The 57671-nt window shown below is 54.7% G+C and carries 55 protein-coding genes and 1 tRNA gene (2 of these 56 only partly in view); 27 read left to right on the forward strand and 29 right to left on the reverse strand.

Annotation, left to right across the window (positions count from 1 at the left end; all coding sequences use genetic code 11):
* Together KUC_RS12695 and KUC_RS20310 are read left to right on the forward strand one after the other, a co-directional pair.
* Positions 1-75 (forward strand): IS3 family transposase gene (locus KUC_RS12695; RefSeq protein WP_094890196.1) (it extends 1046 nt beyond the left edge of the window). Within the gene, positions 1-75 belong to an annotated coding region that runs on past the window's edge; the region does not span the whole gene.
* A 107-nt stretch (positions 76-182) separates the two neighbouring features.
* Positions 183-389: a helix-turn-helix domain-containing protein gene (locus KUC_RS20310; protein ID WP_371827737.1), complete on the forward strand. Its 207-nt coding sequence runs from the start codon at positions 183-185 to the stop codon at positions 387-389.
* A gap of 63 nt (positions 390-452) precedes the next feature.
* Here KUC_RS20310 and KUC_RS19605 read toward each other — a convergent pair whose 3' ends face one another.
* From KUC_RS19605 to KUC_RS12710, 4 genes are all read right to left on the reverse strand, one after another.
* Positions 453-782, reverse strand: coding sequence for a hypothetical protein (locus KUC_RS19605; protein ID WP_141243427.1), 330 nt, complete (start codon positions 780-782; stop codon positions 453-455).
* A 49-nt stretch (positions 783-831) separates the two neighbouring features.
* Positions 832-1341: a hypothetical protein gene (locus KUC_RS12700; protein ID WP_141243426.1), complete on the reverse strand. Its 510-nt coding sequence runs from the start codon at positions 1339-1341 to the stop codon at positions 832-834.
* Between the two features lie 116 nt (positions 1342-1457).
* On the reverse strand, positions 1458-2522 hold the full coding sequence (locus KUC_RS12705; RefSeq protein WP_007113607.1) for a site-specific integrase: 1065 nt from the start codon (positions 2520-2522) through the stop codon (positions 1458-1460).
* Positions 2523-2619: 97 nt separating this feature from the next.
* Positions 2620-2696: transfer RNA gene (locus KUC_RS12710), tRNA-Ile, on the reverse strand.
* A 112-nt stretch (positions 2697-2808) separates the two neighbouring features.
* On the opposite strand from KUC_RS12710, the gene KUC_RS12715 reads away from it, so the two are divergent.
* Positions 2809-3399, forward strand: a complete 591-nt coding sequence (locus KUC_RS12715) for a hypothetical protein (protein WP_040480813.1) — start codon at positions 2809-2811, stop codon at positions 3397-3399.
* A gap of 3 nt (positions 3400-3402) precedes the next feature.
* Here KUC_RS12715 and KUC_RS12720 read toward each other — a convergent pair whose 3' ends face one another.
* From KUC_RS12720 to KUC_RS12740, 5 genes are read right to left on the reverse strand one after another with little or no spacing between them, the layout of a single operon-like run.
* Positions 3403-5211, reverse strand: a complete 1809-nt coding sequence (locus KUC_RS12720) for an ABC transporter ATP-binding protein (RefSeq protein ID WP_371827734.1) — start codon at positions 5209-5211, stop codon at positions 3403-3405.
* A gap of 33 nt (positions 5212-5244) precedes the next feature.
* A complete protein-coding gene (locus KUC_RS12725) occupies positions 5245-6060 on the reverse strand; it encodes an ABC transporter ATP-binding protein (RefSeq protein WP_040480817.1) in 816 nt (271 codons plus the stop codon).
* Positions 6057-7229 carry a FecCD family ABC transporter permease gene (locus KUC_RS12730; protein ID WP_371827735.1) on the reverse strand — a complete coding sequence of 391 codons (1173 nt, stop codon included), beginning with the start codon at positions 7227-7229 and terminating at the stop codon, positions 6057-6059. The genes KUC_RS12725 and KUC_RS12730 overlap by 4 nt, the downstream gene beginning before the upstream one ends.
* 8 nt (positions 7230-7237) lie before the next feature.
* Positions 7238-8206, reverse strand: a complete 969-nt coding sequence (locus KUC_RS12735) for a FecCD family ABC transporter permease (RefSeq protein ID WP_007113612.1) — start codon at positions 8204-8206, stop codon at positions 7238-7240.
* Between the two features lie 53 nt (positions 8207-8259).
* On the reverse strand, positions 8260-9150 hold the full coding sequence (locus tag KUC_RS12740) for an ABC transporter substrate-binding protein (RefSeq protein ID WP_244264796.1): 891 nt from the start codon (positions 9148-9150) through the stop codon (positions 8260-8262).
* Between the two features lie 325 nt (positions 9151-9475).
* On the opposite strand from KUC_RS12740, the gene KUC_RS12745 reads away from it, so the two are divergent.
* The gene (locus KUC_RS12745; protein WP_007113614.1) at positions 9476-11608 is read left to right on the forward strand and encodes a TonB-dependent receptor domain-containing protein; all 2133 of its coding nucleotides are present in this window, start codon (positions 9476-9478) and stop codon (positions 11606-11608) included.
* A gap of 197 nt (positions 11609-11805) precedes the next feature.
* Here the strand turns inward: KUC_RS12745 and KUC_RS12750 are convergent, their stop codons facing one another.
* Entirely contained in the window at positions 11806-13770 is a 1965-nt protein-coding gene (locus tag KUC_RS12750; RefSeq protein ID WP_007113615.1) for a ligand-gated channel protein, read from the reverse strand.
* A 221-nt stretch (positions 13771-13991) separates the two neighbouring features.
* Between KUC_RS12750 and KUC_RS12755 the strand changes: the two genes are divergently transcribed.
* From KUC_RS12755 to KUC_RS12775, 5 genes are all read left to right on the forward strand, one after another.
* Positions 13992-14906 carry a LysR family transcriptional regulator gene (locus tag KUC_RS12755; RefSeq protein WP_040480821.1) on the forward strand — a complete coding sequence of 305 codons (915 nt, stop codon included), beginning with the start codon at positions 13992-13994 and terminating at the stop codon, positions 14904-14906.
* A gap of 79 nt (positions 14907-14985) precedes the next feature.
* Complete coding sequence (locus KUC_RS12760) at positions 14986-15861, forward strand: AEC family transporter (RefSeq protein ID WP_007113617.1); 876 nt, start codon at positions 14986-14988, stop codon at positions 15859-15861.
* Between the two features lie 116 nt (positions 15862-15977).
* Entirely contained in the window at positions 15978-17162 is a 1185-nt protein-coding gene (locus KUC_RS12765) for a PQQ-dependent sugar dehydrogenase (RefSeq protein WP_007113618.1), read from the forward strand.
* Between the two features lie 51 nt (positions 17163-17213).
* Complete coding sequence (locus KUC_RS12770) at positions 17214-18659, forward strand: sensor histidine kinase (RefSeq protein WP_040480823.1); 1446 nt, start codon at positions 17214-17216, stop codon at positions 18657-18659.
* An 11-nt stretch (positions 18660-18670) separates the two neighbouring features.
* Positions 18671-20071, forward strand: coding sequence for a sigma-54-dependent transcriptional regulator (locus tag KUC_RS12775; RefSeq protein ID WP_007113620.1), 1401 nt, complete (start codon positions 18671-18673; stop codon positions 20069-20071).
* 194 nt (positions 20072-20265) lie between these two features.
* Here the strand turns inward: KUC_RS12775 and KUC_RS12780 are convergent, their stop codons facing one another.
* Complete coding sequence (locus KUC_RS12780; protein WP_040481082.1) at positions 20266-20652, reverse strand: hypothetical protein; 387 nt, start codon at positions 20650-20652, stop codon at positions 20266-20268.
* A gap of 394 nt (positions 20653-21046) precedes the next feature.
* On the opposite strand from KUC_RS12780, the gene KUC_RS12785 reads away from it, so the two are divergent.
* From KUC_RS12785 to KUC_RS12805, 5 genes are all read left to right on the forward strand, one after another.
* Entirely contained in the window at positions 21047-22249 is a 1203-nt protein-coding gene (locus KUC_RS12785) for a quaternary amine ABC transporter ATP-binding protein (protein ID WP_007113622.1), read from the forward strand.
* On the forward strand, positions 22249-23079 hold the full coding sequence (locus KUC_RS12790) for an ABC transporter permease (RefSeq protein ID WP_007113623.1): 831 nt from the start codon (positions 22249-22251) through the stop codon (positions 23077-23079). The genes KUC_RS12785 and KUC_RS12790 overlap by 1 nt, the downstream gene beginning before the upstream one ends.
* A 152-nt stretch (positions 23080-23231) precedes the next feature.
* Entirely contained in the window at positions 23232-24107 is an 876-nt protein-coding gene (locus KUC_RS12795; RefSeq protein WP_007113624.1) for a glycine betaine ABC transporter substrate-binding protein, read from the forward strand.
* A 156-nt stretch (positions 24108-24263) separates the two neighbouring features.
* Positions 24264-24686, forward strand: a complete 423-nt coding sequence (locus KUC_RS12800) for a universal stress protein (protein WP_007113625.1) — start codon at positions 24264-24266, stop codon at positions 24684-24686.
* 71 nt (positions 24687-24757) lie between these two features.
* Complete coding sequence (locus tag KUC_RS12805) at positions 24758-26398, forward strand: BCCT family transporter (protein ID WP_007113626.1); 1641 nt, start codon at positions 24758-24760, stop codon at positions 26396-26398.
* Between the two features lie 116 nt (positions 26399-26514).
* On the opposite strand, the gene KUC_RS12810 is transcribed toward KUC_RS12805, so the two are convergent.
* The 3 genes from KUC_RS12810 to KUC_RS12820 form a co-directional block, all read right to left on the reverse strand.
* Complete coding sequence (locus KUC_RS12810) at positions 26515-27240, reverse strand: 3'-5' exonuclease (protein ID WP_007113627.1); 726 nt, start codon at positions 27238-27240, stop codon at positions 26515-26517.
* Position 27241: 1 nt separating this feature from the next.
* A complete protein-coding gene (locus KUC_RS12815; protein WP_007113628.1) occupies positions 27242-29152 on the reverse strand; it encodes a DUF294 nucleotidyltransferase-like domain-containing protein in 1911 nt (636 codons plus the stop codon).
* Between the two features lie 251 nt (positions 29153-29403).
* Positions 29404-29793 (reverse strand): DUF4168 domain-containing protein, encoded by a 390-nt coding sequence (locus KUC_RS12820; RefSeq protein WP_040480826.1) that lies wholly within the window; start codon positions 29791-29793, stop codon positions 29404-29406.
* 144 nt (positions 29794-29937) lie between these two features.
* Here KUC_RS12820 and KUC_RS12825 point away from each other — a divergent pair, with 144 nt between their 5' ends.
* Both KUC_RS12825 and KUC_RS12830 read left to right on the forward strand, forming a co-directional pair.
* On the forward strand, positions 29938-30873 hold the full coding sequence (locus tag KUC_RS12825) for a DMT family transporter (protein WP_040480828.1): 936 nt from the start codon (positions 29938-29940) through the stop codon (positions 30871-30873).
* 51 nt (positions 30874-30924) lie between these two features.
* On the forward strand, positions 30925-31692 hold the full coding sequence (locus tag KUC_RS12830; protein ID WP_443089275.1) for an EAL domain-containing protein: 768 nt from the start codon (positions 30925-30927) through the stop codon (positions 31690-31692).
* Between the two features lie 15 nt (positions 31693-31707).
* Here KUC_RS12830 and mtgA read toward each other — a convergent pair whose 3' ends face one another.
* The 3 genes from mtgA to KUC_RS12845 form a co-directional block, all read right to left on the reverse strand.
* Complete coding sequence (gene mtgA, locus KUC_RS12835; RefSeq protein ID WP_007113633.1) at positions 31708-32424, reverse strand: monofunctional biosynthetic peptidoglycan transglycosylase; 717 nt, start codon at positions 32422-32424, stop codon at positions 31708-31710.
* Between the two features lie 10 nt (positions 32425-32434).
* Positions 32435-33289, reverse strand: a complete 855-nt coding sequence (gene fghA, locus KUC_RS12840) for an S-formylglutathione hydrolase (RefSeq protein WP_007113634.1) — start codon at positions 33287-33289, stop codon at positions 32435-32437.
* 259 nt (positions 33290-33548) lie between these two features.
* Positions 33549-34658 carry an S-(hydroxymethyl)glutathione dehydrogenase/class III alcohol dehydrogenase gene (locus KUC_RS12845; RefSeq protein ID WP_040480830.1) on the reverse strand — a complete coding sequence of 370 codons (1110 nt, stop codon included), beginning with the start codon at positions 34656-34658 and terminating at the stop codon, positions 33549-33551.
* Between the two features lie 163 nt (positions 34659-34821).
* Here KUC_RS12845 and KUC_RS12850 point away from each other — a divergent pair, with 163 nt between their 5' ends.
* Positions 34822-35718 carry a LysR family transcriptional regulator gene (locus tag KUC_RS12850; RefSeq protein ID WP_007113636.1) on the forward strand — a complete coding sequence of 299 codons (897 nt, stop codon included), beginning with the start codon at positions 34822-34824 and terminating at the stop codon, positions 35716-35718.
* Positions 35719-35759: 41 nt separating this feature from the next.
* On the opposite strand, the gene KUC_RS12855 is transcribed toward KUC_RS12850, so the two are convergent.
* The gene (locus KUC_RS12855) at positions 35760-37127 is read right to left on the reverse strand and encodes an L-serine ammonia-lyase (RefSeq protein ID WP_040480832.1); all 1368 of its coding nucleotides are present in this window, start codon (positions 37125-37127) and stop codon (positions 35760-35762) included.
* A gap of 188 nt (positions 37128-37315) precedes the next feature.
* On the opposite strand from KUC_RS12855, the gene KUC_RS12860 reads away from it, so the two are divergent.
* Complete coding sequence (locus tag KUC_RS12860) at positions 37316-37963, forward strand: hypothetical protein (RefSeq protein WP_040480834.1); 648 nt, start codon at positions 37316-37318, stop codon at positions 37961-37963.
* A 92-nt stretch (positions 37964-38055) separates the two neighbouring features.
* Here KUC_RS12860 and rpoD read toward each other — a convergent pair whose 3' ends face one another.
* From rpoD to rpsU, 3 genes are all read right to left on the reverse strand, one after another.
* Complete coding sequence (gene rpoD / locus KUC_RS12865) at positions 38056-39906, reverse strand: RNA polymerase sigma factor RpoD (RefSeq protein ID WP_007113639.1); 1851 nt, start codon at positions 39904-39906, stop codon at positions 38056-38058.
* Between the two features lie 227 nt (positions 39907-40133).
* Complete coding sequence (dnaG, locus tag KUC_RS12870; RefSeq protein ID WP_007113640.1) at positions 40134-41987, reverse strand: DNA primase; 1854 nt, start codon at positions 41985-41987, stop codon at positions 40134-40136.
* 297 nt (positions 41988-42284) lie between these two features.
* Complete coding sequence (gene rpsU, locus KUC_RS12875) at positions 42285-42500, reverse strand: 30S ribosomal protein S21 (RefSeq protein WP_007113641.1); 216 nt, start codon at positions 42498-42500, stop codon at positions 42285-42287.
* Positions 42501-42736: 236 nt separating this feature from the next.
* On the opposite strand from rpsU, the gene tsaD reads away from it, so the two are divergent.
* Positions 42737-43792, forward strand: a complete 1056-nt coding sequence (gene tsaD, locus KUC_RS12880; RefSeq protein WP_007113642.1) for a tRNA (adenosine(37)-N6)-threonylcarbamoyltransferase complex transferase subunit TsaD — start codon at positions 42737-42739, stop codon at positions 43790-43792.
* 23 nt (positions 43793-43815) lie between these two features.
* Here tsaD and plsY read toward each other — a convergent pair whose 3' ends face one another.
* Positions 43816-44388, reverse strand: a complete 573-nt coding sequence (plsY, locus tag KUC_RS12885) for a glycerol-3-phosphate 1-O-acyltransferase PlsY (protein ID WP_007113643.1) — start codon at positions 44386-44388, stop codon at positions 43816-43818.
* A 103-nt stretch (positions 44389-44491) separates the two neighbouring features.
* Here plsY and folB point away from each other — a divergent pair, with 103 nt between their 5' ends.
* Both folB and folK read left to right on the forward strand, forming a co-directional pair.
* On the forward strand, positions 44492-44872 hold the full coding sequence (folB, locus tag KUC_RS12890) for a dihydroneopterin aldolase (RefSeq protein WP_007113644.1): 381 nt from the start codon (positions 44492-44494) through the stop codon (positions 44870-44872).
* Complete coding sequence (folK, locus tag KUC_RS12895) at positions 44869-45417, forward strand: 2-amino-4-hydroxy-6-hydroxymethyldihydropteridine diphosphokinase (protein ID WP_007113645.1); 549 nt, start codon at positions 44869-44871, stop codon at positions 45415-45417. The genes folB and folK overlap by 4 nt, the downstream gene beginning before the upstream one ends.
* On the opposite strand, the gene KUC_RS12900 is transcribed toward folK, so the two are convergent.
* Both KUC_RS12900 and KUC_RS12905 read right to left on the reverse strand, forming a co-directional pair.
* A complete protein-coding gene (locus tag KUC_RS12900; RefSeq protein ID WP_276526974.1) occupies positions 45414-46538 on the reverse strand; it encodes a tRNA nucleotidyltransferase/poly(A) polymerase-related protein in 1125 nt (374 codons plus the stop codon). The two genes, folK and KUC_RS12900, sit on opposite strands and share 4 nt — an antisense overlap.
* Positions 46539-46540: 2 nt before the next feature.
* A complete protein-coding gene (locus KUC_RS12905) occupies positions 46541-47356 on the reverse strand; it encodes a symmetrical bis(5'-nucleosyl)-tetraphosphatase (RefSeq protein WP_007113647.1) in 816 nt (271 codons plus the stop codon).
* Between the two features lie 218 nt (positions 47357-47574).
* On the opposite strand from KUC_RS12905, the gene KUC_RS12910 reads away from it, so the two are divergent.
* Entirely contained in the window at positions 47575-47754 is a 180-nt protein-coding gene (locus KUC_RS12910) for a hypothetical protein (protein WP_007113648.1), read from the forward strand.
* The gene (locus KUC_RS12915) at positions 47754-49202 is read left to right on the forward strand and encodes an FAD-dependent oxidoreductase (RefSeq protein ID WP_007113649.1); all 1449 of its coding nucleotides are present in this window, start codon (positions 47754-47756) and stop codon (positions 49200-49202) included. Before KUC_RS12910 ends, KUC_RS12915 begins: the two co-directional genes overlap by 1 nt.
* Here the strand turns inward: KUC_RS12915 and apaG are convergent.
* From apaG to KUC_RS12940, 5 genes are read right to left on the reverse strand one after another with little or no spacing between them, the layout of a single operon-like run.
* A complete protein-coding gene (apaG, locus tag KUC_RS12920; protein WP_040480837.1) occupies positions 49199-49576 on the reverse strand; it encodes a Co2+/Mg2+ efflux facilitator ApaG/CorD in 378 nt (125 codons plus the stop codon). The two genes, KUC_RS12915 and apaG, sit on opposite strands and share 4 nt — an antisense overlap.
* Positions 49573-50400 carry a 16S rRNA (adenine(1518)-N(6)/adenine(1519)-N(6))-dimethyltransferase RsmA gene (rsmA, locus tag KUC_RS12925; protein ID WP_040480839.1) on the reverse strand — a complete coding sequence of 276 codons (828 nt, stop codon included), beginning with the start codon at positions 50398-50400 and terminating at the stop codon, positions 49573-49575. The genes apaG and rsmA overlap by 4 nt, the downstream gene beginning before the upstream one ends.
* 26 nt (positions 50401-50426) lie before the next feature.
* Positions 50427-51497, reverse strand: coding sequence for a 4-hydroxythreonine-4-phosphate dehydrogenase PdxA (gene pdxA, locus KUC_RS12930; RefSeq protein ID WP_007113652.1), 1071 nt, complete (start codon positions 51495-51497; stop codon positions 50427-50429).
* Entirely contained in the window at positions 51497-52522 is a 1026-nt protein-coding gene (locus KUC_RS12935) for a peptidylprolyl isomerase (protein WP_040480841.1), read from the reverse strand. Before KUC_RS12935 ends, pdxA begins: the two co-directional genes overlap by 1 nt.
* Positions 52523-52561: 39 nt before the next feature.
* Entirely contained in the window at positions 52562-54994 is a 2433-nt protein-coding gene (locus tag KUC_RS12940; RefSeq protein ID WP_007113654.1) for an LPS-assembly protein LptD, read from the reverse strand.
* 70 nt (positions 54995-55064) lie between these two features.
* On the opposite strand from KUC_RS12940, the gene KUC_RS12945 reads away from it, so the two are divergent.
* From KUC_RS12945 to speD, 4 genes are all read left to right on the forward strand, one after another.
* Positions 55065-56090, forward strand: a complete 1026-nt coding sequence (locus KUC_RS12945; protein ID WP_040480843.1) for an aminoglycoside phosphotransferase family protein — start codon at positions 55065-55067, stop codon at positions 56088-56090.
* A complete protein-coding gene (gene murU, locus KUC_RS12950; RefSeq protein WP_007113656.1) occupies positions 56087-56755 on the forward strand; it encodes an N-acetylmuramate alpha-1-phosphate uridylyltransferase MurU in 669 nt (222 codons plus the stop codon). Before KUC_RS12945 ends, murU begins: the two co-directional genes overlap by 4 nt.
* 79 nt (positions 56756-56834) lie before the next feature.
* Entirely contained in the window at positions 56835-57260 is a 426-nt protein-coding gene (locus KUC_RS12955; protein WP_040480845.1) for an OsmC family protein, read from the forward strand.
* A protein-coding gene (gene speD / locus KUC_RS12960; protein ID WP_007113658.1) for an adenosylmethionine decarboxylase crosses the window boundary here: on the forward strand, positions 57260-57671 show its 5' portion. It continues 383 nt past the right edge of the window; only the first 412 of its 795 coding nucleotides appear in the window; the start codon lies at positions 57260-57262; its stop codon lies beyond the right edge, outside the window. The genes KUC_RS12955 and speD overlap by 1 nt, the downstream gene beginning before the upstream one ends.

Consider the following 57671-nt stretch of genomic DNA (forward strand, 5'->3'; position numbering starts at 1 on the left):
CCTTCCGCCTATGCCGAGCAACTGGCGTTAAAAAACGATAAAGTAACTTCAGACTCTAAACCCGGGTGCTACTGAGGATGGGGTGACGTCGTCGCCATCGAAAAAATTTTGAACAATGGTTAGAAACTTTAGGCGCAAAAAAAGAGTTTCCTCCTTTTTCAGAACCGACTGATCAAATACCTATTAGGAGAAAAGCTTATGATTTTTCACATGCTAAGCTTTCAGAAAGGAGAATAAAAATTCTAAAATTGTATGCAGCGGGATCAACCCAAGCTGAAATAGCAAGGCAGCTTGGAGTTTCAAGGCAAGCAGTCTCAAAGTCACTTTTCAAGTTAAGGGGATATTTTAATACTTGGGGAGAAATTTCACTTAAGAGTCTGATAAAATAAGACAAACAAAAAAGCATCATAAATATCATATTTCTAAGCATTCAGAATGCTCTCCACTTATTCTTAGATGGGATCCTGGTTGCCAAGCCGTCTCCAAAAACCATTTACAAAATCTCTATCTTTAGCTTTCATTGAGTGAAGAGATACATTTCCTTCTCGACAATTAACAAAAGAACAATCTTCTTTTCGCTCAGCCAAAATAAAGCCTTGAGTTGAAAACTCCGTTAAAACAGCGAGGGTCTTACTGGATCTTTTCATTGCAAAAATTTCCAAGTGACCCCGAACAAAATGCTTAAGAGCTTCAGCGGAAAAATGTCTATAAGTTTCGAAGCTAGTTTGTAAAATCGGCATAGCGTCAGGATTTAAAATATCCGTTAAATTTAAAGCAACCATACCTCTTGAAAGATGATTCTTGTCAATTAAAAAGCTACTTTCAAGCTGTTTATTTGCCTCTTTTCTCTAGCTGACGCTGTGATTTTATCCTTTTGCATTCTACGTAAAGCGTCCTTCCATTTACTTGTGCGACCAAATCAGCTATATTATTTAGCTCAACGTAATATCCCGCCTTAATAAATCTTGTTGCAACACCTAGCTCAAATGCAAAGTCTCTTGACTGATCTTTTTTGCTCCCAGTGCGAAACTTTTGACCCGAAACAGCCTTTTTTATTGAATCGAGATCGATCAACTCTTTATGCTTATCAAAAACATTTTTTATTCTTATTAATTCATTTGCTTCTAAATGTGCATTAAAAAAAACCCTTAAACTTTCTTTAGCTTCCACCTTTCCTTTCTTATTCAAAAATTCTACAAAATCTCTTTCATAGTCTCCAAATCGAGTTTTTTGATAATCTATACCGTATGAACTTATCCATTCGCATGCGAACTGGTACTCTTCTTTTAACTTTTCAGCATCAAAAATAAATTTATCATAACCTGGGTCTATATATTTCACGCTTAACTCCACAAGCCTTAAATTAGGTCTCTTTACCTTTCCAAATATGATAAAGAATGCACTTTCTTTATTAGAAAAGAAAAGCATCTGACTTTATTACTCGAATGGTATAAAAACTATTTATAAGTTTTTAAGTTATCTAGTTTATTTACCAAATCCTCAGCCCGCAGATGCGTGTACCGCCTTAACATCTGCATCGATTTATGACCACTTATCGCCGCAACCTCCTGATCGGATAGACCTGCCTCTACTAATCGGCTGACTGCCTCATGTCTTAAATCATGGAAGCGAAAATCATCGAGCTCTGCCTTCTTCTTGGCCTGATTCCAAATTTTCGTATAGACATAAGGGCCCCGCTTGCCTTCTTTGCCTGGCTCACCGAAAAACACCAGGTTGCAGTCAAGTGGGCACACTGGGTTGTTCAGGGCCTGCTTGAACGTTTCTGTCGCGGCTTGAGTTAGCGGCACAAGGCGGGCTTCGTTGTTTTTGGTGTCTGTAAGGCGCACCAGTCGGCGTTTAACGTCTACCTGGCTGCGAGTGAGGGTTAGGATCTCCGACGAGCGCATACCCGTCTCTAGAGCGATTCTGGCGATCCATGCAAGCATAGGGTTACTGTGCTGGCGTAACACGGCGAACAGCCGCTTCTCTTCCTGGGAATCAAGACGTCTACTCCGGCCCTCACCTGGGCTAGGTTTGCGGATATTCTGAACAGGGTTATACGTCAGGCCCAGCCCCCACTCTTGAATCGACACTGTAAACAGGTGGCCAAGCAGGGCAAGCTCTAGACGCACGGTATTGGGGCTGATTAGCTCACCTCGGCGTCCCAAACTGTTTAAGCGCTTATCACGGTAGTTGGCGACTAGTTCTGGCGTAAGGGCTGCTAGAGAGTATTTACCCAAATGTTCGATCAGCGTATTGGCCTTGAGGCGTTCGCTTTTCTGGCTGCTGGGTTTCTTGGTAGGGGTAATGTCGGCTAAGTAGCGCTTTAGCGCTGCTTCAAGCGTCATTCTTTCTGAGGCACTACGCTGGATATAAAGGCCGCGCACCATTTCATCTTCAGTGCGGCGTGCCCAATCTTGGGCGTCACGTTTGGTTCGGAAGGTCTTTGCGATGGTTGGCCAACCCGACTTGCGGATGACGGCTTTCCAGGTTGCAGAAGGGGTCTTGACGATGGTGGCCACAAAAAATCTCCAGGGTCTGAAAGATCGGCGCTGTACCGAAACTGTACCCTTGGACTAGGGGACTCACCAGAGACAATTGCTAAGTTACTGATTTTAATGGTGGGCCCAGTAGGACTTGAACCTACGACCAAGGGATTATGAGTCCCCTGCTCTAACCAACTGAGCTATAGGCCCGAAAAGTGTGCATATCATAGCGAATGTGACCGAGTGAGGCTAGCCCCATTGCGCTATCTTGATGTCATTACGGCACTTTATGTGGATTGGGCAGTCTGGTGAGTAGTTCTTTATGCGGAGACGCGCTGTGAAAGCATTGATTGCTCTATTCCCCTTATTGTTGGCGATGCCCGTGCACGCTGACTGGCAACTTGATCCTGGCCAGTCGCGGGTGCAGGCGTCGATTACCCAGCTCAACGGCGAGGCGCCGCAAACCCATCACCATCAGGTGCGCGATCTGCAGGGCGATATCTCCAGCGATGGCACTCTTCGCTTGCCGTTAAAGCTCAGCCAAACGGATGTACTTGAACGCTTTGGCGAGCTGCCGCCGTGGATAGGCTTGTTGGCGAACACCACCTTGGTGACGCTCGAGGCGCAAATGCCGCCAGAGAGATTGGATGGCTTGGATATTGGTGAGTCGTTAGTGGAGACGCTGACCTTTAGCGTTCAGTCAAACATGGTTAACCAACAGGAATCCGTACCACTGCGGTTTACCCGCGAAGGCTTGAATGAGATACGCGTTACCCACGCCGAGCCTATGGCGATGGACGGCAGAGCGCTGATGGCAAACAGCACGGTGCGAACCGTGCTGTCCATGCTGGGCTATCAAGAGATTGACGAGCATGTGCCCGTCACCCTCAATGCGCTGCTAGTTAACCGTTAAAGGTTAGCTACTGAGTACTTCTACATCCCCCGCCTGGGCTTCGCCGGTTTGAACCCTCCACTGGGCGGCGTAGTGGCCATTAGCAGCTAACAGGCTTGAGTGGGAACCCCGCTCGGCCACTTGGCCTTTCTCAATCACCACGATTTCATCGGCGTGAACAATAGTGGAAAGGCGGTGGGCAATCATAATCACCGTGCGGCCATGGGCAATGTGCTTAAGCGAGCGCTGAATGGCCGCTTCGGTTTCGTTATCCACTGCGCTGGTGGCCTCATCCAGCACAAGAATCGGAGGGTCTTTAAGTAGCGCCCTGGCTAATGAAAGCCGCTGGCGCTGGCCGCCGGAAAGCCGCACGCCCCGCTCCCCTACCGGCGTATCCAACCCTTGGGGCAGCGTTTCGATAAAGCTCCACGCCTCGGCTGTTTTTGCTGCGTCTGTAATCGCGGCTTCATCGGCGTCGGGTTTGCCGTAGGCAATATTGTCGCGAATGCTGCCTTCAAACAGGTAAACATCCTGGCTGACCAAGCCAATTGACTGGCGTAGCGAGTTCATGCTGACGTCGGTAATCGGCTGGTCGTCAATTAGAATGCGTCCGTTTTCAGGGTCGTAAAAGCGCAGCAGCAGTTTGATCAGGGTTGATTTACCCGACCCAGTCGCCCCGACCAGCGCCAGGGTGCTGCCTGCGGGCGCGTTTAGCTGAATGCCTTCCACACCAACGCCGCTGGTAGCGTAGTGAAAGCTCACATTGTCGATGGTCACTTCGCCACGCACCGGCTGAGCGAGCGGTGTGGTGCTGTCGTCTTTGACGGTAATCGGCACTTCCAGTAGATCGAGAATGCGCCGCGTGCTGGCCATGGCACGCTCAAACAGGTCGATCACCTGAGCCAAGCCAGTGAGCGGCCAGAGAAGCCGCTGAGTCAGGAATACCAGCACGCCGTAAGCGCCCACATTTAGCGAGCCATTGAGCGCCATCATGCCGCCGACGGTAAAGGTGGCAAGAAAGCCTGCCAAAATCGCCATGCGGATCACCGGAATAAACGCAGAGCTGACCTTGATCGCCTTTCTGTTGGCTTCTACGTAGGCTTCGCTGGCATCGCGCAGGCGTTCGGCTTCGCGCTCTTCACTGGTAAAGCTTTTAATCGTCGCAATACCGCTGAGGTTGTTGGATAACCGGCTGGCCAAATCACCGACTTTTTCACGCACATCGCTATACAGCGGCCCGGCTTTACGCTGGAAGAAGAACGCGCCCCAAATGATCAGCGGGATAGGCGTAAACGCCAGCAAAGCAATTAGCGGCGAAAGCACAAAGAACACCGCGCCAACCGCCACCACGGTGACGACCACCTGAATAATCGAATTAGCCCCGCCGTCTAGAAAGCGCTCGAGCTGATTGACGTCGTCGTTCATGGTGGCCACAAGCTGGCCGGAGCTTTTCGATTCAAAGAACGCCATATCCAGCCGCTGGGCGTGCTCATAGGTATCCTGGCGCATATCCGCTTGTAAACGTTGAGCTAAATTACGCCAAAGAATTTGAAACAGGTACTCAAACAGCGACTCCCCCGCCCAGATAAAGAACGTCAGCACCGCCAGCATGGTGATCTGCTGTTGAGGCGTCTCAAACCCCAGGCTGGCCACAAAGCTCTGCTCTTGGTTGACCACCACATCGATGGCGACACCAATCAAAATCTCTGGAGCAATATCAAACAGCTTGTTGATAATCGAGCAGGCGGTGGCGGCAATGATGCGCCGCCGGTAGCCTTTGGCGTAGCGCAGTAGCCGCACCAGAGCTTGAAAACTGTGTGCAGGAGAGGACACAAGCATTCCTTACTGAAATTTTTTGTGGATTGACTAGTTGCTCGCTTGGATGCGCCGCACATTGGTCAGTAACGGGCAGCCGGTAGCGGGGTCGGTTAATAATGAGCATTCTACCTGATAAAGCATTCGCACCAAGTCTGGGGTGACCACCTTGGCAGGCTGCCCTTCTGCGATAATCTGACCTTCGCGCATGGCGATTAGATGGTCAGCGTAGCGGCAGGCGCTGGCGAGATCGTGCAGCACCATCACCACCGTACGGCCGTGGTGGGCAAGGTGCTTCACCAGCTCGAACACTTCAATCTGGTGGCCCAGATCCAGTGCTGAAGTGGGTTCATCCAGCAACAGCAGCGGAGTTTGTTGGGCGATGGTCATGGCGATCCAGGCGCGTTGGCGCTGACCGCCGGAAAGCGCATCAATTGGCCGATCAGCGAGCTGTTCAAGCCCTGCCGCCGCTAGCGCGTGCTGCACCACGCGCTGGTCTTCTGCTGACCACTGGCGCAGCCAGCCCTGGTGGGGCTGACGACCAAAGCGGATTAGCTCGGTCACGGTGAGCCCCTCCGGCGCGACGGCTTCCTGAGGCAGTAGCGCCAGTTGAGTGGCCAGTTGACGGGTGGGCAAGCGCTGAATATCGGCGCCATCGAGCAATACGGCACCGCTATCGGGTTTGTGTAAACGAGCAAGCCCGGCCAACAACGTCGATTTTCCGCAGCCGTTGGGGCCCACAATGGCGGTGACTTGGCCGCTGGGCAGGGTGATATCCAAGCTATCAATCACCTGCCGGGAGCCATAACTCATGCCGAGCGACTGCGTGGCAAGAGAAGGCATGGTGGGTGTTGGAGATTGGCTCATGTAAAACTCCGTTGGGGACGCATTAATATCCAAAGTAACCAGGGCCCGCCGACCACGGCGGTAACGATACCCACCGGAATCTCGATAGGCGCCAGCAGCGTACGCCCGGCCAAGTCGGCGAGCACCATGACCAGCGCCCCCGCCAGCGTTGCCGCCAAAACCGGCACGCTACGGGAGCTCGACAGCGAGCGAGCTATCTCCGGGCCAATCAGCCCCACCATGCCCACCGGCCCGGCAACAGCGACCGCCAAACCCGTCAACGCGACAGACAGCAGCAGCACTTCCAACCGGCGTCGCCTCACGTTTACGCCTAACCCGCTGGCGGTGGCATCCTTGAAACGCAGTAGCGTTAGCGAGCGGGCTAACGCCATTGCAGTGGCCAGCCCTAACGCCAAGCCGAACATCAGTAATTGAAGCGCGCCGCTGGGGCGGGCATTGAGCGAACCTACCGTCCATGGGTAGGCGGCATTGGCGGTGTCAATGGCGACTCGCGCCAGCATCAGTTGCGTCACCGCGCCAAACACCGCGCCCACGCCAATCCCCGCCACGATAAAGCGATAGCCCTGGGTGCCGCTGCCCGCGGCGAGCCCGAAAGTGAGTACCGCAGCGGTGGTCGCCCCGGCTAACGCCATGGCTGGCGGCGCGATGGAAAAGCCGACACCCACTATGGAGGCCACTGCAAACGCTGTCGCGCCATTATCAATGCCGATAATACCAGGTGTCGCCAAGCGATTACGGGCCAGGGTTTGCATCAGTATGCCCGCTAATGCGAAGGCCGCCCCGGTACTTACGGCGGCGGCCAAACGCGGCAAGCGTAGCTCTTGCACCACAAAACTCGCCATCATATCGGCGTTGCCAAACAGCGCCTGCAGCACTGCCATTGGGGCAACCTTAACGCTGCCCAGGCTTAGGTAAATAACACTGGCAAGCAGTAGCGCGCCAAATAGGCCCAGGTTGACCACCACCGCACGCTGTTCAAACATCAGGCTGTTCGCACCGTGGCGACCTTGCCAGGCGAAACGCCAGTAACCTTGCAGTGGCGGTACGCTGTCATTTTCGCCCCCACCCGACAGGATGCCATAAAAAGCAGGCATATCAGCTGGCCTGCCAGATGAGGCATTGCCAGATGAGGCATTGCTAGATGAAGAACGAATAGATGTGGTTTTCATAAACCCACTCATAACATCGGTAGGCGGCGCGCACGCACGACCGCTATTAGTACGGGTGCGCCGCACAGAGCAGTGAGTACGCCCAACGGTAATTCTGAAGGGGCAACCACCACGCGCGAGATGATATCCGCCGCGAGCACCATCAGCGGCCCGATGGGCAGACAAAACCATAGCGTGCGACGAATATCAGGCCCGGCAAAGGCCCGCGCGACAAACGGCACCACCAACCCTACAAAGGCAATTGGCCCTGCGATGGCAGTGGCAGCCCCGACCAGTAGCGCCACGCAGGCGACGACCAACCATCGAATAAGCTTGGGGTGATGGCCCAACCCCGAGGCCACTCTTTCGCCTAGCGCCAGGGCAGCTAACGGCCGAGCAATCAGCGCAACCACCACTGACGCGATCAGCATACTGGGTAGCACGGCGAACAGGTCGTCCAAGCGGCGGCCGGCCAAGCTGCCAATCACCCAGAAACGAATTTCATCAGCGGCACGCTGGTCGTAAAGCAGTATCAACGAGGTTAATGAAGCGAGCAGACCAGAAAAAGCAGCCCCGGCAAGCACGAGCCGGATAGGGTCGTTACCCACACCGCGAAAGCGCGCCACGCTCAATACACACACGCAGCCCACCAGCGCACCTAACTGCGCGACCGGAATACGTAAGGTGGCGGCGCTGGCACCCAGCACTAAGGCCAACGCCACAGCAAACGCCGCCCCCGCGCTAACCCCTAGCAGACCCGGCTCGGCCAGCGGATTGCGGGCCACCGCTTGTAATAAGGCCCCCGCCACACCCAACGCCATGCCCACCGCAATGCCTATCAAGGTGCGCGGTGCGCGCAGCTCCCAGACGATGAAGCGCGCCTCACTGTCCTGAGCACCGCTAAGTAGCGCCAGGGCTCTGCCGGGGCCAACGCTACCCGCGCCGATTAATAGACTAACGAGACTCACCGCCATAAGGGCGGTGAGTAGTAGTATCATTAGCGTGCGGGGAGTAGCACGCCTAACGCTAGTCGTTGCAAAACGTGGAACCGTCACGGCAACAGCGCTGCCTCTATATCGTCAAGAATCGCCTGGGCGGCCAGCGGGCCATTGGCGCTTGTCCATAACTGGCCATCCACCGGCACTACGTGGTCTTGCTGTACCACGTTTAGGCGCGTAAAGGCACTGCTCTGCTTGGCCGCGTCCACCGCCGCTTGGCCATCTTCGTTGAGCGTTGCCAGGAACAGCCAGTCGCCGTCCACTTGGGAAAGGTTTTCCAGGCTGAGCACATCGCTATGCACACCGCGCTCGCCAATTAGGCCTCCGTCCTGAACATCCAACCCCACTTGGGCTAACAAGCCTGCAGCGAAAAGGTTTTCCGACATCACCATGGGTCCACCGGGCATCCAGCGCACTAAGAAGGTGCTACCACCCACATCGGCCTTTTCTAATGCCTCAGCGACCTCGGCGGCGCGATCCTCCACGGCCTCAATCGCTTCTGCAATGGCGGCTTGGCGATTGAGCGCTTCGCCGTAAAGACGGGCTTCGTCTTTCCAGTTATCCGAAGCAAGTGGCTGGGTCAGTGGCACCACCGTGGGCGCAATACGTGACAGCAGTTGATACTGCTCATCCGAAAGCTGGGCGGGCGCCAAAATTAGATCCGGCTGCTGCGCCAGCACGGCTTCGATATTGATCTCGCGTACCACGCCCATAATGGCGAGCAGGTTTTCGCCAAGATGCGCTTCAATATAGCCTGCCACGTTGTCGCCACCCCGTGTGGTGACGGCACCTAGCGGGGTTACGCCTGCCGCTACGGCGGCGTCCAGGGCGCCTTCGTAGAGTGTTACAACGCGCTCTGGGGTTCCCTCAATATCTACGTCGCCAAAGGCGGTTTCCAGCGTGCGAGCTTGCGCAGTGCCTGCCACTAAGGCACTTAGCAACATGCAAAGCATGCCTAAGCACCCGCTTTTAATAAAAATTGCTGACATTGATCTCGTTTTAAACAGCGTCGTTTTAACCCGCATAAGTTTCTCTCAATACGATACAGTGCTTTTGATAATAACGATTATCAAAAGCACTTGCACTACTATTCCGCTGAATAACGTGTTCCATTTTGCGCAACGCCTCTACCGCCTCCCTGTTTCAGTTTACGCAACGCAACGTTCCTCGATAACACCCTCGCGTTTGAGAACTTTTCTTCTTAGACTCCCCGGCTCATTTGATAATTAATATCATTAGCTAACAATTATCGTAACCAAGGGGAATGACATGCCACGCTTTACTCGCTCTGTTCTGGCTAGCGCCGTCACGCTCGCTGTTTCTGCAGGCACCGCCTCCGCCCAAGAAAATCAGCAGCTGGACAACATCGTTGTCTCGGCCAGCGGGTTTGAACAGGCGATGGCCGATGCCCCCGCCAGCATCTCGGTGATCTCGCGCGAGGAGCTTTCACGTAAACGGGTTACCAGTATTGCCGATGCATTGCGCGACGTTGAAGGGGTGGATGTCGGTGGGTCGGTGGGCAAAACCGGCGGTAGTAATATTAGTATCCGTGGAATGCCCAGCGACTACACTCTGATCCTAATCGATGGTCGCCGACAAAACGCAGCGGGCAGCGTGACACCCAATGGCTTTGGCGAAACCTCAACCAGCTTCTTTCCGCCCATTTCCAGTATTGAGCGTATTGAAGTCATCCGTGGGCCGATGTCAACACTGTATGGCTCTGATGCCATGGGCGGCGTAATCAACATTATTACCCGTCGGGTTGACCGCGAGTGGACAGGCTCAATTGGGGTCGAAAGTACCTTTAACGAAGACCGCGACTTCGGTGACCGCCGCGAGATTAACCTCTACACCAGTGGCCCGCTTATTGAAGATACGCTGGGCATTCAACTGCGCGGGCGGATTTATGAGCGCGATGCATCCGAGCTTACCTATACCGACAACAACGGCGACCCGATTGACGTCGACCAGCGCGGCCCCAGCCCAGTGGAAGGCGATACCTATAGTTTGGGCGGCAAACTGACCTGGACGCCTAACAATGACAACGACCTATGGCTGGATGGTGAAGTCAGCCGTCAGCGCTACGACAACGATGAGTGCCAGCTAGGCACTCTAGATGGCCGCTCGCGCAGCTGCGAACCCGAGCCCGGCGAGGCTTTCGGGTACTCCGACGAACTGCGTTTTGAGCGCGAGCAAATCGCCATTGGCCATACCGGACGCTTTGCCTCGGGCACATTGGAATCGAGCCTGATGCGCAACACCACCGAAACCAAAGGCCGCACGATCCCTGGCGATATGGGCGTCGCTTATGAGGGCTTCCCTAGCATTGTCGGCGGAGCACCGCGGGAGTTGGAAACTACCAATACCGTGCTCGATAGCAAATTCATCATGCCGTTAGACAATCATATGGCCACCGTGGGAATGCAGTGGTGGGATGCAGAGCTTGACGATGGCTTGGCCGGTGAGACCTTTGAGCAGACCACCTGGTCGCTGTTTGCCGAAGATGAGTGGCTGCTGCGGGATGATTTAGCCCTGACCCTGGGCGGTCGCTACGATCACCATGACGCCTTTGGCAGCCAGTTCAGCCCGCGCGGCTACTTGGTATGGAACACAACGCCCAACTGGACATTAAAAGGTGGCGTGAGCCGCGGCTACAAAACGCCATCGCTTAATGATTTGCATGATGGCATTAACGGTGTGACGGGCCAGGGCACGATACTCACTATTGGCAACCCTGATCTGGAGCCTGAAACCAGCACCAGCAGCGAGATCGGCGCCCATTACGATAACCAACAGGGTTTCACTGCCAGCGCCACGCTGTTCCACAACCAGTTTGACGATAAGATTGCCAGCGGCAGCGATATCCTGGTGGAAAACGACCCGCTAATTCCTGACGGCACTTACAGCCAACAGGTCAATGTCGACGAGGCGATCACCCAAGGGGTTGAGCTCTCTACCAGCTACCAATTCGCCCCCGATTGGCGCATCAACGCCAATTACACCTATACCGATAGCGAACAGAAGAGTGGCGATAACAAGGGCGAACCGCTGACGGATACCCCGGAACACGCCATTAACGCCACGCTGCGCTGGCAGGCAACGGCTAAGCTTGATACCTGGCTCTCAGCAGAGTACCGCAGCGAACGCTACCGTAATCGTGTAGGCGTGCGTGGTGCGCCCTCGTTTGATGACCTGGGCGACTTTAAAGCCTACTCACTGTTTCACTTGGGCGGTAATTACGCGGTTACCAATCAGCTTAATCTGAGCGCGACCATCTACAACCTGTTTGACAAAGACTTTGTCGACTACCGTGCTTACGGCGATGGCACCAGCTTTGGCAACGTTTACGCCAATAGCGAAGAAGGTCGCCGCCTGTGGCTGTCCGCCCGCTACGAATTCTAATCGGCTTCAGCTCGCTACTGTTTCGATGTTCTGTTTCTGCCCCGGCCATGCGCCGGGGCTTTTTTGTTTCCGCTCCCTTCTCCTTTTCCCCTCTTCCTTCCCCCTCCTTTTCCCACGCTCTTTAAAAAAGCAGCGAAAAAAAGCGGCTATCGCTGGATAGCCGCTTCTGTGTTGCGTTTATAACGGGAACCTAGCGCTTAAAAGGCAACGTTGAGCCCTAACCAAACCCGACGACCATCTTCTACATAGCCGTACTCGTCGTAGCTGATCGTTTCGTCGAACAGGTTGTAGATACCCGCGTTCAGTTGAGTACTCTCGTTCAGCTGGTAGCCAACGCCTGCATCTACAAAGGTGTAGGAAGGAGCCACAATGGCACTGTTTGAAGGGCCGGTAGTCGGTTGACTCTCTTCGCCGCGGTAGGTGACTTTTGTCCATTGACTCAACTTGGCAGAGACTTGCCAATCTAACGAAGCGGATACCTGGTGCTTAGGCAGTTGTGTTAATGGCTCGCCTTCATACTCACCGCTTTTTTGCTCGCTATCGGTATAGGTGTAGCTGGCCGTTAGCTCAACGGTATCGCTTAGCGGCGCAGCCAAACTCGCCTCGACGCCCTGGGTCACCGCTTCATCAACGTTAATACGATAGGTAGGATCACTGCCAAACTGATTGGCACCATCCGTACAGATATCGATGGGGCAAGCGATGCGGGTAATTTTATCGTCAAAGTCGTTATGGAACAGCGTGACGCCGCCATTTAAGCCATTTTCATTGGCATAAAGCAGGGCCAGCTCCTTATTGAGCGAGGTTTCTGGCTCAAGATCAGGATTACCGTAGATATTGCCGCCACGGCTGACCTGCCCCCAGTCGGGGGTGATCTCACGCAGGTTGGGCGCACGGTAGCCGGTAGAGACACCGCCTTTCAACGTCCAGTCAGGGGTCATATTCCACACGCTGTAAAGCCGTGGGCTGAGGTGGCTGCCGTAGTTATCGTCGTCATCGACACGTAAACCGCCGGTCAATGCCCAAGAATCGGTGAGCATCCACTCATCTTCCACAAACAGCGCCCATTGGCTATTCTCAATCTCACTACGATCAGAGTCAGGCAATTGATTCGTCGTACTGTCGTCAAGCGCCTCTTCCTCGTAGCTCGCGCCTACCGTCAGCATATGCATCCCTAGCGGGATGACCGCGCTGGTTTTGGCGGTGGTGTTGGTGATTTCAATATCCCGCGATTTGTTTTCGCTACGTTCACGCTGCAGATAGGTTTCGCTGGTGCCCCACTCGAAGCGACCACTATGGGTCACAGCGACATGCTGGTTGGTGAACTCATTAAAGCTATCGGAGCAGCCGCCGCGACAGCCCTCGGATGGCGCCGAGTTGCCCATCAGCGATTCGCGCTCCTGCTCGGTAATACCCGCCTCAAAAGTGACGTCATGGTTATCAGTCGCCGCAAAACTCAACCGTGCAGTAAGACTTTGCAGGCTTTTATCTTCGTAGCCGTTAAGGATGTTGTCTTCGTCACGCTGAGAGGTGCGTCCGTAGAGCTGAAGCCCTAAGCGATCCCCCACCAGCGGGCCACTGAGATAAAAGTTGGCCTGACGGCTATCGCCGGAGTCGCTGTCTTCCTGGAGCACGGTGTCGAGCTGGACATTGCCGTGCCACTGCTGGGCGACCTTACGGGTTATCACGTTGATCACGCCACCAATCGCATCAGAGCCGTAAAGCGTCGACATTGGCCCACGCACTACTTCAATACGCTCAATAGCCTGTAGCGGCGGGAGGCAATCCTGTTCAAATCCGGCATCGCCATTGGGCCGGGATTCGCGGGAATTCTGCGGGCGACCATCCACCAATATCAGCGTGTACTGGGAGGGCATGCCGCGAATGGAGATGTCTTGGCCGTTATCCCCTGCGCCCCCACCCGTGACAATCACACCAGGCACATCGCGCAGCGCATCGGTAACACTCTGATAGTGGCCTTGTTCCAACTCTTCGCGGGAAACCACGCTGATAGACGCAGGGGCATTGGTAATCTGCTGTTCAAAGCCTGACGCGGTTACCACCATATCGTCTAAGCGGGGCGCGTCTTGTGCCCATAGAGCGCTACTGGCAAGCGAAGAGATAGCGCTGGCCAGCAGCGTACGGCGCAAACAGGGAGACATAACTTCGTCCTTTATCGTGTGTGGGCAATTAGAATGTGTGAGCAATATGGATAAGCATTCGCTCTATTTAATGCGAATAATTAGCATTAATATTTTTACACACTCTTTGCATACTGGGGTGAGACGGTACGTTCAGCATGCCGGAACACAAATGCCTATTATTTTCATTCGTACCAAACAGTGGCACAATTAGCGTTCACCCTTTTCCCGTGGGCCTGACCATGTATGACTTTGACGAACTGACCGCCTTTGCCGATGTGATGACCACGGGCAGTTTGACACGCAGCGCGCAAAAGCTAGGGTTAGCCAAATCGACCCTTAGCCGCCGCATCAGCCAGCTTGAAACCCGGCTTAACCAGCCGCTGCTTCGGCGCCAGGCCAACCGTTTAATTCCAACCGAAGCGGGGCTGCTGTTTCACAACTACTGCACCGAGCTTCTGGCGATGGCGGCGCATAGCCAGGAGGCACTTGCAGAACTGCGTGAGGAGATTAGCGGGGAGATTACCCTTGAGGTGCACGGTGCCCTAGCGCGCAGTTGGCTGGCGAGTGCTATTGAGGCATTTTTACAACGCCACCCAAAGGTGGAGTTGACACTGCATACCCGAGAGTCACCACCCACCAAAATGCACAGCAATAGCGTGCATGTCTGGTTGGGGCCGACTCACGAGTGCGGGTTAAACCAGGAGCGCTTGGGACACTTAGCCCGTGGGCTTTATGCCAGCCCACGCTATTTAGCGGCGGCTGGCACGCCCCACCACCCCAATGAATTGAACCAGCACGCCTGGATAGACCTACTGGGTTCAGCTTCCGATGGGCTGCTGCTCACCCACCCAGAGTATGGCCAGTACACCTTTAATCCGCCCCGCTCGCGGCTGCGGGTAGACCTCACTGCCCTGCATATTGACGCCATCGCACGCAGCCAGGGCATAGGCTTACTTTCACACTGGTTAACCGCAAAACGCGAGCAGCATCATCCAGGCGAACTGATTAACTGTTTGCCTGGGTGGGAACCAGCGCCATTGCCCATTACGCTACTCTACGCCTACGGTCACCAATCACGCCGCACCCACGCGCTATTGGAGTTTTTACGTAGCCAAGTGCCCACCCCCTGGCGCGCTTCAATGGCCGCTGTTTAGGCTAATTCAAGTGTTTGCCTTGCCAGTTAGCCCGCCCATTAACGACAATAGGCGGCTAACGACTAGCCAAGGACTGTAAATGCTCGCCGAACTCTTTGCTGTCATGGCGCCCGTACTGGCGGGTGCAGGGCTCGGCTACTTGTGGGTACGCCTAGGCCATCCTTACCCGGTCGACTTCATCACCCGGCTGGTGTTTAACATTGGCACCCCTTCGCTGGTGTTGGCGTCTCTGGCGGGCGCTGATATTGATGCCACCACTTTTGGCCAGACAATGCTAGCCGCTGCGTTGGTGATTCTCACCATGGGGGCCGCTACCTTTGTGGTGGCAAAACTGTTGCGCCGCAGCTGGCGAGTACTGCTTGCCCCCATGATGTACCCCAACACCGGCAACATGGGTTTGCCCGTGGTGCTTTACGCCTTTGGGAGTGCCGGGTTTGCCTACGGTATCACCGTAATGGTGACCGTCTCACTGTTTCAATTCACCTTAGGCGCCGTACTTGATAGCCAGGGTAACCCACTCAAAACCCTCGCTAAAACGCCCACGGTGTACGCCATTGCGATTTCCATGGCGCTACTGCTGACGGGCACTTCCCTACCACCCTGGCTCGCAAATACGGTGGACTTAATGTCGGGGTTCACAGTACCGCTGATGCTCATTACCCTGGGCGTATCGCTGGCCAGCATTCAAGTGAAGAACCTGCGCTCCGGGCTCGGGTTTAGTTTAGTGCGCGTGCCCCTCGCCGCTGGGGTCGCCTGGTTGATCGCTGGCTGGGTGGGCCTACCGCCACTGGCACAAAGCATTTTAGTGCTGCAAATGTGTATGCCGGTGGCGGTCTTCAACTATCTCTTTGCCCAACGTGCCCAGCGCGAACCCGTCTATGTCGCCAGTTTGGTCTTCTGCTCAACATTGTTAGCACTGTTTTACCTGCCCGTGCTGCTCGCCCTGCTTATGTAGCTACTTGCCCTAGCAGTCATAACGAAGTGGAACCCCCACGTGGCTAAAGGGTCACTGCTAGACTACTGGCAAGGATGCCAACGTTTAACATCACCAGAGGGCACGCTATGCTTCACATGAACAAGAGCGACCATACACAACACCCATTGCACCCTGCGGTTTGGGCAGGAATCAGTGGGCTAGTGCTGGCGAGCGCTATTAACACGGCAAACGCGGAGGTCGTCCAGGAATCGCTGAAAACCGATCATTTAAATCTTTCCATTGAGCGTATCGCCGATGGTTTTGAGCACCCTTGGGCGGTGGCATTTTTACCCGATGGCCGCTACTTGGTGAGCGAGCGCAGCGGGCAGTTGAAGCTCGTCGACCCCACCAATGGGGAAACCAGTACGCTGGAAGGCATGCCAGAAGTGAGTGCTCGGGGCCAGGGCGGGCTGTTAGACGTGGTATTGCACCCCGATTTTAAAGAGGGGAACGGCGGAGGCGACAACGACTGGATCTATTTCACTTGGAGCAAGCCCGAAGGCAATAACAGCCGTTCAGCGCTATCGCGGATAAAATGGCAGGATGGCGAATTAGGTGAGATTGAGCACTTGTTTGAACAGGATCGCGCGTCAGGGCCTGGCCGTCACTACGGCTCGCGGTTGGCGTGGCTACCCGACGGCACCTTGCTGATGAGTATCGGTGACCGTGGCAGTGACCCACCCCGCGCCCAGGCCAGCGATGACCACGCGGGCTCTACCCTGCGCCTTACCGCTACTGGCGGCGTTCCCGATGACAATCCCTTTGTCGGGGATGACACCACCTTGGATGAAATCTACTCCATGGGTAATCGCAATATTCAAGGCATGACCGTGCTTAGTAACGGCGAAGCCTGGGCGTCAGAGCATGGCCCACGCACCGGCGACGAACTTAACCATATCGAAGCAGGCAATAATTATGGCTGGCCTAAAGTCAGCCAGGGCAATGACTACGCGACCAATGAGCCGATTGGCGAAGACTCACTGCCAGGGATGGTTGACCCGGTGTACGTTTTTGCAGGCCGCTTTGCGCCTGCCGGGCTTGCTGAAGTGACCAGCGACGTTTTCGGCGAGTGGCAGGGCAATTTATTGGCGGGCGGGCTAGGTAGCGAGAAGCTACTGCGTCTGCGCTTAGAAGAGGGCCGCGTAGCCGAAGAAGAGCTGATTTTACAAGGCGAAGTAGGCCGTATTCGGGATGTTCGTCAAGGCGCTGATGACGCTATTTACTTGCTCACTGACGACCCTCAGGGCGGCTTGTATCGTCTGGCGCCATCGAATCCGTAGGCTTCATTCACTCGCTGCTACTACAACGCATTAAAACCACCATGGATGCCCATGCGATTACGCAATTTAATTATTTTAACGGTGATTGTGCCGCTGTTTGTCATCCTGGTGGTGTTTAGCTTAGTGGCGATCAAGTCGCTCGAAGATAACGTACGCTCAAAGCTACAAACGGAAGTTGAGATCATTACCCGTACGCTGAGCTCTTCGCTCAGCTACGCGGTTACGCCGGATAGCAATACGCCGCTTGAAGAAGCGCTGCAGTCGGCGTTCTCCTTCCATCGTATTTATGGTGCTTATGTCTTCGACACCCAGGGTCGCGATATCTATGGGTTAGGCCTTGGCAAAGATATTTTTAGCCGCGAAGAGATTCAGCAAGTCATTGAACGCGACGACTTATACAGTAACTACCGACAACATGAAGGCTGGAATTACTACTCTGCGTTGACACCCTTGCGTTCACAGGATGGCACTGTATACGGTGTGCTGCAGGTAAATCGGTTAAATACCGGTATTGAGACCTACACGGGTTTTATCAGCATTGTGGCCGTACTGGTGTTTGTGATTGGCGCGGCCGGAATCGTATTCAGTATCTGGTGGGGGTTTCGCCGCCATATTGAGCGCCCGCTGAATCGGTTGGTGCACGTGATGCAGTTGGTTAAGGAAGGTGATCGTAGCCAACGCGCCACCGAAGACGGCCCTATCGAATACCGCCACCTCGCCTCCGGTTTGAATGGCATGCTGGATGCGATGGCCGAGAAAGACCAAGAGATCGAAAATCGCCAGCGGCGCGAAATTGAGCTTGAAAAGCGCCTGCGTAAATCGAAGAAACTGGCTGAATTGGGCGTACTGGCGGCGGGAGTTGCCCACGAAATAGGCGCGCCGCTAACGGTGATTAACGGCCAGGCTCAGCGCTTGGCTCGACGCGATGTGATTGGCGATGACGAACGTGCACGATTGGGACGCATTCGCGGCGAAGTTGAGCGTATCGTTGAAATTGTTCGCCAATTGATGGAGTTAGGCCGTCAACATAACGTAGAAAAAGACGAACAGGGGCTCGATCAGCTTGTTATAAGTGCCAAAGACCTAGTGGAAGATGAGCTAGAACCACGCAATATCCGTTTAGACATTGAATTACCGTCACCGACACCCAACTTACACGCCAACGGCCAACAAATTGTACAGGTGCTGACCAATTTACTGCGCAATGCAGCGCAGGCTCCTGAAGTAACCCGCATTCGGGTGCGCGCCCAGCAGCAAGAGCACGAATTGACACTGTGGGTGGAAGATGATGGCCCGGGGATTCCCACCGCCCATCACCATAAAGTATTCGACCCATTTTTTACCACCAAACCGGTCGGCCAAGGCAGCGGTTTGGGACTCTCTATGGTACATCGCATTATTAACGACCACGGCGGTACGATCGGCGTGTTTAACAGTGCCCTAGGCGGCGCTGGATTTGAAATTACGCTACCCATTAGTGAAACCGCATCCGCGTGAGGACAACGTTTGTGACCCATCAAGAACCCCTTTTACCTTTGTTGGTGGTGGAAGATGACGCAGCTATACTTGAGCTATTAGAAGAAGAACTGCAGGACGCAGGCTACACAACGCTCGGTGTAACTAGCGCTGAAGAGGCTATTGCCTTATTGAGCCACACCACCGTTTCACTGGTAATTACCGACGTGCGTTTGCCGGGTATGACCGGCATTCAGCTACTCCAGCAGCTCCGCCAAGCAGGTAGTGAGCTGGGTATTATTGTAATTACTGCTTTCGGCACCATCGATCAGGCGGTTGAAGCACTAAAACTCGGGGCTGACGACTTTTTAACCAAGCCGCTCGACCTTGATGCCATCCGCGATGCCGTATTTCGTGTGCTGGAGCGCCAACGCCTGGCGGTTTTCCACGACACAGATATCAGCCATTTCCACGGTATTGTGGGTAAAAGCCAGGTCATGCAGACGCTATTCCATGACGCCTCCCGCCTTGCCAAAAGCGATGCACCCATCCTGATCTTAGGTGAAAGTGGTACCGGCAAAGAGCTACTTGCCCGCGCCATTCATCAGGAAAGTCCGCGTCATGACCAGCCATTTGTGCCGGTTAACTGTGCAAGTATTCCCGCGGATTTGATGGAAAGTGAGTTTTTTGGCCATGTCAAAGGCGCCTTTACCGGGGCTAACGAAGCGCGCCGAGGGTTATTTCATAGCGCCCAGGGCGGCAGCCTGTTTTTAGATGAAATTGGTGAAATGCCGATCAATCTGCAGGCTAAATTGCTGCGCGCGTTGCAGGAGAAAACCGTACGCCCAGTGGGTGGCGAGCGTGAAGAGCCGGTGGATGTACGTATCATCGCCGCGACCCACCGAAACCTGGAGAAAGAGATCGAGCAGGAAAACTTCCGCAGCGATTTATTTTACCGCTTGGAGACATTCTCACTGCGTATCCCACCGCTGCGCGAGCGCGGCACTGATATTGAGCATCTTGTGTTTGCGCTTATCGACAAGCATTCGGAGGCACAGGGCAAACAGATAGAGAAAATCGAACCGGAAGCGTTCAACAATCTGCTCAACTATGCCTACCCTGGTAACGTTCGCGAACTGGAAAATGCCATTATGCGGGCCGTCACCCTGAGCGAAGACGGCTCACTCAGCTATAAAGATCTACCCGAGCGACTGCGCGAGCAATCAACGGTGGAAACCGGTACGCCTCTGGTACCTGCAGTCCGCGGCGAAGTGCTGGCGGGATGTCAAATGCCAACGCCACCGCCGATCCGTTGGCCCAGTCTAGAAGAAGTTGAAAAGCGCTATATTAACAAGGTGCTAGAAGCAACGGGTGGCAACAAACGTCGCACGGCAGAGGTACTTGGGATTGCTCGTCGGACTCTCTATCGTCGCTTAGAAGATAATGAAGAATAACTACTTCGAAACTGCACACAAACCTGCTAAATCGCGAAGCGGCAGGGCCTAACACGCAGACAAAAAAACCCCCGCGGGCGCGGGGGCGGAAAAGATGGTAAACCGTGTGGAGCAGCCGCAGGGAACAAACAGCTGGATCGATTTACCATCGTAGGGAGCGGTACACTTACTCAAAACTCAAAACGGGTAACTAACTAGTTACTGGTCGAATTCTCATCATCTTCATTTGCGCCAGGCATCGGTTCAGTACCCTCACCGAAACCAGGCTCATCTTCATCTGGGTTCATGGTGCCTTCTACTGGCTCATCCATGGTGTCTTCGGGCATAGCACTTTCTGCTGCGGGGTCTTCATTTAAGCCTGGGTCTTGCTCCATTGATGGTTCTTCATTCATACCCGGTTCTGGCTGAGTAGTTGCGTCTTGCTCAAGTGGCACAGTCTCATCTGCAGGCGCTGGCTCTTCGTTGTCACCGCAACCCGCTAGTACAATCACACTTGCTGCTGTCGCCATCATGCACAGCGTTAACCAGCGTGGGCGATTGGAAATTTGCGTACTCTCTATGTGGTCATGTTGCTTGTCCATAATACCCACCTCCATTGCTAACACCGTATGTTTCTAAACGTCTGACTGAATAATCGAAAAACAGTCTTATACATATATTATGCTGCTTATAGCCAAACCATTCATTTTACGTGCCAAACATGAATAAATTATATTTATTTTTTATAAATCAGTTGCTTATAAAAACAAGGGTGAATTACCAAGAGCGTATATCAAATCACCTAAGGTGGGTAAAAAATGACACATGTAGCGTTAATTACCCCGTTGAGCGAGCCGTTGTGACACACAGGCCCTACCTATGTATAATAATTTTTAATAAATTATCCGACTCAAGCTATTATTTCTTTATGAATGGCGTAGCAATGACACACGCCCATTCTGCTCAACACGTTTTTACTGAAAAAAGGCATCGCCGATGGACGAGACACGACCCGTCAAAATTAAAGTGCGCGGCTTAAGTAAAGTTTTTGGCAAGCAACCACAAAAAGCCATTGAGCTTCGCAACCAGGGAATGAAACGCCCCGAAATTTTGGAGAAAACTGGCCAAACGCTGGGGTTGTCCAATATTTCGTTTGATGTCTATGAAGGCGAACTGCTGGTCATCATGGGGCTATCGGGGTCGGGCAAATCGACCCTGATCCGCTGCCTTAACCGTCTGATTGAGACCACCGAAGGTGAGATCATCATCGACGGTGAAAACATTCCAACGCTGAAGGAAAAAGCGCTGTTGGAGTGTCGCCGCCGCCACTTCTCTATGGTATTTCAAAATTTCGCGCTATTTCCCCACCGCACTGTGCACCAGAATGCCGAGTTCGGTTTGGAAATCCGCGGCGTAGAGAAGGCAGAGCGTCACAAGATTGCTCATGATGCGCTGAAGCAAGTGGGCCTGGAGGGTTGGGAAGATGCTTACCCCAACCAGCTTTCCGGCGGCATGCAGCAGCGCGTTGGCTTGGCCCGTGCACTGGCTAACGATGCCACTGTACTGTTAATGGATGAGGCCTTCTCCGCGCTCGACCCGCTAATTCGCAAAGATATGCAGCAAGAGCTTTTGCAGTTGCAATCCAAAATGCAAAAGACCACGGTGTTCATCACCCATGACTTGGATGAGGCGCTCAATATTGGTGACCGTATCGTGCTGCTGAAAGATGGTGAAGTGGTGCAGATTGGCACGCCGGAAGAAATTCTCACCAAGCCTGCGGATGACTACGTAAGACGCTTTATCGAGGGGGTTGACCGGGCGCGTATTTTGACCGCCGAAAGCGCCATGCGGCCACTGCGTTCCACCGCCCGCGAAAGCGATGGGCCGCGGACCGCTCTACACCGTATGCGTGACCACACAATCGACTCTATTTATGTGGTTGATCGCGACCGCCGCTTGATCGGTCTACTCGAGGCCGACGCTGCAAGCCGGGCGATTGAAGAGGGTTCCGATTCGATTATCCCCTACTTAACCCAGGATTTTCGTAAAGTCCCCATGGATGAGCCACTGCATAACCTGTTTGCCATGTTCAGTGAAAAGAGCTTCCCCATCGCCGTCATTGATCAGCAGGAGCAGCTACTGGGCGTAGTGGTAAAAGGCGCTGTACTCGACGAACTGGCACGAGCAGGAGAGCAATAATGGAGATCCCACGCATCCCGCTAGGTGATTGGATTGAAAGTGGCCTGACTTGGTTGACCAGCGAATTCTCCATGGTTACCCGGGGCATTTCTCGCTTCACCCAAACCGGCATTGATATTTTAAACGATGGCCTTTTTTGGCTGCCTGAATGGGCGCTATTAGGCTTGATTGCGCTACTTTGCTGGCGGTTAGGCGGCACTCGCTTAGCGATAGGGGCCATCGCGGGCCTGGCATTAATCTGGAACCTGGGCCTGTGGGAACCCATGATTGAGACGCTCACATTGGTGGTGTTTGCCACCCTGGTGGCAATCGTTATTGCACTACCGGTGGGGATTGCTGCGGCACTGTCTAACCGGCTTTACCGGGTCATTATGCCGCTTCTGGACTTTATGCAGACCATGCCAGCGTTCGTCTATTTGATTCCGGCTATCCCGTTTTTTGGGATTGGCTCGGTCTCGGCGATCTTTGCTACGGTGATCTTCTCAATGCCCCCCGCTATTCGCTTTACCACGCTGGGCATTAGGCAAGTACCGGTGGAGCTAATCGAAGCCGCCGATGCCTACGGCGCTACTCGTGGTCAAAAGCTATTTAAAGTGCAGCTACCGCTTTCACTGCCCACGGTAATGGCGGGTATCAACCAAACGATAATGCTTGCCCTCTCTATGGTAGTCATCGCTGCCATGATTGGTGCAGATGGTTTGGGCAGCGAAGTATGGCGCGCTATTCAACGTTTGCGCCCTGGCGATGGCTTTGAAGCGGGCATCGCGGTGGTCATCCTGGCCATGTTGCTTGACCGTCTGACCCAATCGCTTAGAAAAACCCGGCAGTAAAGTAAAACAGCGGGAGCGGCTGCGTTGAGCGATTCGCTTGCTAAGTCGTCTCCTGTTCACCAAGCTGTATTTTTGCAACAGCTAGCACGTTGATAACCATGTACGTTAATAACCATGTACGTTGATATTTTAGTACCCAAGGGAGAAAGTGAATGAAACATCGCACATTGAACCTCCGTATCCGTCTTGCTTCACTGGCACTGTTAGCCGGTGCCGGTGTTGCCGTCAGCAGCGCGGCGCAAGCCGAAGAAGAGAAAGGCACGGTTAACCTGGCCTACGTAGAGTGGTCTTCCGAAGTCGCTTCTACTAACGTCATTGCCGCGGTACTGGAGCAAGCGGGCTATGAGGTAGACCTGACGTCCCTCTCAGCGGCTGCCATGTTCCAAGCACTCTCGACTGGCGATGCAGATGCCATCGTTGCCGCTTGGCTGCCGACCACTCACGCCGATTACATGGAGCGACTGGGTGATAGTATTGAGGATCTTGGCCCTAACCTGGACGGCACCAAGCTAGGCCTCGTTGTTCCTTCATACACCGACGTCGACTCTATTGCTGACCTGAACGATAACGCCGACAGCTTTAATGGCGAGATTATCGGCATTGACCCCGGTGCAGGCCTAATGAGCCTCACTGAAGAGGTTGTGGATACCTATGACCTTGAGCTGAATTTGCGTAGCGGCAGTGGTGCGACCATGACGGCCGCACTCGCCAGCGCGATTAATAACGAAGAAGATATCGTTGTTACCAGTTGGACGCCCCACTGGATGTTTGCTCGCTTTGATGTCAAATATCTAGAAGATCCTGAGAACGTCTATGGCGGTGCGGAGCAAATCCATACGGCCGTTCGTCAGGGACTGGAAGATGACATGCCGGAAGCCTATGCCATTCTCGATGCTTTCGAGTGGACGCCTGAGCAGATGGGCGAAGTCATGCTGATGAACCAGGAAGATGGCAGCGACCCCTATGAGAATGCTAAGCAGTGGGTTGAAGATAACCAGGACGTAGTTGAGCAGTGGCTCGATGGTTAACGTCGCGCTTTCTACGTAAACATTAAGTGTAATAAATTATTGAGCTGGGGCTTTTTTAAGCCTCAGCTCAATTGTTTGATGTTATTCAACCTATTAATATGACCAAAGCTAATAGGATCAGTCCAGCATAGCGGCAGGTCATTTTGGGAGCTTGGCATGTTTACTAATATTATGGTGCCGGTTGATCTTGGCCACTTAGAAGCACTTGAACCTGCTTTAAGCATTGTCGCCGATCTTGCCAAAAAATATGATGCGCGCATCACTTATGTCAGCATCACGGCGAATACGCCCACTAGCATCGCCCGCACTCCCCAGGAGTACGAGCAAAAGCTTGAAGCTTTCGCACAAGAGCAGCATAAGGTTCATGGTCAACCGGTAAGCATCAAAGCTTATAGTTCGACAGATCCTGTAGCGAATGTCGACACAATACTGGTTGGAGCTATTGACGAAGTAAAAGCCGACTTGGTGATGATGGCAACTCATTTACCACGTCATTTGGATATTGTCATGCCCTCGCATGGTGGCAAAGTAGCCACGCATACCGACGTTTCTGTGTTTCTGATCCGTACGGCTCAATAAAATCGCGTCACGCCTTTAATTTCTTACGCCCTTCAAGAACTCAAGTCTTAAACAACCAAGGGAGCAATTTTGTGGATAAAAAACCGCAAAATCAATCAACTGATGAGCAGGCATCGGAGGGCATACCTGCCCCTGATGGCGCGGCGAATCTGATTGATACCGATTATGTCATCGGCCAAGACAACATCACCACCAACACCATGGGTCTCAATCTAGACCTGCACGGCAAGGTATTTAGCATTTCGGCCGTCATCGTGTTGCTGTTTGTGGTGCTAACGCTCGCGTTGCAAGACACTATCGCGCCTATTTATGATGCTATTTTCAGTTTCTTGACTGGGAATCTGGCGTGGTTCTTTATATTAGCGGCGAATATATTCGTCATTTTATGTATTGGTCTGATTTTCTCCCCATTAGGTAAAATCCGCATTGGTGGCGCAGATGCCAAACCCGATTTTACCTATATGGGTTGGTTTTCGATGCTGTTTGCTGCGGGCATGGGCATTGGCCTGATGTTCTTCGGCGTTAATGAACCGCTGACGCACTTTGGCACTTCATTTGACGGAGGCAGCTGGGCGCCGCTTGCAGGTGCGGAAGGTAATGCTGCCGGTGCTGAAGCATTAGCTATGGCCGCAACCATCTTTCACTGGGGGCTACACCCCTGGGCAATTTACGCGGTTGTCGCGCTTTCGCTGGCGCTGTTCTCGTTCAATAAAGGCCTTCCGCTCTCTATGCGCTCGGTGTTCTACCCTATTTTGGGTGAGCGTGTGTGGGGCTGGCCAGGTCACGTGATTGATATTTTGTCCGTTTTCGCCACATTGTTTGGTTTAGCGACCTCACTGGGGTTGGGTGCTACCCAGGCCGCTGCGGGCCTTACCTACTTGTTTGACGCGCCTGAAAGCGATATCACCATGATCTTGTTGATCGTTGGTATTACGATTATCGCCATCGGCTCGATTCTAGCGGGCGTCGATAAAGGTGTTCAGCTACTCTCAAAAATCAACATCGCCATGGCAGCAGCCCTGCTGTTCTTTGTGATTGCAGTCGGCCCTACCCTACTGATTGCCACCGGCTTCTTTGAAAACCTATGGAACTATGCGGTGCACCTACCTGCACTGTCGAACCCCTTTGGACGCGAAGATGCCAACTTCAGTCAGGGCTGGACAGCCTTCTATTGGGCGTGGTGGATCTCCTGGTCGCCGTACGTTGGTATGTTTATCGCTCGGGTATCCCGTGGCCGCACCGTACGTGAATTTCTGATATCCGTTATGCTAGTGCCCTTTTTTGTGTCAGTGTTATGGATGACCACTTTCGGCGGCACAGCCATTGATCAATATGTGAGCCAGGGCATTGAAGCCGTACGTGACGCTGGAGTGGACCTACAGCTCTTCATCATGCTGGAGCAGCTGCCGCTGTCACAAATCACCTCATTCATAGCGATTCTGTTGGTGATTATCTTCTTTGTGACGTCCTCCGACTCTGGTTCGTTGGTTATCGACTCAATTACTGCGGGCGGCAAGGTCGATGCGCCGAAACCACAGCGCGTGTTTTGGGCGATTATCGAAGGCGCGATTGCCATCGCACTACTACTAGGCGGTGGTCTGACCGCGCTGCAAACCATGGCGGTGTCTACCGGCTTCCCGTTCACCATTATCCTGCTGGTGGCCTGCTATGCCATCATCAAGGGACTGATGAGCGAACCCAAAGCCGTCTAGCGCTGGTTTAAACCGACCTGCTGGTTTAAAAATACGGGTTTAAAAACCTAGCTAGCAAGCAAAACGGGCAACCCTCTGGGTTGCCCGTTTTTTGTTGATAAGTTGATAGATAGCCTTCAACACCATATATCTTTCAATGGCGTTTCAGGTTGATAGTGGGTGGCAATTTGCGCCTGTAAAAGCTCCGCGGTCGCCAGCGCATCCACCAGCGCATGATGCCCTTGATAAGCGGGTAAGCCGTAGCGTCTACGGCTAGCGTTCAGGCGGATGGAAACCGGCGGGCGGCCCAGCCAGCGGCGAAACCGCGCCCATAGCGTTTGGCGGTGCAACCGTGCTTCCAGCGACATGGTATCAATCATCGGAAACAGCACCCCTTCCCCACGCCGGGCTTTGACCGCTGCATCCAAAAAGGGTCGTTCGATATTACGAAAGTGCACTACCACCAAACGCCCCGCTAGCTGGGCCAGTAGTTCATCAAGGATTTCGTCTAGATCCGGCGCCTGGGCGATCTCAGAGTGGGTAATATGGTGGAAAGCAATCGAGGCTTCATCAAGGGGCCTGGGCGGTTTGACTACCCAATAGCGTCGCTCGGCCAACTTGATACGGCTTAACGTGAACGGCACAACGCCAATGCTGACAATCGCGTGACGCCGCTCATCCAGCCCAGTGGTCTCCATATCCAGCGCCACCATAGGCACCTTAGAAATGGGTGTTTCAGGGTCAGGCAGCGAGGTCCCAAAAAACTGTTGGATGGCCGGATTGCTCGCCAGCTGTGACTGCTGAGCCATATACCCTTTCCAGTCGGCCTGGGTAATTTTCTGACGTGGACGTATACCGAACATCTTAACGCCCCTGCCGCTGAGCGGGCATGGGGTAGCGGAACTTGAGAAATTTTTGCGCGTTGCTCAACACCTGAAAAGCGTCTTTGAGGGTGTGCCGTTCGCTATCGGCCACGTTTTCAGGCTCGATATTGTTGTCCGGCAGGCGATCCTCTTGCAGATCGATCATTTGATGGCGAACCCGCGACATGCATAAGAACTCAAATGCGTAGCTTAGCTTGTCGCTCATGCCGGTCGCCAACAGCTGGGTCTTGCTGATGTCATTCAAACGCTGAAAGGAGTTCTGCGCTTTGGAACCGCAGGCCAAAGCATGAATACGCACCAAGTCCACCATCGGTGCCGTGCCACGGCGCTTCAAGTTGATGGAGTTATTGTGCTTACCATCTTGCTCCATCACAAAGGTGCGGAAAAATCCTAACGGCGGCGTACGGTTTAAGGCATTACGCGCCATGGCGGCTAAAAACAGCGGTGATTTTGGCGCTGTCTCGGCAATCAAGTCTTGTAGTGTTTCCACAAAGAGGTCTTCGCCATAGCAGCTATCCAGGTCAAAGAAAATCGAGCTGTGCAGCAGCCGCTCGGGCGTGGGGTTGGCCATCCAATCCTGGAAATAACCCTTCCAAACGCTGAGCGGCTGACGCCATTGAGTATTGGTCGCCATGACATCGCCCTTGCAGTAGGTATAGCCGCAGGCGTCTAAGCCATCGCTAACAATTTTTGCCAGGGCGTAAAAGTAGTCGTCATGCTCTTCAGGATTAAATTCGTCGGAGAGGATCAGCGCATTATCCTGATCGGTGACAATGCTCTGCTCGTTGCGCGCCATGGAGCCATTGACCATAAAACAGTAAGGCACCGGCGGCGGCCCGAGCTCGGCTTCAGCCATTTCCAGCAACCGTCGTGTAAAGCTACGCCCGATGGTAGAGAGCGCACTACCTACCATCTGAGAGTTGGCGCCCTCTTGCACCATGCGCACAAACGCCGCGCGCACATCCGGCGCTAAGCGCGCCAGCCCCTGGACGCTGGACTGATTAAAGATATTGCTGACTAAATAGAGGCCGCTATGGGTCTCGTAGCGGATAATGTCGGAAAGGTGCACCACGCCCACCGGGCGCTGACGATAAAGCACCGGCAGGTGATGCACATTACTGCGCAGCATCGTCAGCATGGCTTCATAAACAGAGGCGTCCGATTGAATGGTAATTAGCCGCGAGGAAACGACCTCGCCGACCGAGGTTTGTGGCGATAGCCCCTCGGCGACAATGCGGGTACGAAAATCACTGTCGGTTAAAATCCCGCACATTTGCCAGGTTTGGCCTTCGCTATCTTTAAAACTGTAGCGCGGGTTATCGCTGCCCTCTTTTATTACCAGCAGCGCAGAGGCTTGGGCGTCGCTCATTTGCTGCGCGGCAAGCTGAACGCTGGTAGACGTTTCCACCATTACCGGGTAACGGGTCAGCAGCTTACGTATCCGCGTGACCATCATGTCGTTGGACTTCTTTTGCTGCTCGGCGGCGCTCTCTAGCCGCGGCCGCTCCAACTCGACAAAATCGGCAAAATGCTCATCCTCATCACACAGCCTTTGGAAGACCGCTTTAGGGATAAAGTAGAGCAAGGTATCTTCAATCGCCTTCGCAGGAAGGCGCACTTTATGATTCCGCAGCAGGCTGAAATGGCCGAAAATATCGCCTTCACCTAACCGGTTATATAGCTCCCCCTGGCTACGATAGACCTCCACAGCGCCACTGCGGATATAACACAGATCATTGAGTGTATCGTTTAGCGCTAAAATACTGCTGCCGGTTTTGAAGTAGCTCACTTCCACCTGTTCAGCAATGGCATCAAGAAGATCATCCGACAGCCCATCAAAAGGGGGAAACCGACCCATATGCTGGCGTATTTCTAACAGTTCGACATCCATACGGACTCCTCGGGCTTGCCGGTCAATAGACTGGATAATCTACACACAATGTAAAGTGTGGCGGGAAGGCTAAGTCAGGTAAACCCCACCACGCATATAAAACTGCCCGTTGGCGAAACGACACGCAAAACAAAAAGCCCGGTGCAGTTATGCACCGGGCTTTGATGGCCTAAGCCATACTGATAATCACTCTGCTAAATGACGATTAATGTATTAGCAAAACCAAAATCAGATACTGTCAGCGATATGGCTTACGATTGGCTAGCCATTTCCTGCACACGCTGCATCATTTCTGGGTCTTGCTGAATGGATTGACCGATAGCGTTGAAAGTATCAACATCTAGGCCGCTATCTTCGACCACTTCGATCATGCGGTCGTTAGCTTCAGTGCGCACTTCCTGTTGCGCTGTTTCATCTTCCGCTTCCTGCAGACGCTGGGTATATTCCTGAGAAATAACCGCAATTTCTTGAGAAGCATCGGCAAACTGCTGGAGCTGGTCATCAGAAAAATCCTGGGCAGGTGCTTGCTGGGTCGCCATTGGATCTTGTGCAGCGCCTTGCTCTTCCTGGGCGTGGGCAGTAGCCGTCATCAAACCAGTCGCGAGCAGGGCAGCGGAGAACAGAGCAGTCATACGTTGCATAGAAAAAACCTCAATATTGCGTTGTGTATGTGCCCACTGTGACGCGCCTGATTCAAGCAGGTTCAATTTATTATGTAAAAGTTAGTAACAAGAAGAACTTTATGTATCAAAAAAACAGCTAAAACACCCTACTACGGAAACGACATGCCAAGCTTATTCAACAAGTTACGTCCCAATAATCTGCCCTCGGCCGGGTTGGCCGCCATGCCGGCTATTTTTGTTCTGCTTTGGAGCACCGGCTTTATCGGCGCCAAGTTTGGCCTGCCTTACGCAGAACCCTTTACGTTTTTGTTTATTCGCTTTGCACTCACGCTGTTGCTACTGATCCCGCTGGTCATAGTGATGCGTATACCTTGGCCTTCATCACCCAGGCTATGGACACACATCGCCATATCAGGCTTTTTAGTGCATGGAGCCTACTTAGGCGGCGTCTTTTACGGCATTTATCTAGGTATGCCCGCCGGTTTAGCGGCACTATTAGTGGGGCTCCAGCCACTTCTGACCGCCGCCTTCGCAGGTCCTTTATTAGGCGAGCAGCTCTCCAGACGCCAGTGGTTGGGGCTAGGACTGGGCTTGATTGGCATCAGCTTAGTGCTCGGCAGTAAGCTTGAGATTGGAGAGTCACTGTTTGATGGCTTCGGGATTAGTGCTCTGCTGTGTGTCACCGCCGCTTTAATAGGTATTTCGCTGGGCACGCTTTATCAGAAAAGGTATTGCACCAGCATGCCGCTACTTTCTGGGGCGGTTATTCAGTACGTAGCGGCGAGCGCTCTGCTCGGGGTTGGTGCCCTGCTTTTTGAGACCCGCCATGTGGAGTGGAGCAGCACCTTTGTGCTGACCCTGGGCTGGCTGGTGTTGATTCTGTCAATTACCGCTATTCTGTTACTCATGGCCTTGATTAAAAAGGGGGAAGCCTCGCGTGTGGCGAGTCTTTTTTATCTTGTGCCACCGGTCACGGCGCTTCAGGCGTGGTGGCTATTTGACGAACGTCTTCCCCTGCTAGGGCTTGTGGGGATGTTGGTCGCCATCACTGGGGTGGTGATGGTTATACGAAAACCTGCCCCTAAGGCGATTAGATGATCACTCGATTTTAATAATTATCGATAATTTTATTCCAGGGCTTGGATAAACATGCCAGCACAACACCACTGTGCCAGGGTGAACGGACACTGTAAGCGTTGCGATTCTCCGGTACCTTTTGCATTTACGATGGCGTTTCAACCGATCGTAAATGTTAGTCAGCGGCAAATTATTTACTACGAGGCATTAGTACGCGGCCCTAGTGGTGAATCCGCTTTTTCAATACTGGGCCAGGTGACCGACGAGTTGATGTATCGCTTTGACCAGGTGTGCCGTATCAAAGCCATTGAGCTAGCCAGCGAACTGGGCATGCGGGAACGGCTCTCTATCAACTTTCTGCCTAATGCGGTTTATGAGCCACAGGCGTGCATTCAAGCCACCTTGGAAACAGCGCATCGCATTGGCTGGCCCACCCAGCGGCTCAATTTCGAAATTACCGAAACCGAGCGGGTCAAAGACCGCATGCATATGCGCACCATTATTGAGAGTTACCGCGAAATGGGCTTTACCACCTCGCTGGATGACTTTGGTAACGGTTATGCCAACCTTGATCTATTGACCGATCTACGCCCAGATACGCTAAAAATTGATCGTGACCTGGTGATGGAGTGCGATAGCGACAAGCGCCGCCAAGTCATACTACGTAGTCTGGTGGCGCTAGCAGAAACATTGGGGACACAGCTGATTGCAGAGGGCATTGAAACCCGCGAGGAGTCGCGCAGCCTGCTGGCACTGGGTATTCCGATGCAGCAGGGCTATTACTTTTCCTACCCAAATTTGGAAGCACTGGCGGAAATTGACGACGCCAAATACGACTAGCGTGGATGGAAATTGCTATAGATGTTGCAAATAATCATCCCCGCCTAAGTTACGCATTTGCTGGCGTATCCACTGGCTTCGCCGCTCAACCTGGGCATCGGGTCGTGCAGCGCTTCGAGTGAGCGGGCTGGGCAAAATAGCCGCGAGAAGGCTCGCTTGGCGTTCAGTTAATGAATTCGAAGAGACACCAAAATAGTGCTGAGCAGCGGCTTCTAGTCCAAATACACCGCGATCCCACTCGGCGACATTAAGATAGACCTCCAAAATACGCTGCTTGCTCCAGAGTATCTCAATCAGTAGCGTGAACCACGCCTCCAGTCCCTTTCGCGTCCAGCTGCGACCTGTCCACAGAAAAACGTTTTTAGCGGTTTGCTGGCTCAAAGTGCTGGCGCCGCGCAATCGCCCCCCCTCTTGGCTGGCCTGCCACGCCCGCCGCAATTCGACAAGATCGAATCCGCTGTGGTGTGGAAAGCGCTGATCCTCTGCTGCAATTACTGCCAGCTTGGCGTTAACAGAGAGCGAATCCCAGCCTCGCCACTCCCGGTGTATGCGAATCGGCTCGCTATGAATCCAGCTCTGTATTTTGCGCTCGACCATCACCATCGACCCCGGCGGAGGAACGACCCGGAACAGCAAGACCAGCGCGACCGACAGCAGCACAAACGCTAAAACGCCGCGCCAAACAATCCGCCATAGCAGACGCATAAAACGGCGCAGCGAGCGATTGAGCATCCAGTTATCCTTAACGCTTCATGAGGTGGTCTGCATGATAGCGCAGATGATCCTCAATGAACGAGGCAATGAAGAAGTAACTATGATCGTAGCCCGGCTGGCGACGCAGCGTTAACGGATGATCGTGCTCTTCGCACACGGCTTCTAAACGCTCAGGCTGAAGCTGCTCCTCCAGAAATTGATCCGCTTCGCCCTGGTCGATAAACAGCCGCTGGCGGGATGCGCCGTTGGCCACCAGTTCGCAGGCATCGTACTGGCGCCAGCGTGACTGATCGTCACCCAAATAGGCGTTAAACGCCTGCTGCCCCCAAGGGCAGTTCATCGGGTTGACCACCGGTGAGAAGGCCGATACCGAGCGAAAACGCCCTGGATGACGCAGCGCCAGGATCAATGCACCGTGCCCACCCATCGAGTGCCCGCTGATAGATTCGCGCCCATTTACCGGGAAGTGCTGACGCACCACGGAAGGCAACTCCTCAATCACATAGTCATACATGCGATAGTGAGACTTCCAGGGTGACTCGGTGGCATTGACGTAAAACCCAGCCCCAGAGCCTAAATCGAAGCTCTCATGCTCACCGGGCAAATCGGTACCGCGTGGGCTTGTGTCAGGGCAAACAATTGCTACACCTAGCTCTGCAGCAATACGGTGCGCACCCGCCTTCTGCATGAAGTTTTCATCATTACAGGTCAGCCCCGAGAGCCACCAAAGTAGCGGTACGCGTTCGTTTTCCGCCTGGGGCGGCAGGTAAACGGCGAAGATCATGTCGCAGTCCAGCGCACGGGAGTAGTGGCGGTAGCGCTTATGCCAGCCACCGAAACTACGGTTGGCGGACACCAGTTCTAGAGTTTCACTCATGCTCATGGGCAGGTTCCTTTAAATGCAGCAAACGCGGCAGGTCTACCCTACCGCGCTTTAGCGTTTCAAACGTGCTTCCTATACTACTTAATAATGCTAGGCCTAGTAATGCACAGAGCAACTAACTGTCTGTAAAGCTCCCGATAACGCAGTGTCAGGGCAGGTTGGAGTGAGGGTCTTTTGACAGGGATGTCAAAAGTAGCGCCCACGGATGGGTTCACAGCGCCCTCACGGAAACCTGCTCTGACACTTAGTTGTGCAGACCTTAGTAATGCAGCACGGTACGAATGCTCTTACCCGCATGCAGTAAATCGAACGCTTCGTTGATCTTCTCAAACGGCATATCGTGGGTAATGAAATCGTCGATATTGATCTCACCGTTCATATAACGGTCAACGTAGCCCGGCAGTTCGCTACGCCCTTTTACGCCACCAAAAGCAGAGCCTTTCCAGACCCGCCCGGTAACCAACTGGAACGGCCGTGTAGAGATCTCTTCACCAGCACCGGCGACACCAATCACGATCGACTCACCCCAGCCTTTATGACAGCACTCCAGCGCTGAACGCATAACGTTAACGTTGCCGATACACTCAAAAGAGTAGTCAACGCCGCCGTCAGTCATATCGACAATCACCTGCTGGATCGGATCAGCGTACTCTTTCGGGTTCACAAAGTCGGTGGCGCCAAACTGTTTAGCCAGCTCGAATTTATCGGCATTAACGTCTATGGCAATAATGCGTCCCGCCTTGGCCATCACCGCGCCTTGAATTACCGCCAAACCGATAGCACCGAGACCAAACACCGCTACCGTCGCGCCCGGCTCTACTTTAGCGGTATTAAGCACCGCACCGATACCGGTAGTGACACCACAACCCAGCAAGCAGATTTTATCCATGGGGGCTTCTTTAGACACCACCGCCAGGGAGACTTCGGGCAACACGGTGTACTCGCTAAAGGTAGAAGTGCCCATGTAGTGATGCAGCATCTTGCCATCTAGTGAGAAACGCGAGGTACCGTCAGGCATTACCCCTTTACCTTGGGTAGCACGCACGCTGCCACACAGGTTGGTTTTACCCGACAAACAGAATTTACACTTGCCGCACTCGGCGGTGTAAAGCGGAATGACATGATCGCCCGGCTTAAGGCTAGTGACACCCTCGCCTACTTCCTGCACGACGCCTGCGCCTTCATGGCCTAGCACTGCAGGAAAGTTACCCTCTGGATCAGCTCCTGAGAGCGTATAAGCATCGGTATGACAGACGCTAGTGGCGGCCATTTTAACCAGCACTTCCCCCGCCTTTGGGCCTTCTACATCAATCTCAACCAGTTCAAGCGGCTTTCCCGCTTCCAGTGCAACCGCTGCGCGTGATTTCATTAAGCCTGCTCCTTTTTGCATCGCCCACAGCAGGCATTACCCTGCTGCTCAATGTGTTTTCAGTGGTTGCAGTGTAGGCCAGCTAGGCGCCCTTGATAAACCGGGATACACTCATAAGATTATTGCCACACAGCAACAATTGCTATCGACCCAAGGAGTTAGCATGCAGCACTGGAGCCGTATCGAAGCCTTTGTTGAGGTGGTGCGTCTAGGCACGTTCTCTGCTGCGGCCCGTCACCTGAAGGTGTCGACCTCACATATCAGCCGTTTGGTTAGTCAGCTCGAAAACCAGTTAGGTGTACAACTGCTCTACCGCACCACCCGCCAGATCCGCTTAACCGACGCGGGCGCCACCTACGTGGAGCACTGTCGCCATCTATTTGATGGGCTGCGCGATGCCGAGCAGGCGCTTAGCGAACTTCAGGCCAAGCCCAATGGGCTGCTTAAACTGACCTCGGCCACGACCTTTGGCGAGCGCTTTATCGCGCCGCTGGTTAATGACTTTCAGTGTTTGCATCCGCAACTGGATGTTCACATGCACTTCACTAACCGACCGGTGGAATTGATTGAAGAGGGTTACGATATTGCCATTCGGATGGGGGTATTAAAGGATTCCAGCCTGATCGCCAGACGCCTATGCGACCGCCGCGAGTATATCGTCGGCTCGCAAAGCTACTTCCGCCAGGCGCCGCGCCCCCACACCTTGGCAGAGCTTAGCCAGCACCGTTGCCTGATTGGCTCACGGCCCAACTGGCTATTTGAAGTCAACGGGCAACGTCGTGAAGTGCGTGTCGAGGGCTGCTGGACGGGCAATTCTGGCCCAGCGTTGTTAGACGCGGCACGCAAAGGCCTCGGCCTTGCGCAACTACCGGACTACTACGTTGCTCCCTACTTGGCCAGCGGTGAGCTGGTGGCCGTGCTTGAGCCTTTTCAGCACCACGATACCGCCGTTTGGGCGGTTTACCCCCGCCACCGCCATCTATCACCTAAAATACGCCAGTTGGTCGACTACCTGGTCGCCAACATTGACAACTTATTGCCCAGCAACCCGCTGGCCTAGCACTTGATGACTTAGTACTTGATGACTTAGCACTTGGTGGCTTAGCACTCGATGGCATTGACGGCGAGCCCACCCTTGGATGTCTCTTTGTATTTGTCCTGCATATCGCGGCCGGTATCGCGCATGGTGCGGATCACTTTATCCAGCGATATAAAGTGCTCGCCATCGCCATGCATCGCCATACGTGCCGCATTAATAGCTTTGACGGAGGCTATCGCATTGCGCTCAATGCAGGGCACTTGAACAAGCCCGCCTACCGGGTCGCATGTCAAACCGAGATTATGCTCCAAGCCAATCTCAGCGGCGTTTTCCACCTGACCCGGCGAGCCTCCCAGCACTTCGGCAAGCCCAGCGGCCGCCATAGCACAGGCAGAGCCCACTTCGCCCTGGCAACCCACTTCCGCACCGGAAATCGAGGCGTTCTTTTTGCATAAAATGCCCACTGCCCCCGCAGTAAGTAGAAAATCCACCACATCTGCCTCGCTGGCGGCGGGTTCAAACTTTAAGTAGTACGCCAATACGGCGGGCACAATCCCCGCCGCGCCGTTGGTCGGGGCGGTGACCATGCGTCGTCCGGCGGCGTTCTCTTCATTCACCGCCAGCGCAAACACGTTGACCCAATCCATCACGGTAAAACTCGACACAATCAGCCGCTGATTGGCCGGTGGATGAAGCAACTGTTGATGGAGCAGCTGTGCACGTCGGCGAACATTTAGTCCGCCGGGCAAATGACCCGTCGCACGTAGGCCATTCTCGATGCTGTCGCTCATGGCGTGCCAAATGGTCAGCAGTTCTTCACGAATGGCCGTTTCACTGCGCCAGGCTTTCTCGTTTTCAAACATCAGTTGACTAATACGCAGTTGATGCTGGCGACACAGCGCGAGCAGCTCAGCCGCCGTATTAAAGGGGTACGGCAACTCAGTGGCATCTTCGCCAACCTCACCTTGATCCGCCTTGGCTTGATCGACATAGAAACCGCCACCAAGGGAGTAAAAGGTATTGGTAGCGACCAGTGCGTCATCACAATAAGCGCTCAGCACCATGGCATTGGGGTGAAACGGCAGGCAAGTATCATCCCACTCCACATCAACAGAGGGGTCAAAAGCAGTCTGTTGCCCATTGGCCAACAACAGCGGTTCACCTTCAGCCAGTTGTTTTAAGCGCAACGCAATCGTGTCCGGGTCTATACTTTCTGGCGCTTCGCCCATTAGCCCCATGATCACTGCCTGATCAGTACCGTGCCCCACCCCGGTGGCGGCAAGTGAACCATGTAGCCTTACCACCAGCCGGGTAACGCGGGCATCACCAAGCGCCAGGGCAAAGTCCCGGGCCGCGCGCATTGGCCCCACCGTGTGGGAGCTGGAAGGCCCAATTCCGATACGAAAAAGATCAAACACACTAATAGCCATGCCCATTACGCCTCACAACGCTGTTATTGCCTGTTTATTATTTACTTTGCAGCGCCGACGACCAAACGTCGAGTGATTAACCACAATATCGGCGTGCGAACACATAAGTGTGACGATATAATGAACATTCACCCATGCATGTTTTAATATGCGAATAGCGACGCCGCTTACTCACAAAGGATGTTGGAATGTCTTCCCCCCCTCTCTGGCCCATCGGGTTTCAAACCATCTTAGTGCGTGCCGTGCTGTACGTATTATTTATCGGTGCTATTGCCCAAGGCGCCTATTTAGAAGCGCTTTATCTCCCATCAGTACGGTTTTCCGAGCTAGGTTTTACCGAATTTACCCAAACGTTTGTGCTGGCCACCTGCTGCGCAATGCTGATTTATATTCGCCAGGTACTTAAAGTATGGCCCACCGTCACGCTGCTACTGCTAGCGTTTATGGCCGCCTCTCTGGTGCGCGAACAGGATCACTTTTTAGATAACTATGTTGCTGGTAACACCTGGAAGGTGCTTGTTGCGCTGATTATTCTCCCATCGCTCTTTTGGGTGGTTAAACAGCGCCAACACTTTCTTGAGGAGTTCACCCATTACAGCAACACTTTCGCCTTTGGTTTGTTTACGGCCGGCGTGCTAACCACTTATATATTCTCGCGCTTATATGGGCGTCAGGATTTTTGGCGCGCCGTTCTTGAAGAGAGCTACTCCGGAACCTTTAAGAGCGTCGCTGAAGAGGTGGTTGAACTGCTTGGTTATAGCTTAATTTTGATTGCCACTCTGGAACTACTGCTACTAGCGCGCCGCATTTATAAAGCTAGGCAGCTCTCCACTTAAGCGCAGCAACAATTGCCTTTAATAAAAAGCCCGTCGTTCTGAGAACGACGGGCTTTTACTTTCTATCTACCACTAATCACTACTTACGGCGTTCACTCGTCTAGGAACGAACGCAGCGGCTCTGAGCGGCTGGGGTGACGCAGCTTACGTAGCGCCTTGGCTTCAATTTGACGGATTCGCTCACGCGTCACGTCAAACTGCTTGCCCACCTCTTCCAGCGTATGGTCGGTATTCATATCGATACCGAAACGCATGCGCAACACTTTCGCTTCGCGGGCGGTCAAGCCGCCTAACACGTTACGCGTGGCTTCGATAAGGCCTTCACCGGTGGCCATATCAATGGGCAACAACATGGTGCCATCTTCGATAAAGTCGCCCAGGTGTGAATCATCATCGTCACCAATCGGCGTCTCCATGGAGATCGGCTCTTTGGCAATTTTGAGCACCTTGCGGACTTTATCTTCCGGCATTTCCAAGCGCTCGCCGAGCTCTTCCGGCGTCGGCTCACGACCCATTTCTTGCAGCATCTGGCGCGATACACGATTGAGCTTGTTGATCGTCTCAATCATATGCACCGGAATACGGATGGTGCGCGCCTGGTCGGCAATCGAGCGGGTAATTGCCTGACGAATCCACCAAGTAGCATAGGTCGAGAACTTATAGCCACGGCGGTATTCGAACTTATCGACCGCTTTCATCAAGCCGATGTTGCCTTCCTGGATGAGATCCAAGAACTGCAGACCGCGGTTGGTGTACTTCTTGGCAATCGAGATTACCAAGCGCAGGTTAGCCTCGACCATCTCTTTCTTGGCACGGCGCGCTTTCGCCTCACCAATCGAGAGCTTGCGATTCACCTCTTTAAGGTCGGCAACCGAGAGTTGCACCATGTCCTCTTCGAAGGCGATCTTACGCTGGGCACGGGCAATATCGGCGCGCAGCGGCTCAAGACGATCGGCGTACTTACTCTGCGCTGCCTGGAAATCATCCAGCCAGGTTTTGCGCGACTCGTTGCCAGGAAACGACTTGATAAAGGTTTTGCGCGGTACCTTGGCTTTTTTGACGCACAGCTGCATGACCGCTTTCTCTTGGGCACGCACCTGCTCAACGCTGATACGCACCTGACCGACCAAGCGCTCAAAGTGCTTGGGCACCAGCTTGATGGGCGAGAAAAGTACTGCCAAACGAGCCTGCTCACTTTTTAGCTCGGCGCTGCCGCGGCCATGTTTAGCAAACGCCGCTTCGACTAAGGCATTCTGCTCGCGAATCTGCTCGAAACGCGCACGCGCCTCTTCGGGATCCGGGCCGCCTTCGCTGGCCGTGGAGTCTTCGTCCTCATCGTCGCTGTCGCCTTCCACGTCCTCTTCAAGCTCGGACTCAGGCTCCGGCTCGGGCACCTCTGCTTCGGCGACGCCGGGGATGCCCTCATCGGGATCGATGAAACCAGAAAACAGATCCGAAAGACGCCCTGGCGCTTCTTCATCCTGGGTAGCGTCGTAGGCGTCCAGAATAGACGCGACGGCTCCCGGCAAATAGGCCAGAGACGACATCACTTCACGGGTACCCTCTTCTATCCGTTTGGCGATTTCAATTTCGCCTTCACGGGTCAGAAGCTCAACCGTGCCCATTTCACGCATATACATGCGTACGGGGTCAGTGGTGCGGCCTACATCGCTTTCCACGGCGGCAAGGGCCGCTACGGCCTCTTCCGCAGCGGACTCGTCCGTGGATTGATCCGACATCATCAAAGTGTCTTCATCTGGCGCTTCTTCAGCGACACTTATACCCATGTCGTTGATCATGCCAATGATGTCTTCCACTTGATCCGGGTCGGCGATATCCTCGGGTAGATGGTCGTTGACCTCGGCATAGGTCAGGTAACCCTGTTCCTTGCCTCGCGCGATCAACTCCTTCAGACGCGACTGCTGCTGCGCATTTCCAGCCATAGAAACCCTATCTCGACGAAGAAGAATGAAACACCTAGAGCGCTGAATCGATTAAACTCAACAAGCCGTACAGTATAGCGTAAATAGCAGGAAATTTTCCAGTTCGACGTATTTGCGCGGCAATTCAGGTGTGTTAGTTTGTTCTGTTAGGCCAACGCTCGGTGGCTGACCCTTATATCTGGTGCTGAAACGCTAGGAATTCAACCCCCATCGCCCAAGACACCGCCTCATTGGCGCTGTGCAAGCTCCATTACCAAGCTTGCCAAACGCTGGCGCTGCTCCTTATCTAACTTTTTCCCGGCGCGCTCCTGCGCCAGCAACGCCGTGTACTCCTCGTGGGGAGAGCGCTGGCGCTGAACATACTGCAAATGCTCCACCCAGCCATTCAGCTCTGCTTCTCGATCTGCCTTGGGAATCAACAGCTCGCGCTTGGCGAAGGCCGCCAAGGCATGCCCCTGTTGGCTGCCCTGAAAATGTGCCAACACCACTTGTGGGCTGCGGTAGCGCCCCGCCTTGAGCAAAGCGATCAGCTCTCTGCATAGCGGTGCGTCGTCATCTTCCGGCAGCCACTCCAAATGATCAGGAAGCGTGGCCACCAGATTGGGCTCATGTAGCAACAACTGCACAATACGCCCAACAGGGGAGAGCGCCTGAGAACGTGAGCGAGACAACTGGGCAGGTGCTGTCAAAACAGCGCCAAGCTTCGCGGATGACGCCGAATCGGCCTCGACCTGTTCCGCTTGCCTCTGCGAAGAGTGGCGTTGCGTCGCCTGGGCACGCTTTTCGAGCAGCACCTTCAATTGCTCTTGCGCCAATCCGCTTCGCTGCGCCAAAGACTCCAGCAGTAGTGATTTGAGCATGCCTTCAGGCACTTTGTTCAATGCTTCGAGTACCTGACTGGCAAACCGTTCGCGCCCTTCCACTGTTTTTAAGTCTCGCCCCTGGGCGGCTTGCTCGAATAGAAACTCCGACAGCGGCATGGCACAGGTCACACGATCCTGAAATGCCTGAGTGCCTTCACGACGCACCAGGGTGTCCGGGTCATCACCTTCGGGCAGAAACAGAAAACGCGCTTCACGGCCATCAATCATTTGCGGCAATGCGGTTTCCAACGCACGGCTAGCCGCCTGCCTTCCCGCACGGTCACCATCGAAACAGAACACTACGCGACTCACCAGCCGAAACAGGCGGGTCAAATGGTCTTCCGTGGTCGCGGTACCCAGTGTCGCCACGGCGTTATGAATACCGTATTGCGCCAGCGCCACCACATCCATATAGCCTTCGACCATGACCAACTGCTCAAGTTTGTTCGAGACTTGGCGTGCCTCGTACAAGCCGTAGAGCTCGCGCCCTTTATGAAACACGGGCGTTTCCGGTGAGTTGAGGTATTTGGGTTGATCATCGCCCATTACCCGGCCGCCGAAAGCAATGGTGCGCCCGCGCAAGTCACGTATCGGGAACATTACCCGATCACGAAAGCGATCGTAGGTACGCCCGGTATCCTCACGATGAATAAGCAGGCCGTACTCCACCTGAACCGGCTCACCAATACCACGCTCACTGAGATGCTGCTTGAGCGCCTCCCAGCCAGCCGGGGCATAGCCAATGCCATAGGTCTTGATTACGTCGTCGGAGAGCCCGCGACCCAACAAATAGCGCTGGGCGGGCTGGCCCTCCTGCATCTTTAATCGCTCGCGATAAAAACTGGCGGCGAGTTCAAGCAGGTTGACGCCCTCCTTGCGCTTCTTATCGCGTTGTTGAGCACGCGGATCATCTGCGCCCTCGCGCGGCACTTCAATACCCAGGCGCCCGGCTAACTGCTCCACAGCCTCTGGAAACGGTAGCTTGTCGTACTCCATCAAGAAGCGTAGTGCATTACCATTAGCCCCACAGCCAAAGCAGTGATAAAACTGCTTATCAGCACTGACGGTAAACGATGGGGTCTTCTCTTGATGGAAGGGACATAGCCCCGAGAAGTTGCGACCGGCCTTTTTAAGCTGCACACGCTCACCAACCACCTCGACCACGTCAACGCGGCCTAACAGGTCATCAATGAAACGCTGTGGAATTTGGCCTGCCATGAACTACGGGCATCCTCGCGCAAAGCGCTAACTTTCGAGACTGGTTTTTAAAACCTGTTTTAACAACTGTTTTTAAAAGCAGCTCTTGAAACGCTGCTTATAAAACACTGCCTAGGGTCATCAGATCCATTGCTTAATCAGATCACTATAATATAAACAGCGACGTTCTTGAGCAACAACAGCCTTGAAAAACAACAGTCAAAAACAACAGTCAAAAACAAACGGCCACCTAGTGGCGGCCGTTTGGCATCCCTCTTGAGACGACCAGCTAATTACTCCGGCCCCCTCGGGTACGGATCAATAGAGCCGTTCGAAACGCTTTTGCTCACGCTGAATCTTCTTGGCGTGGCGTTTTACGGCAGCTGCCGCTTTGCGTTTACGCTCAGCAGTCGGCTTCTCATAGTGCTCGCGGCGGCGTACCTCAGAGAGAACACCGGCTTTTTCGCAAGAACGCTTGAAGCGACGCAGGGCGACGTCAAACGGCTCGTTATCACGTACTTTTACAGAAGGCATTAAGCACTCACCTACCTTAAGGAGTCTTGAGTTCGGATAGTACGTACACTGCGATATCGCGGTTCATATTGCGACTAACAACGCGGTGTACGACCCAGTTTTACAGCGCACAGTAGTTTAGTCGCCACTGACCATCTTTGCAAATGCTTACGCTGACCTACGGCGACAATGCTAGACTAGCGCTCTTGTGTTTATCATCTTTACACCTTTTGAATAGCCTTTGAGAGTCCCTTTTTATGCGAGTTCTGGGCATTGAAACTTCCTGCGACGAAACGGGTGTCGCGCTTTACGATACATCGTTAACCGGCGGCAAGGGGCTGCTTGCCGATGCGCTATATAGCCAAATCGCCATGCACGCTGAGTTTGGCGGCGTGGTGCCCGAACTCGCCTCGCGTGATCACACCCGCAAACTGCTGCCGTTGATTGAGCAAGTGCTCAGCGACGCCAAACTGACGCGCCGCGACCTGGATGGCATCACCTATACCGCTGGCCCCGGCTTAGTCGGCGCATTAATGGTGGGTGCCAGCACGGCACATGGAATGGCCCGCGCCTTAAACATCCCCGTGCTCGGCGTACACCATATGGAAGGCCATTTATTGGCACCGATGCTAGAAGACGAGCCTCCTGAATTCCCCTTCGTGGCGCTGTTGGTCTCCGGCGGCCATACCCAGCTCGTCGAAGTGCAGGGGCTGGGGCGCTATCAACTGCTCGGCGAATCGGTGGATGACGCCGCCGGTGAAGCGTTTGATAAAGCCGCCAAGATGCTCGGACTGGCCTATCCAGGCGGCCCTCTGGTCGCCAAGTTAGCGGAAAAGGGTGACCCCAAGCGTTTTCGTTTTCCGCGCCCCATGACCGACCGGCCGGGACTCGACTTCAGTTTTTCGGGCTTAAAAACCCATACCATGACAGCCATTCGCCAGTTGGAAACAGTCGGCGAACTCGACGCCCAAGCCCGCGCCGACGTTGCCCGCGCCTTTGAAGAGGCAGTTGTCGATACGCTGGTAATTAAGTGCCGTCGAGCGCTGGATCAAACCGGTCTTAAGCGCTTAGTGGTCGCGGGCGGGGTTAGCGCCAATCATCGCCTGCGCGAACGACTGCACGCAGAGTGTGAAAAACGCCAGGCTCGCGCCTACTACCCACGTGGGCGATTTTGCACCGACAATGGCGCTATGATTGCCTATGTGGGCGCTCAACGCTTGGCGGCAGGCGAGTGCGACACCCCAGGCATGATGCAGGCGACGCCCCGCTGGCCGCTGGATCAACTGGCGCCCCCGGCTGCCTCTGACAGCTAATAGCACGCTTAACTTAGCGCACCTTAGGAACCGCCAAACGGCGGCTCTTCACCGCGTCGAAGCCGGCGAATATTGAGCCCGTGGCGGGCCAGCACCAGCAGACTGAACCCACCCACCACTATGATGTACTCCGGCGCTAGCCAGCCACAGGCCAGCGGCGCCACGAGCGCGCTGACTAGTGAGGCCAACGCCGCCGTTTTTAGTCGCCACGCCAGCAGCGCCCATATCGCCGCACTCAGTAGCGCCACCTGGGGCACCAATACCAACAGCACGCCGAAGGCACTGGCGACCGCTTTACCGCCACGAAATCCATGCCACAGCGGAAAGCTGTGACCCAGCAAGACTGCCAACCCCACCACACCCTGCAGCCAGACCGGGTAGCTCATCAGTTTTGCACCCAGAACAGCGGGCATGGCTTTTAAGGCGTCTAACAGCAGTGTCGCTGCCGCTAAGCGGGGCCCATATAGGCGCAGTACGTTGGAAAAGCCTGGATTAAATGAGCCGTGCTGGCGGGGGTCGCCCACGCCAGCCAGGCGGCAAACGCTTAGCGCTGCCAGCCAACTGCCACTTAAATAACCCACCACTATCCATGCCATGGCGCTCTGCTCGCTTTATAGACCGTCTCGCTAGCCCGACTGACTGTCGTTTAACCCCATCCTAACGTACAATCGCCCGCTTGTTACCGTAGGGGGAAGCTGGATGGATCGTATTTTGATTGAAGCGTTAAGTGTCGATACCGTGATTGGTGTCTACGACTGGGAACGCTCGATTCAACAGTCGCTAAGCTTAGACTTGGTCTTGGCGACCGATATTCGTTCGGCAGCAGCCACCGACGACTTACACCTCACTCTGGATTACGCTGCTATCTGCCAGCGCATTCAGCAGTTTGCCGATGCCCATCAGTTCGCCCTGGTAGAGACCTTCGCTGAGCGTCTCGCTGCGTGTCTGCGTACGGAGTTCCCCATCACTTGGCTGCGCTTAACGGTACGTAAACCAGGCGCGGTTGCCAACGCCGTTAGTGTCGGTCTGGAAATTACCCGCGGCATCCTGCCGGAGGCAACCCAGGAGCTCAGCGCATGAACCTGGTGACCCTCAGCTTAGGCAGCAACATTCACCCCACCCGGCATATTCGCTGCTGCCTTGATGCGCTTGCTGATACCTTCGGTCCCCTGCGGATCTCCCGCGTGTTTGAAAGCGAGCCGGTCGGGTTCGCCGACAGCCGCAACTTCTATAACTTGGTCGTGGCATTTCACAGTGCCTGGACGCCCGGAGATCTTCAGGCGTGGGGGAAGCAGCTGGAAATTGAGCATGGTCGCCTGCCCGATCTTGCAAAATTCAGCCCCCGCGCGCTGGATATCGACTTACTCACTGTGGGCAGCCTCTGCGGCACTGTTGATGAGGTCGCCTTACCACGTAGCGAAATCACTCATAATGCGTTTGTTTTACAGCCGCTTGCCGAGCTGCTACCCGAACAGCGCCACCCCCGCTGCGGCACACCCTATGCCGAGCTATGGAGCGCCTTTGAGCTTGGCAGTCAACGTCTTTGGGCAGTCGATTTCAGCTGGCGCGGCCACTGGATCTCCCAAGCTGACGAACAGCCCCTTCTGGCTGCGGCAAGACGCTAGCTTAGCGCAGCCGCTACAGCCTTCCCGCGGCGCTCACGCAAGGCCTTTCCCAGCGCCGCCCCTTGATACCCTTCGGCTATCAGCGCCTGGGGGCTAACTTTTAGGGCAGCGTGCCAGGCGCTTTCGAGCTGACCAACCTGATCAGGTGCCAGCACCTTGACTAACGCCAGTTGCTCCTCGACCTGTTCAGGCTTACGCCAGCCATCCAAACGCTCGAGCCAGTGCAGCACGTTGTGACCATCCAGTGATTCGGCTAACAGTGCATGAGTAAGCGCGGTATGGCGAGCTAATTGGGCAACGGCATTGGGCAGTTTGAGTCGTTCCGCCAAGGCATCACGTTGCTCAGCGCTTAGCGGCGATACCAGCTGCGCATAGCGCCAGTGTGCCACTGCCAGTGTGCCGCTATCGGGCACCTGAGCCATCGCCGCCAAGCCCTTCGCTAATGCTTCGCCCACCAATTCTGGCCACCACACTTTATTCGCGTCGCAGCGTTCAAGTGTGGTGAGATAGACCTCTGGGCTTAGCTCACCCAACGCTTTTTCCGTTTCGACCCACACTCTCTCGGCGGCCAGGTGCTCAAGTTCACCGCTGCTGCTCACCTGACGCATTAGCGCCAGGGTTTCAGGAGCAATAGTGAAGCCCAGTGACGCATAACGGGCCAGAAAGCGCGCAGTACGCAGCACCCGCAGCGGATCTTCGCTAAACGCCGCTGAAATATGCCGCAGCACGCGCCGCTCGATATCGCCTTGACCATTAAACGGGTCGGTTAATTCGCCTTCAGTGCTCTGGGCAATCGCGTTAATGGTTAAATCACGCCGCAGTAGATCCTCTTCCAGGCTAACATCGGGACTGGCATGTACTTCAAACCCGGCATAGCCGTGGCCAGACTTGCGTTCGGTGCGGGCCAGAGCGTACTCCTCGGCGCTCTCTGGATGCAGGAAGACCGGAAAGTCGCGCCCCACGGGCTTAAAGCCGCGCTTGCGCATGGCCTCTGGCGTAGCACCTACCACGACCCAGTCATTGTCATAAACCGGCCAGCCGAGTAACTCATCGCGCACGGCGCCGCCCACTCTGTATACGTTCAAGCCCGCTAAACGGGGATCACTGCTTGTCTCTTTCACTGTCATTTTCCCCGCTGATGGCTAGGCACACTGGTCCGCTCGCCGCTGTCCAGGTTGAGCGCGGTTAGGTGCCCACCCCAAACGCAGCCCGTATCCAGCGCCTCAACGGGTACCCGCGCCCGTGGGGTATGCCCCTCTAACGCCGCCCAGTGACCGAAGAGCAGCCGGGTGTCATCGTCACGCGGGTATTGAAACCAGGGCAGAAAGCCCGCTGGGGCACTATCCAGCCCCTCTTTGGCGGCAAAGTCCAAACACCCCTGGGCATCAATAAAGCGCATCCGGGTCAGTACATTAACAATCAGACGCAGGCGATCCATGCCGTCTAGATCGTCGTGCCAGCTATCCGGCTGATTGCCAAATAGCAGGGTTAAAAACTCACCGGATGTTTCGCTGGCAAGCGCCGCCTGCACTTCTCGCCCAAGTGCCTGAGTTTGGGGCACGCTCCACTGGGGCAACAGCCCGGCGTGGGTCATTAGCGTTCCGTTTTCACTTACGCTAAGCGGCTGGCTCTGTAGCCAGTCCAGTAGCGCTTCGCGATCAGGCGCGACCAGAATATCGCTCAGGGTATCGTTTTTTTTCAGCTTGCCGTCACCGCGAGCCACGACTAGTAAATGAAAATCGTGATTGCCCAATACGCTGCGTGCCGAGCTACCCAGCGCGCGTACTTCTCGCAGGCACTCTAAAGAGCCTGGGCCACGATTGATCAAATCACCCACCAGCCATAGCATATCCCGTGCGGGGTTGAAGCTGAGCTTCTCAAGAAGCGCTACAAATTCGGCGTGACAGCCGTGCAGATCGCCGATCGCATAGGTGCTCATGCACGTGGCCTTTTTAATGAAATGAGTAGGCTAAATACTACCACTTCACCGACACCCCCTGCCTGTCGCTGGCGGTTTATGTTGATGATTAACACTGGTGAAAATGGCGAACCTAGATCACTATAAAAGTACGCTTTGGCGCTCTTAAGCCTCTCGCTAGCTTTGCCACTCAATCGTGTAGCCATCTCGCACCAACTGCTAAGGAAAACAATACGCTTATGACCATGGATCATTCTCGACGCGGGCTGCTGCGAGCGGCAACCCTGGCAGGCCTTGGCGCACTAATACTTCCCGGCACAACGCTTCTTCCTGCCGCACGAGCTGCCGCGCCCAAACTTGGCCTGCCGCCTGTTGCGGTGACGGTGAACGGCTGGCTACTTCGCAGCAGTGACCGCTGATGTATATCGCCTTTGAGGATATCGGCGAATACAGCGACGCCGTGGATGTCTGCATCATCGGCGCGGGTGCGGCCGGCATTTCCATGGCCATTACCCTGGCAGAGCGCGGGCACCGCGTGCTGCTCTGCGAAGGTGGCGATGCAGACTACAGCGATCGTTCCCAGGAGTGCTACCGGGGCGAAGTCGTCGGCGACCCTTATATTCCCCTCTATGGCGCTCGCCTGCGCCACTTAGGCGGGTCGACCAACCACTGGGGCGGCGTCTGCCGACCACTCGATCGCTATGATTATACCGCCAAGAGAGCCGCCAGTGAGACAGCCTGGCCTATTGACCGGAATGCGTTATCTCCCTACTACCGCGCTGCTGCTAGCGTGCTCGACTTGGCGCCTACACCGGCTGATCAGCCGGTCACGGACTCTGGGCTCAAGCGTATCTATTTCTCATTGGGCCACCCTACGCGCTTGAAGGAGAAATATGCCACCACGCTGAGCGAGTCGACCACCCTTCAATGCTGCTTAACAGCCAATTTAGCAGCGCTAGAAACTCTTGATGGAAAAGTCACCGGCGCTACTTTCAAAAACTATCAAGGTGACTACCGAAAGGTTCAGGCGCGCTACTTCGTGCTGGCCTGCGGCGGCATCGAAAACTCGCGCCTACTGCTGTGGTGCAACCAACAAACCCAAGGGCAACTCATTCCTCAAGCTGCCACCCTAGGTCGCTACTGGATGGAGCACCCCCACGCCACAGTGGGCAAAGCGCTACTTTTCGAGCCATCAGCGCTGGGTCTGGACGAAAATTACAACGTATTTCTCTCCCCCACTGCCCATTCCATCAACTCACGCCAAATACTGAATTGTGGGCTGCGCTTACACCGCATGAACCCAGAAGCGACCCAGGAGCTGATTGACGAGCTCGCCGATCAGGCGCCAACGCTGGCGGGACGACTGCGTGTCTGGCAGGCTCAGGGGCGAGTAATACACGGCGCGGTACTAAGAGCCGCTTGGGAGCAAGAACCTCGCTTTGACAATCGCATAGAGTTAAGCGAAGAGACGGATGAGCTGGGCGTACCCCGCAGTCGCTTGGTGTGGAAACAGTCCGAGCTGGATCGTCATACTATCCGCGAGAGCATGCTGCTATTGGGTGAGTATCTGCGCGACAACGAGATAGGTAGGCTACAACTGGCTGACTGGCTCGTTGATACGCCGGTAGAGTTGCCCACCGAGGGCGAGTTGGCTGGCCGTCACCATATGGGCGGCACGCGCATGAGCCTTGATGCCGAGCAAGGCATCGTTAACACCGACTGTCGACTGTTTGCCCAGGATAATTTCTACGTGGCGGGTTCCAGCGTTTTTGCCAGCGCCGGACACGCCAACCCTACATTAACGCTAGTACAGTTGGCCCTGCGGCTTTGCGACCATCTAGAGAGCAGGCTAACGCAAAACACCTAATGGAGCTGTAGTGGCACCGCCAACCTAAACGGGGTAATGGCCACTTCAAAAACGCGCTGAGTGGAGGTATCTAACAGCGTATAGGCACCCTCCATTACCCCCACCGGGGTCTGAAGAATGGCGCGACTTGTGTAACGAAAACTCTGGCCGGGGCCAATCAGCGGCTGCTGGCCGACAACGCCTTTGCCACGCACTTCCTGACAGTCGCCGCTGCCCTGGGTGATTTTCCAGTAGCGCGCCATAAGCTGGACGCTATGGGGGCTCTGATTGTGAACCGTCACGGTGTAGCTAAACACATACCGCGACTCCCCATCGTTAGACTCATCAGCACGATAGCTAGGTACAACGCTTACATTGATCGCTAGGCCACTCACGTTTGACTGCCCCACTCACCGCTTGCCTGCTCATCGGCGGCGACACGGTTGGCAATCGCCACGTACTCCGCCACGGTCAAAGTTTGTGGACGGCGAATGGGGTCAATGCCCAGGCCTTCCAAGGTATCGGGACTTACCCGGCCTTTGAAGTTATTGCGCAGCGTTTTGCGCCGTTGGCCAAAAGCGAGCTTCACCAGCTCAAACAGCAGCGCTGGGTCATCTGCCGTATAGGGCAGTATTTCATGGGGCGTTAAGCGCACAATTGCTGAGTCGACCTTGGGGCGCGGCACAAAGGCTTCCGGAGGCACAATAAACAGCTGTTCGACCTGGCAATAGTACTGAGCCATGACTGATAGACGCCCCCAATCGGCTCCGCCAGGCTCTGCGGCTAAGCGTTCAACCACCTCTTTTTGCAGCATAAAATGCATATCTTCTATGGCACTTCCTGCGGCTAGCAGATGCACAATCAACGGCGTGGAGATATTATAAGGTAGGTTGCCTACCACGCGCAGCGCGGGACCATCGCCTTTTAGCGCGGCAAAATCAAACTTCAGCGCATCGCCTTCATGAACCACAAAATCGGGGTAGTTGAAAAACTGCACCCGCAGGCCTGGAATAAGGTCGCGGTCGAGTTCAATCACTTCTAAATGCCCTGCGGCTTCCAGCAGCGGCTCGGTCAGCGCTCCTTGGCCTGGGCCGATTTCGACCAGGCGGTCCGTCGAGCGCGGGCCAACGGCGCGAACGATCCGCGAGATAATGCCAAGGTCACGTAGAAAGTTCTGACCAAAGCGTTTACGAGCGCGGTGTTGGGGCACAGTAGACATCAAACGGTGTTCCTTGGAGTGCGGGTTCAATCGGGGGATTTAGCAGACAACCGCTGCGCGGCTAAGCGGCGAGCAAGGGTGATAGCGACTTTTAGGCTGCCGGGGTCTGCCACGCCTTTACCGGCTAGATCCAGCGCGGTGCCATGGTCGACTGAAGTACGTACCAATGGCAAGCCCAGGGTAATGTTAGCGGCCTGACCAAAGCCTGCGTATTTTAATACCGCCAAGCCCTGGTCATGGTACATCGCCAGCACAGCATCGACACCTGCCAAGTGCCTGGGGGTAAACAGCGTGTCGGCGGGCAACGGGCCAAGGATATCCATTCCTTCAGCGCGTAGTGCATCAAGCGCGGGAATAATGATATCCAGCTCTTCGCGCCCCAGGTGACCATCTTCACCGGCGTGGGGGTTCAAGCCACACACCGCGATGCGTGGCTTGGCAATCCCAAACTGGCGCTGCAAGTCGGCCACCAGCAGTCTGCTAATACGGGTTACCCGCTCAAAGGTGATGGCGTCGGCAACATTGCGCAGCGGCAAATGGGTGGTCACCAGTGCCACACGTAAATCACCACTGCCCTGCCAACTTGGCAACGCCGCATGCAGCGCCGCGTCGGTGGCGAGCATCATCACCACCTCATCGACACCACAGGCATCGCGCAACCACTCGGTGTGTCCGGTAAAGCCAGAATAGCCGCCCTCGATGATTACGCCTTTGTGCAGCGGCGCCGTGACCATGGCAGCAGCCAGATCCCTTTGGCATGCATCCACAGCCAGCGCCAGGGTGGCCAAGACATAATCGGCGTTAGCCGGATCGAGAACGCCCGGCGTGGCCGGTTGATTCAGCGTAACCGGCCAAACCGGCAAGCCCTTGGCGCCGTTTGGAGACTCGCCTGGCACGCACTCAACCACGCTGACATTAAGCCCTAAGGCAACTGCGCGCTGGCGCAGCATAGCAGGATCGCCAACCGCCACCGTATTCGCTGGGAGCTGGCCATGAGCCGCCAGCATCAGCGTTAGCTCCGGGCCGATACCTGCCGGTTCACCAGTGGTGATGACCACCGGCAAAGTGCTATCAGGTGATAGAGCGCCCGCTACCATTAGAGACGAACATCAACAAAGGCCTGTGAGCGAATTTCTTGCTGCCAAGTCTCTAACGCTTCGTTGGCGCGACGCTGGAAGATCGCTTGGCGCACCTGCTCGCGCTGGCTCTCTTGGGTGACGTTTTGACGACGACGCTCTTCCACCTCAATCACGTGGTAGCCAAACTGAGAGCGAACCGGCTGAGATACTTGGTTAACGCCTAGTTCACGCATCGCTTCTTCAAAGGCAGGAACGGTTTGCCCTGGGCGAACCCAGCCCAGTTCGCCACCGTTGAGGGCAGTGCCATTGTCGTCACTCACCTCACGCGCCACTGAGGCAAAATCCTCGCCTTGCGACAAGCGCTGGCGTACCTCTTCCGCGCGCGCGCGGGCTTGATTTTCGTCGCGATTAGGGGTCAGTGCAATCAGCACGTGGCGGGCACGGGTCTCTTCAATAAAGTTCTGCTCGCCGGATTGGCCGGGCTGCTGGTTTAGAAAGCGCTCAACGTCGCGGTCGCTGACCGATACACGGTTGCTAATTTGGCGCTGCTGCACCTGACGCATGAGCATTTCGCGGCGAATATCTTCGCGCACGCTGGCAAGCGTCATACCATCAGCTTCCACGGCATCGGCAAACTCATCCAGCGTCATGCCGTTCGATTCGGCAATCGAGCGAACCTGCCCATTGAGCTCGGTATCATCGATGCTCAAATTGGCATCTTTTGCCATTTGCAGCTGAATTTCTTCCATCACCATGCGTTCGAGCACCTGCCGCTCCAGCTGGGAGCGGGGCGGAAGATTGCCGCCCTGGGCTTGCGCCTGCTGCTCGATTTGCGTCATGCGATCATCTAATTCGCTACGCATAATCACACCGTCATTGATAACAGCCACAATGCTATCTAGCGTCTGGCGCTGGGTGGACTGGAAGTTCTGCGCCTGTAGGGCTAGCGGGGCCAGCGCAAGGCCTGTGCCTACACACAGCGCCAGCAAACTACCTGCAGAGAGCTGTTTCATACGGCTTAGCAAGGGCTTTCTCATTTTCATAACAAACGTCTCTTTCATTAGCCATTCTATGGAAGTCATTTACAGGGCAGTCGGACGATAGCCAGGAATGGTCTGTTCAAAATAGCTATCCGCCTCCTGACCGACACCGCCTAAACCACGGAATACGAAGCGCAAAAATAGCCCGCGATCGTTAAAGTCATCGTCGATACGCGCATTGTCATTGTCATCGACCCACTCCCGCCATACTAGCTGCAAGCCATAGCAGCAGTCGCTCCACTGCACGCCAGCCAGTTGCTCTAGCGAGCGATCATTGGTTTGATCGTGAATATAACGACCGATCAGATCAATCTGAGGGCTTGCCTTCCACGCAAATGACAGATCCCATTCTTCACGATCGTAGTTGCGAAAGCTGTCATCACTGGCTTCTACCCCAGGGTCAAAGTTTTGGATCTCCCAACGGTAGCCAAGGTTTACTACGTGGCCTTGAGGGTGACGATAGCGTACATCCAAGCTTGAGCGTTCGGTGCGGTCGAGGTTATCGTCGTAGAGCCAATCGTAGCCAGTGCTCCAGCGATCGCTAATCTGCCAGTCGATGCGTGTAACCAGCGGCGATTTATCGCGCGTGGCCTGATAATAACGTTCACCGTCGGTGCGCGACGGTAGCGTATCAGCATCGCCCTCAATATCAATTCTGCGATCATCAAAGTAAACGCTCTGGCCTACCCCAAACGAGAGCCGGTCACGACCAGATGCATCTTCAAGCAAGCGCGATTGCACGCCGTAAGAGAGCCGGTTGAGATCGCCCACTCGGTCGGCACCGGAAAAGCGTTGGGCCGACCACAGCTGATTCCAGGAGAAAGCGCGCTCGCGGCTATCGAAAACGGGTAGCTCACTCTGATTAGTGCGCGGTACATAGGCGTAGTTCAAACGGGGCTCTAAGGTTTGGCGATAGTCGCGCCCACCCAGGGAGAGTTCACGATCAAACGCCAAGCCGCTGTCCACCGAGGTTACCGCAATACTGCGACTGGGCGAGTCGCTACGCTGGGTGTCGCGCTCGCCGTAATCCAATTGATAGTCGGTGTGCCAAAGCTCTGTTCGTGGCTCCAGGTAGCCCCAGGGCCGCTCAAACCGCCAACCCAGGGCTGGCGTTAAGTGCACACGGCTACCCGTGGCAGCCTCACGTTCAATCACACGCTGCTCGTTCACATCCCGCCAGAAATAGGTCGCATTGGAGCGCCATTGGCTATAGAAACCATTGCCCAATTGCCAATTGGCATTGGCGCTTAAGCTCGGCAGGCGATAGAACGGCTTATCGCTATCGTTGAGCGGGTATTCCAAGCGCTGGAACCCTTGAGCTCGAGCATCAAGCTGCCAGCGCTCACCACGGTAATCGACTTGCGCCAAGCGCCCCATACTAGCGCGATCACTGTCGCCAAACTCGCCTCCAAAATCATCGAAATAGCGCCCGTCGCTGGCCGCACCGTAGCGCAGGCTGTAATTACTTCGTTCATTAACACGACCAGCATGGCGGGCATCCACATACCAGCGATCCTCGCCTTCGAAGCGATTTGCACCGCCTCCAGAACCGCCGTTATCACTACTTAAATAGCCGCCTTCGACGATGCCCGCACTCTCTTCAAACAGGTAGCGGTACTCACCGTTCATCAGCAAGCCGTGATCACTCATCCAGCGCGGCGTGATGGTCGCATCGCGATTGGGCGCAATATTCCAATAAAACGGCTGCGTGTAGTCAAAACCATCTGCCGAGAGGCCAATTGAGGGTGTCAACAGCCCAGTGTGTCGGCGATCGTCGATGGGAAAGCGTAACCATGGCCAGTAAAATACCGGCACATCTTTCACCTGCAGACGGGCATGACGCGCAGTGCCAAATCCTTCGGCCTGGTTCAGGCGAATATCGCTGCTGACCAGTTGCCAACTATTGGCGCCCGGATCACAGGTAGTAAAACTTGCGTCTTTCAGGCGGTACTCGCTCTCCCCTGTCTGCTCTAGCTGACGGGCTTGGCCGCGCAGATGCTGCTCGTAAAGCACATAGTGGCTGTTCCCCAGGGTGGCCCGATCTTCGTTAAGCCTTAGCATCGCCTGTTCGCCGCGTACCAAAACAAGCCCGTCGCGTATAGCAATATTGCCTTCAGCATCGATCTGCTGACGATCAGCGGGTAAAAACACGCGCTCCGCTTCCAATTCCTCATTGCCGCGACGCAGTACAACATCACCGCGTAGCAACGCCTCACCATTGGCAGCGTAATCGACGTCGCTGGCCTCAAGTGAGAGAGTTTCCGGATTATCTTCCGCTGGTAAGCGGTAGCTGGGCATGACGTAGCGCCCACGGCACAGTTGATTAGCCGCTTCCTCTTTCCCCCAGGGTTGCCAATCCAACGCTTCCGCAGATAAGGCTTCACCTTGAGCCACCGCCGTAAACGAGGCGCCAGCAAGCAAACTGCCCATCAGCGTATGCGCAACCGGCAACGTGCGCGAAAATCGCTTGCCCATGTTCGTTATCCTTGGCATCCAGAATCGGTATTATACAGCCCGCATCATGCCCGACCAGCAAGGAGCTTGCATGTCCTCATATCGGATTAACGCCCTCACCACGTGGGCTGCCCAACAAAATGGCCTAACACAGGCCGATATTTCGCTTTCATCTGCAGTGGGTGACGCGAGTTTTCGGCGCTATTATCGCCTCACACTACCCGATGGCAACACCCAGGTGGTTATGGACGCCCCTCCTGACCAAGAAGACTCCCAGCCGTTTGTGATTATCGCTAGGCGCTGGCGCAGCGCCGGGCTGCCGGTACCCAAGGTGCACGCCACCAACTTAGCAGATGGCTTTTTGTTGCTAGAAGACTTGGGCAATACGCCGCTGCAGCATTTATTTAGCGGTGACGCTACCACACAGGCTTACCATGCGCAGGCTCTCACGCTGATCGCGGAGCTACAAAACCGCGCAAACCCTGACTCACTGCCTGCTTATGATACGGCGCTGCTTGGCCGCGAGCTCGATCTGTTTCCCGAGTGGTGTCTCAGCGCTTGGTTAACGCTGCCACCTCCAAATAGCTGGCAAGCCATTCGCGAGCAGCTTATTCAGCACGCCTTAGCGCAACCGGTAGTCACTGTGCACCGTGATTATGATGCCATGAACCTGATGATGCACGACCAGCGTCTGTTTATGATCGACTTTCAAGACGCTGTGGCGGGTCCACTCAGCTACGATGTGATCTCGCTGCTGCGGGGGCGCTACTGCCGCTTTAGTAGCGAGCAGTTTGCCAACTTTGTCGAGGCATTTTATCACCAGGCTCGCCGCGACGGCCGACTCCCTAGCAGCGTCGATTTTGCCACTTTTCTGTCCCAATGCCACGCTATGGCCGCCCAGCGCTCGCTAAAAGTACTGGGGATTTTCTGCCGTTTAACCCTGCGTGATCAAAAAAGTGGCTATCTCGAGCGCTTACCGCACTTTCTGGATCACCTGGAAGATAGTCTCTCTGCGCTCTCCTCCTCCAATGTGCCCGAGCAGGTGGCGTTCGCAGAGTGGGTCAAACTCACCTTACGGCCTGCCATTATGAAACGACTAGCGGAAATGCCGTCATGAAAGCGATGATTTTAGCCGCGGGGCTTGGCAAGCGGATGCGCCCACTCACTGACCATTGCCCCAAGCCGCTACTGCCCGTCGCAGGCAAGCCGCTCATCGTGCACCACCTGGAGCGTCTTCGCGAGGCAGGTATTCATGAGGTCGTCATCAACGTCAGCTACCGTGCAGAGCAGATTATTGACGCGCTAGGCGACGGTAACGCCTATGGATTGCGCATTCACTGGAGCCGCGAAACAGCGCCGCTGGAAACCGGCGGCGGCATTCAACAAGCGCTGCCGCTACTTGGCGAGGCGCCTTTTTTGTTGGTCAACGGTGACGTTTGGTGCGCGGCACTACCAGCCCAACACGCGCTCCAGGGCGACGATTTGGCGCACTTGGTACTGGTGGAAAACCCTCCACACCACGCGAATGGGGATTTTGGACTAGCGGTAGGGCGCGTCAATCAAACCAGCACTGAGCGCTTGACCTACGCGGGAATCAGCGTGATTCATCCCGCCCTGTTAGACGGTCAGCCGCAGGGCGCCTTTGCTTTGGCGCCACTGCTCAGAGCTGCCATTGATAACAATCGGGTAAGCGGTGAACGCTACACAGGGCCCTGGGTCGATGTGGGAACCCCTGAACGCCTGACCGCGCTGGAAAACCAACTGAAGCCCAAGCAAGAGTAGGACCGGGAAGAGAGGCGCGCAGGCCAAGAAATGTTATGCTGCGCGACTTACCTTTCGTCGCCTAGATGAGGAGAGCAGCGTGAAAGCACGGGTAAAATGGACAGAAGGCCGCCAATTCGTGGCGGAATCCGGTAGCGGGCACAGCGTTGTGATCGACGGTCCGCCCGACCATGGCGGCCGCAATACAGGGCCTCGCCCAATGGAAATGCTGTTGATGGGCATGGGCAGTTGCACCGCTTTTGATATCTTGAATATTCTTGATAAAGCGCGTGCCGATGTGACCGACTGCGTTGCTGAGTTAGACGCCGAGCGCGCCGATGAAGTGCCCGCCGTATTTACCAAGATCCACGTCCATTTCGTGGTGACCGGACGCGCGCTTAAAGAGAAGCAGGTTGCTCGCGCGGTTGAACTTTCTGCTGAAAAGTATTGCAGTGCCTCGATCATGCTCGTTAACGGCGGCGTTGAGATTACCCATTCCTTTGAGATTATTGAGGAGGTTCGGTAGTGACAGACAATCTCCGACTCCACGGGTTTAACAACCTGACCAGCTCGCTGAGCTTTAATATTTACGATATCTGTTATGCCAAAACCGAAGAGCAGACTGCAGCTTACATCGACTATATCGATGAGCTCTACAACGCCGAACGTTTGACGCAGATTCTTAAAGACGTCACCAATATCATCGGCGCCCATGTGCTCAATATCGCCCGCCAGGACTACGAGCCCCACGGTGCTAGCGTGACGATTTTGATTGCCGAACATGAGCTTGATGAAGCGGCGCCTGAGCAAATTGAGCCGGGCCCCGGCCCGCTACCGGAGACGGTGGTTGGGCACCTGGATAAAAGCCACGTTACAGTGCACAGCTATCCCGAGTCACACCCCGACAACGGTATCAGCACTTTTCGTTTGGATATCG

This window comes from Vreelandella boliviensis LC1 (assembly GCF_000236035.1).
GTDB classification, from domain to species: domain Bacteria; phylum Pseudomonadota; class Gammaproteobacteria; order Pseudomonadales; family Halomonadaceae; genus Vreelandella; species Vreelandella boliviensis.

Bases quoted from the DNA above. Each gene is read 5' to 3' on its own strand.
- KUC_RS12750 (WP_007113615.1), bottom strand. From the start codon at position 13,770: ATGTCTCCCTGTTTGCGCCGTACGCTGCTGGCCAGCGCTATCTCTTCG.
- folB (WP_007113644.1), top strand. From the start codon at position 44,492: ATGGATCGTATTTTGATTGAAGCGTTAAGTGTCGATACCGTGATTGGT.
- KUC_RS12765 (WP_007113618.1), top strand. From the start codon at position 15,978: ATGAACAAGAGCGACCATACACAACACCCATTGCACCCTGCGGTTTGG.
- KUC_RS12940 (WP_007113654.1), bottom strand. From the start codon at position 54,994: ATGGGCAAGCGATTTTCGCGCACGTTGCCGGTTGCGCATACGCTGATG.
- KUC_RS12730 (WP_371827735.1), bottom strand. From the start codon at position 7,229: ATGAAAACCACATCTATTCGTTCTTCATCTAGCAATGCCTCATCTGGC.
- KUC_RS12755 (WP_040480821.1), top strand. From the start codon at position 13,992: ATGTATGACTTTGACGAACTGACCGCCTTTGCCGATGTGATGACCACG.
- KUC_RS12770 (WP_040480823.1), top strand. From the start codon at position 17,214: ATGCGATTACGCAATTTAATTATTTTAACGGTGATTGTGCCGCTGTTT.
- KUC_RS12845 (WP_040480830.1), bottom strand. From the start codon at position 34,658: ATGAAATCACGCGCAGCGGTTGCACTGGAAGCGGGAAAGCCGCTTGAA.
- KUC_RS12790 (WP_007113623.1), top strand. From the start codon at position 22,249: ATGGAGATCCCACGCATCCCGCTAGGTGATTGGATTGAAAGTGGCCTG.
- KUC_RS12935 (WP_040480841.1), bottom strand. From the start codon at position 52,522: ATGAAAATGAGAAAGCCCTTGCTAAGCCGTATGAAACAGCTCTCTGCA.
- rsmA (WP_040480839.1), bottom strand. From the start codon at position 50,400: ATGTCTACTGTGCCCCAACACCGCGCTCGTAAACGCTTTGGTCAGAAC.
- KUC_RS12820 (WP_040480826.1), bottom strand. From the start codon at position 29,793: ATGCAACGTATGACTGCTCTGTTCTCCGCTGCCCTGCTCGCGACTGGT.
- pdxA (WP_007113652.1), bottom strand. From the start codon at position 51,497: ATGGTAGCGGGCGCTCTATCACCTGATAGCACTTTGCCGGTGGTCATC.
- KUC_RS12780 (WP_040481082.1), bottom strand. From the start codon at position 20,652: ATGGACAAGCAACATGACCACATAGAGAGTACGCAAATTTCCAATCGC.
- tsaD (WP_007113642.1), top strand. From the start codon at position 42,737: ATGCGAGTTCTGGGCATTGAAACTTCCTGCGACGAAACGGGTGTCGCG.
- KUC_RS12850 (WP_007113636.1), top strand. From the start codon at position 34,822: ATGCAGCACTGGAGCCGTATCGAAGCCTTTGTTGAGGTGGTGCGTCTA.
- KUC_RS12815 (WP_007113628.1), bottom strand. From the start codon at position 29,152: ATGGATGTCGAACTGTTAGAAATACGCCAGCATATGGGTCGGTTTCCC.
- folK (WP_007113645.1), top strand. From the start codon at position 44,869: ATGAACCTGGTGACCCTCAGCTTAGGCAGCAACATTCACCCCACCCGG.
- KUC_RS12945 (WP_040480843.1), top strand. From the start codon at position 55,065: ATGTCCTCATATCGGATTAACGCCCTCACCACGTGGGCTGCCCAACAA.
- KUC_RS12800 (WP_007113625.1), top strand. From the start codon at position 24,264: ATGTTTACTAATATTATGGTGCCGGTTGATCTTGGCCACTTAGAAGCA.
- rpoD (WP_007113639.1), bottom strand. From the start codon at position 39,906: ATGGCTGGAAATGCGCAGCAGCAGTCGCGTCTGAAGGAGTTGATCGCG.
- fghA (WP_007113634.1), bottom strand. From the start codon at position 33,289: ATGAGCATGAGTGAAACTCTAGAACTGGTGTCCGCCAACCGTAGTTTC.
- KUC_RS12760 (WP_007113617.1), top strand. From the start codon at position 14,986: ATGCTCGCCGAACTCTTTGCTGTCATGGCGCCCGTACTGGCGGGTGCA.
- KUC_RS12810 (WP_007113627.1), bottom strand. From the start codon at position 27,240: ATGTTCGGTATACGTCCACGTCAGAAAATTACCCAGGCCGACTGGAAA.
- KUC_RS12860 (WP_040480834.1), top strand. From the start codon at position 37,316: ATGTCTTCCCCCCCTCTCTGGCCCATCGGGTTTCAAACCATCTTAGTG.
- KUC_RS19605 (WP_141243427.1), bottom strand. From the start codon at position 782: ATGGTTGCTTTAAATTTAACGGATATTTTAAATCCTGACGCTATGCCG.
- KUC_RS12745 (WP_007113614.1), top strand. From the start codon at position 9,476: ATGCCACGCTTTACTCGCTCTGTTCTGGCTAGCGCCGTCACGCTCGCT.
- KUC_RS12785 (WP_007113622.1), top strand. From the start codon at position 21,047: ATGGACGAGACACGACCCGTCAAAATTAAAGTGCGCGGCTTAAGTAAA.
- KUC_RS12830 (WP_443089275.1), top strand. From the start codon at position 30,925: ATGCCAGCACAACACCACTGTGCCAGGGTGAACGGACACTGTAAGCGT.
- KUC_RS12825 (WP_040480828.1), top strand. From the start codon at position 29,938: ATGCCAAGCTTATTCAACAAGTTACGTCCCAATAATCTGCCCTCGGCC.
- mtgA (WP_007113633.1), bottom strand. From the start codon at position 32,424: ATGCTCAATCGCTCGCTGCGCCGTTTTATGCGTCTGCTATGGCGGATT.
- murU (WP_007113656.1), top strand. From the start codon at position 56,087: ATGAAAGCGATGATTTTAGCCGCGGGGCTTGGCAAGCGGATGCGCCCA.
- KUC_RS12905 (WP_007113647.1), bottom strand. From the start codon at position 47,356: ATGAGCACCTATGCGATCGGCGATCTGCACGGCTGTCACGCCGAATTT.
- KUC_RS12855 (WP_040480832.1), bottom strand. From the start codon at position 37,127: ATGGCTATTAGTGTGTTTGATCTTTTTCGTATCGGAATTGGGCCTTCC.
- KUC_RS12725 (WP_040480817.1), bottom strand. From the start codon at position 6,060: ATGAGCCAATCTCCAACACCCACCATGCCTTCTCTTGCCACGCAGTCG.
- plsY (WP_007113643.1), bottom strand. From the start codon at position 44,388: ATGGCATGGATAGTGGTGGGTTATTTAAGTGGCAGTTGGCTGGCAGCG.
- KUC_RS12715 (WP_040480813.1), top strand. From the start codon at position 2,809: ATGCGGAGACGCGCTGTGAAAGCATTGATTGCTCTATTCCCCTTATTG.
- KUC_RS12735 (WP_007113612.1), bottom strand. From the start codon at position 8,206: ATGATACTACTACTCACCGCCCTTATGGCGGTGAGTCTCGTTAGTCTA.
- KUC_RS12910 (WP_007113648.1), top strand. From the start codon at position 47,575: ATGACCATGGATCATTCTCGACGCGGGCTGCTGCGAGCGGCAACCCTG.
- KUC_RS12795 (WP_007113624.1), top strand. From the start codon at position 23,232: ATGAAACATCGCACATTGAACCTCCGTATCCGTCTTGCTTCACTGGCA.
- rpsU (WP_007113641.1), bottom strand. From the start codon at position 42,500: ATGCCTTCTGTAAAAGTACGTGATAACGAGCCGTTTGACGTCGCCCTG.
- dnaG (WP_007113640.1), bottom strand. From the start codon at position 41,987: ATGGCAGGCCAAATTCCACAGCGTTTCATTGATGACCTGTTAGGCCGC.
- KUC_RS12915 (WP_007113649.1), top strand. From the start codon at position 47,754: ATGTATATCGCCTTTGAGGATATCGGCGAATACAGCGACGCCGTGGAT.
- KUC_RS12740 (WP_244264796.1), bottom strand. From the start codon at position 9,150: ATGTTGCTAAGTGCCTTAGTGGCAGGCACTGCGCAAGCTCGCACGCTG.